This window comes from Geodermatophilus sp. SYSU D00710, from assembly GCF_054050195.1.
The window spans coordinates 1-57,671 of the sequence record NZ_JBJGYX010000029.1; the positions used below are offsets into that span (position 1 = coordinate 1).

The following is a 57,671-nucleotide window of genomic DNA, read 5'->3' on the forward strand; positions in this document are numbered from 1 at the left end:
AGGCCGAGGACGACCACCCGCGCACCCCGGTCGACGGCGAGGTCGACGTCGGTGAACACCTCGAGCGAGCCGTAGCTCTTGCTCAACCCCTCCGCGGTGGGGGGGGGGGGGCCGGCCCCGGCGGGGGCGGGGGGGGGCGCCCGCGCCCCCCCGGGCCCGCCGGCCCCACCGACCCCGGAGACCCAGGACGCAGCACGACCAGCTGAGCCGATCGTGCTGCGGGCAGTGGCGCCCAGGCCCGGCACCGCCGGACAGCACAGCGGCCCGGCACCCCGTGAGGGGTACCGGGCCGCTGCCGATGGTGCTGTCGTCAGCGCTGTGGCCTCACAGCGCCGTCAGCGGGTCAGCGCTGCGGGCCGATGCCGTTCTCGTTCAGACCCTGGATGATCCGGGCGGACTCGTCGAAGCCGATGACGACGATCGCGTCCGGGTTGAGGTCCACCATCTCCTGCACCTCGGTGTCGAAGTTGGCGGCGTTCGGGTCGTAGATGATGCTGACGACCTGGTCCTCGCTGAGGCCGCCCGAGAGCAGGTTGTTGCGGGTGTTCTCGGCGAGGCCGTTGCCGTAGGCGTCGTTACGGGCCAGGATCCCGACGGTGTTGTTGCCGTCAGCGGCGATCAGGTCGGCGAGGGCACGAGCCTGCAGGACGTCCGGCGGCGCGGTGCGGAAGTACAGGCCGTTGTCGTTGTAGGTCGTGAACTGGTCCGACGTGTTCGCCGGGCTGATCTGCATGACGCCCGCCGCGGTGATCCGGTCGATCACGTTGAGGCTGACGGTCGAGGACGCCGCACCGACGATCGCGTTGACGCCGGCCTGCAGCAGGCGGTCAGCGGTCTGGGTGGCGGTGTCGGTCGTGGCGTCGCCCGAGTCGCCCTCCTCGAGGCGGACCTCCTGGCCGAGGACGCCGCCGGCGGCGTTGATCTCCTGGACGGCGAGGCGGGCGCCCGCGACCTCCGGCGGGCCGAGGAAGGCGAGGTCACCGGTCAGCGGCAGCAGGGTGCCGATGACCAGCTGCTCGCCGGTCGTGCCGGCCGGCGCGTACGCCGGGCCCTCGTCGGTCGAGGCGTTGGCCTCGTCCCCGGCGATGACGTACTCCGTGGCGGAGTCGTCGAGCGCGTTGTCCTCGCCGAACTGCAGCAGAGCGAAGCTCGCCGCGGCCGGCTCACCGGCGTCGGTGAAGGCCAGCGGACCGGAGATGCCGTCGTAGTCGACGTTGCCGCCGTTGTTGATGATCTCCAGGCAGCCGGCGAAGTCGGTGCACTTGTCGCCGCCGGTGGTGATGCCGTTGACGTAGGCCTTGAAGACGTTGGCGTCGTTGGTGCCCGCTGCCTGTGCGGCCAGCGCGGTGAGGACCACCGCGTCGTAGGTCTCACCCGCGTAGTTGTAGTCCTGCAGGGCGGGGTCGACCTCGAGCAGACGGTCGGTGAACTCCGAGCCCAGGTCGGTGAGCGGCGTCGTGCCGCTCATCCCGGCGAGGGCGCCCTCCTCGGAGAAGTCCTCAGCGAGGGCGTTACCCATGTTGCCGTCGGTGCCGTAGATGTTGACCTGCTTCTCACCGCTGCCCGCGGCGTCACCGCCGCCGCCGGAGTCCCCGCCGGTGTCCTCCTCGCCGCCACCGCAGGCGGTGAGGACGATGAGGGCGGCGGACATGACGGCGATGCTGCGGGCGTAGGTACGCGTGCGCATCCAGAAACTCCCAGTTGTCGTACGTCGTGGCGGCGGGCCGGGCGCGGACGCACCGGCCCCGTCAGTCCGCAGAAGGTAACCGCTGCCACAGTGAGCGGAAGTGCACGAGCGGAGACCGTGACGAGGTCGTGACCTGCTCCGTTGCTCACGGCCCCCGCGTGTCACTCAGGAGGGTGTTCCCTCCGCCGGTGTCGCGTCGGCGGCCAGGATGCGCTCGGCCAGTGCCTTCATCGACGTCCGCTCGTTCATCGCGCCGCGCTGGATGGAGCGGAAGGCCTCGGCCTCGGTCATCCCCTGCTCGGCCATCAGCCGGCCCTTCGCCCGCTCCACGACCTTGCGCGCCTCCAGCCGCTCCTCGAGCGTGCGCACCTCCCCGTCGAGGGCGGAGATCTCGGCGAACCGGGCGCGCGCGACCTCGATCGCCGGCACCAGGTCGTTCTTGGAGAACGGCTTGACCAGGTAGGCCATGGCGCCGGCGTCACGGGCCCGCTCGACGAGCTCGCGCTGGCTGAACGCGGTCAGCACGATGACCGGCGCTATGCGGTCCGAGGCGATCTGCTCGGCGGCGGCCAGCCCGTCGAGCACGGGCATCTGGATGTCGAGGATGACCAGGTCGGGGGTCAGCTCGCGGGACCGGTCGACGGCGGTCTGGCCGTCGCCGGCCTCGGCGACGACGACGTAGCCCTCCTCCTCGAGCATCTCCTTGAGGTCGAGGCGGATGAGGGCCTCGTCCTCGGCGATCAGGACCCGGGTCGGCTCGCTGCTCACGGGCGCAGAGCCTAGCGACGGGAACCGGGAGCAGCCGCCCGGTTACGCTGGCGGCGCCGTGATCCCGGTCGCGGTGGCCGGCCCCCGTACCCCAATCGGCAGAGGGAGCGGATTCAAAACCCGCGCAGTGTGCGTTCGAGTCGCACCGGGGGCACCGTGATCGACAGTCGTCCTCCGGACGACCACCGCGGCCACGTGCCGTCCCCGAACCCTGCGGAGCCCTCCCTGGTGTTCGTCGGGGACCCTCCGGGTCCCGCTCCTCACACCGCCTCGCAGGGCGGCTCGCGTCCCGGCGTCCTCGTCCTGCGCCGCCTCGCTCCTCGCGGACCCCTCCGGGCCCACTCGTCGCGGGTAACCCCTCCGGGGCCCGCTCGTCGCGGGCAATACGGTATCGGGGTGAGCGAGCCCGTCCCCCACATGACCCCCGAGCAGTTCCGGCAGCACGGTCACGAGGTGGTCGACTGGATCGCCGACTACTGGTCGCGGCTGGAGTCGTTCCCCGTCCGCTCGCGGGTGGCGCCGGGTGACGTGCGCGCAGCGCTGCCGCCGTCGGCCCCCGAGCAGGGTGAGCCCTTCTCCGCCGTGCTGGCCGACCTGGAGAGCATCGTCCTCCCCGGGGTCACCCACTGGCAGCACCCGGGCTTCCTCGCCTACTTCCCGGCCAACACCTCCGGCCCCTCCGTCCTCGGCGACCTGATCTCGGCGGGCCTGGGCGTGCAGGGCATGTCCTGGGTGACCAGCCCGGCGGCCACCGAGCTCGAGCAGCACGTCCTGGACTGGCTGGCCGACCTGCTGGGCCTGCCCGAGACGTTCCGGTCCACCGGCACCGGGGGCGGCGTCGTCCAGGACTCCAGCTCCGGGGCCAACCTCGTCGCGCTGCTGGCCGCGCTGCACCGGGCCAGCGGCGGCGGCACCGTCCGGCACGGCGTGCGGCCCGACGAGTACACCGTCTACGTCTCCTCCGAGACCCACTCGTCGATGGAGAAGGCGGTGCGGATCGCCGGCCTCGGCAGCGACGCCGTCCGGATCGTCGAGGTCGACGGCGACCTCGGGATGCGCCCCGCCGCGCTCGCGGCCCGGCTGGAGCGGGACACGCAGCGCGGCTTCCGCCCGGTGCTGGTCTGCGCGACGGTCGGCACGACGTCGACCACCGCGGTCGACCCGCTCGCCGAGATCGGCCCGATCTGCCGCCGGTACGGCGCGTGGCTGCACGTCGACGCCGCCTACGCCGGGGTCAGCGCCCTCGCCCCGGAGCTGCGGCACCTGCAGGCCGGCGTCGAGGAGGCCGACAGCTACACCACCGACGCGCACAAGTGGCTGCTCACCGGCTTCGACGCGACGCTGTTCTGGGTCGCCGACCGGGCGGCGCTGACCGGGGCGCTGGGGATCCTCCCCGAGTACCTGCGCAACGCCGCCACCGAGGCCGGCGCGGTGGTCGACTACCGCGACTGGCAGATCGAGCTGGGCCGCCGGTTCCGCGCGCTCAAGCTGTGGGCGGTGCTGCGCTGGTACGGCGCCGAGGGGCTGCGGGCGCACGTCCGCTCCGGCGTCGCCCTGGCCCAGGAGCTGGCCGGCTGGGCCGAGGCCGACGACCGCTTCGACGTCGTCGTCCCGCACCCGCTGTCGCTGGTGTGCCTGCGGCCGCGGTGGCCCGCCGACGTCGACGCCGACGTCGCGACCATGACGCTGCTCGAGCGGCTCAACGACGGCGGCGAGGTGTTCCTGACCCACACGACCGTGCGCGGCCAGGTGGTGCTGCGGGTGGCCGTCGGGGCGCCGACGACGACGCGGGCACACGTCGAGCGGGCGTGGGCGCTGCTGTGCGGGGGCCACGACTGGCTCGCCGACGACTTCGCCGAGGCCGCCGCCGAGCGGGCCCGTGCCGACGCCGAGCGCCGCGCCGAGGCCGAGCGGGCCGTCGAGGCCGAGCGCGAGGCCCAGCGCCTGGCGGTCCTGCGCGCGGTGGAGAGCGACGAGGGGACCGACGACGAGACCCACGAGGAGGAGGCCGCCCCCGCCGCCGTCACTCCCCCAGTGACCGGATGAGCCCCTCCTGGGCCACCGTGGCCACGTGGGTGCCGTCGGCGGCCCAGATGCTGCCGAAGCACAGCGCGCGGCCGGCGGTGGCCGCCGGGCTGTCGGTCTCGTAGAGGAACCACTCGTCGGCCTGCACCGGCGCGTGGAACCAGACGGCGTGGTCGAGGCTGGACCCGACGTAGCGGCCGCCCCACCCGCCGCCGACCCGCGCCAGCCCGGCCGAGAGCAGCGTCAGGTCGGTGGCGAAGGTCAGCGCGGCCGCGTGCACGCCGGCGTCGTCGGGCAGGCGCCCGGTCACCCGGAACCACGCGTGGGACTGGGTGCGCGGCGGTGTCTTCGGGTCGGGGGCGAACGGGTTGCCCAGCGGCCGCTGCTCCACCGCCCGGCTGATCTCCAGCGCCGGGGCGGCCAGGGCGCCGTGGCCCGCGGCGTGGTCGGCGAGGGAGGGCAGGTCCTCGGGGCCGGGCACGTCGGGCATCGGCCGGGCGTGCGTGACGACGGCGGCCTCCCCGGCGTGGAAGTCGGCGGTCAGCGCGAAGACGCCGACGTCCTCGCCGCGGCGCCGCTGGCAGGCGATGACCCGGCGGGTCGAGAACGACCGGCCGTCGCGGATCCGCTCGACGGTGTAGCGCAGCTCCTCGTTCGGGTCACCGGGCCGCAGGAAGTACGAGTGCAGCGAGTGCACCCCCCGCGCGGCCGGCACCGTGCGCACGGCGGCCATGAGCGCCTGCGCGGCGACCTGGCCGCCGAAGATCCGCTGCAGCCGGGTGCTCGGCGTCTGCCCCACGAACAGGTCGGGTGAGCGCTCCTCGAGGTCGAGGACACTCATGAGGACGGCGGCCTGGGTCCCGCCGGAGCTCACGAGTCGGTGCCGACTTCGTGGACCCGGATGAGGTTGGTCGAGCCCACCGTGTTCGGCGGGCTGCCGGCGACGACGACCACCCGGTCGCCGACCCGCAGCCGTCCGATCGACAGCAGCGAGAAGTCGACCTGGTCGACCATGTCGTCGGTGTGCTCGACGGAGGGCACGAGGAAGGTCTCCACGCCCCAGGACAGCGCGAGCTGGCTGCGCACGCGGGCGTCGACGGTGAAGGCCAGCAGCGGCTGGCGGGGGTGCAGCGCGGCCAGCCGGCGGGCGGTCTCGCCGGTCTGGGTGAAGGTGGCCAGCGCCTTGACGTCGAGCGCCTCGCCGATGTCGCGGGCGGCGCGCACGATCGCCCCGGACCGGGACCGCGAGCGGCGGGTCAGCTCGGGCACCCACCGGTCGTCGCCCTCGACCGCGGCGATGATCCGCTCCATCGTGCGGACGGCGCCGACCGGGTAGCGGCCCACCGAGGTCTCCCCCGAGAGCATGACCGCGTCCGCGCCGTCCAGGACGGCGTTGGCGACGTCGGAGGCCTCCGCGCGGGTGGGCCGGGAGTTGACGATCATCGACTCGAGCATCTGGGTGGCCACGATGACCGGCTTGTTGCGCTCGCGGGCGGCCTGCACGGCGCGCTTCTGCACCAGCGGCACCTGCTCCAGCGCCAGCTCCACGCCGAGGTCGCCGCGGGCCACCATGACCCCGTCGAAGGCCTCGACGATGGCCTCCAGGTTGGCCACCGCCTCGGGCTTCTCCAGCTTGGCGATGACCGGCAGGTGCACGTCCTCCTGGCGCATGATGTCGCGCACCAGCTCGACGTCGGCCGGCGAGCGGACGAACGACAGCGCCACGAAGTCGACCGACAGGTGCAGGGCGAAGCGCAGGTCCTCCTCGTCCTTCTCCGACAGCGCCGGGACGCTGACGGCGACCCCGGGCAGCGACAGGCCCTTGTTGTTGGAGACCTCGCCGCCCTCGACGACCAGGCACCACACGTCGGGACCGTCGATGCCGACGACCGTCAGCGCGAGCTTGCCGTCGTCGACCAGCAGCCGGTCGCCCACCCGGGCGTCGTTGGCCAGGCCCTTGTAGGTGGTGGAGACCCGCTCGGCGGTGCCCTCGACGTCCTCGACGGTGATGCAGACCCGGCTGCCGGTGACCCAGGTGACCGGGCCGTCGGCGAAGGTGCCGAGGCGGATCTTGGGGCCCTGCAGGTCGGCGAGGATGGCGACGGCGTGCCCGGTGGCGTCGGAGGCCTGGCGCACGCGCTGGTAGGCCACCTCGTGGTCGGCGTGCGACCCGTGGCTGAAGTTGAGCCGGGCGACGTCCATCCCGGACTCGACGAGGGCGGTGATCTGCTCCAGGGAGCTGGTGGCCGGACCCAGGGTGCAGACGATCTTCGCGCGGCGGGACATGCCAGGAACGCTAACGGTCGCTCCAGCGGCGTCCGGGCCGGGTCCCGCGGTGTCGCGGGACCCGGCCTCCGGAGCCGTCAGCGGAGCGCGACCGCGGTCGGGGTGACCGGCCGGGGCAGCATGGAGCTGCCGGTCAGCCACGCGTCGGCGGCGCCGGCGGCGGCGCGGCCCTCGGCGATCGCCCACACGATGAGTGACTGGCCGCGGCCGACGTCGCCGGCGACGAAGACGCCGGGCACGCTCGCCATGAACTCGTCGTCGCGGGCGACGTTGCCCCGGGCGTCCATCTCCAGGCCCAGGGTCTCCACCAGGCCCTCGCGCTGGGCGCCGGTGAAGCCCATGGCCAGCAGCACCAGCTGGGCGGGCAGCTCGCGCTCGGTGCCCTCCACCTTCTGGAACCGGCCCTCGACCCGCTCGACCTCGTGCAGCACCAGCGCGCGCACGCGGCCCTGGGCGGGGCCCTCCTCATGACCCAGGAAGCGCTCGGTGTTGACCGAGTACAGCCGCTCGCCGCCCTCCTCGTGCGCCGAGGAGACCCGCATGATCATCGGGTAGGTCGGCCAGGGGTTGCCCTCGGCCCGCCGCTCCGGCGGCGCCGGCATGATCTCCAGCTGGGTCACCGACCGGGCGCCCTGCCGGTGCGAGGTGCCCAGGCAGTCCGCGCCGGTGTCACCGCCGCCGATGATGACGACGTCCTTGCCCTTCGCGGTGATCGGCGGGTTGTCGAGCTCGCCGAGCGCCTGCCGGTTGCCGAAGGGCAGGAACTCCATGGCGAGGTGGATGCCCTCGAGCTCCCGGCCGGGCACGGGCAGGTCGCGGCCGACGGTGGCGCCCGCGGCGAGGACGACGGCGTCGTACTCGGCGCACAGCTGCTCGGCCGACAGGTCCCCCTCGCCGCTGCCGCCGACCTCGACCCCGGTGACGAATCGGGTGCCCTCGGCGCGCATCTGGTCCAGCCGCCGGTCCAGGACGGACTTCTCCATCTTGAACTCGGGGATGCCGTAGCGGAGCAGGCCGCCTATCCGGTCGGCGCGCTCGAAGACGGTGACGTCGTGCCCGGCCCGGGTGAGCTGCTGGGCGGCGGCCAGGCCGGCCGGGCCGGACCCGACGACGGCGACCGACTTCCCGGTCCGCTCGGCCGGGGCCTGCGGCTCGACGTAGCCGCGCTCGAAGGCCTGGTCGATGATCTCCCACTCGATCTGCTTGATCGTCACCGGGGAGTCCTGCAGGTTGAGCACGCAGGCGCCCTCGCAGGGGGCGGGGCACAGCTTCCCGGTGAACTCCGGGAAGTTGTTGGTCGCGTGCAGCCGCTCGATGGCGTCGCGCCAGTCGTCGCGGCGGGCCAGGTCGTTCCACTCCGGGATCAGGTTGCCCAGCGGGCAGCCGTGGTGGCAGAACGGGATGCCGCAGTCCATGCACCGGGCGGCCTGCTGGCGCAGTGCCGCGACCGGGTAGACGCCGTCCTCGCCGTTCTGCCGGGAGAGGTAGACGTCCTTCCAGTCGAGGATGCGGACGTCCACCGGCCGCCGGGGCGGCAGGGCCCGCTCGTACTTCAGGAACCCCGTGGAGTCAGCCACGTGCGGCCTCCATCACTGCTCGGTCGACATCGGTCCCGGCGGCCTCGGCGGCGCGCCGGGCCTCGAGCGCGCGGCGGTAGTCGCGCGGCATGATCACGCTGAACTGCTCCGACCACCGGCCCCAGTCGGCCAGCAGCGCGGCGGCGACCGGCGACTCGGTCGCGGCGTGGTACCGGACCAGGACGTCGCGCAGCCACTGGGAGGACTCGCCGTCGAGCGGCTCGACGTCGACCATCTCGGGGTTGACCCGGTGGCGGGCGAGGTCGAGGACGTAGCCCACCCCGCCGGACATGCCGGCCGCGACGTTGCGCCCGGTGGGCCCGAGGACCACCGCGCGCCCGCCGGTCATGTACTCCAGCGCGTGGTCGCCGGCGCCCTCGACGACGGCCAGCGCGCCGGAGTTGCGCACGCAGAACCGCTCGCCGACGCGCCCGCGCAGGAAGATCTCGCCGGAGGTCGCGCCGTAGCCGATGACGTTGCCGGCGATGACGTTGTCCTCGGCGGCGAAGGGGGCCTCGCGGGCCGGGCGGACCACGATCCGCCCGCCGGAGAGGCCCTTGCCGACGTAGTCGTTGGCGTCGCCGAACAGCCGCATGGTGACCCCGCGCGGCAGGAACGCGCCGAAGGACTGGCCGGCCGACCCGGTGAAGGTCAGGTCGATGGTGTCGTCGGGCAGGCCCTCGCCGCCGAAGCGGCGGGTGACCATCGAGCCGAGCATCGTGCCGACGGTGCGGTTGACGTTGCGCACCGGCAGCTCGAGGCGCACCGGGCGGGCGTCGAGCAGCGCGCCCTCGCACAGCTGGACCAGCGTCTGGTCGAGGGCGACGTCGAGCCCGTGGTCCTGCGGGCGGACCGCCCGCCGCGGCGTGCCCTCGGGCAGCTCGGGCAGGGCCAGCATCCGCGACAGGTCCAGCCCGCGGGCCTTCCAGTGGTCGACCGCCTGCCGGGTGTCGAGCAGCTCGACGTGGCCGACCGCCTCGTCGACCGAGCGGAAGCCGAGCTCGGCGAGGTAGGCGCGCACCTGCTCGGCGAGGAACTCGAAGAAGGTGACCACGAACTCCGGCCGCCCGGTGAACCGCTTGCGCAGCTCCGGGTTCTGCGTGGCGACGCCGACCGGGCAGGTGTCGAGGTGGCAGACCCGCATCATGATGCAGCCGGACACGACCAGCGGGGCGGTGGCGAAGCCGTACTCCTCGGCGCCGAGCAGCATCGCGACGACGACGTCGCGGCCGGTCTTCATCTGCCCGTCGACCTGCACCACGATCCGGTCGCGCAGGCCGTTGGCCAGCAGCGTCTGCTGTGTCTCGGCCAGGCCCAGCTCCCACGGCGAGCCGGCGTGCTTGAGCGAGGTCAGCGGCGCGGCACCGGTGCCGCCGTCGTGCCCGGAGATGAGCACGACGTCGGCGTGGGCCTTGCTGACCCCGGCCGCGACCGTCCCGACGCCGACCTCGGCGACCAGCTTGACGTTGACCCGCGCCTGGTCGTTGGCGTTCTTCAGGTCGTGGATGAGCTGCTTGAGGTCCTCGATCGAGTAGATGTCGTGGTGCGGCGGCGGGCTGATCAGGCCGACGCCGGGGGTCGAGTGCCGGGTGCGGGCCACCCACGGGTAGACCTTGCCGCCGGGCAGCTGGCCGCCCTCGCCGGGCTTGGCGCCCTGCGCCATCTTGATCTGGATGTCGTCGGAGTTGACCAGGTACTCGCTGGTCACGCCGAAGCGGCCGCTGGCCACCTGCTTGATCGCCGAGCGGCGCAGGTCGCCGTTGGGGTCGGGCACGTACCGGTCGGGGTCCTCGCCGCCCTCGCCGGTGTTGGACCGCCCGCCCAGGCGGTTCATCGCGATGGCGAGGGTCTCGTGCGCCTCCTGGGAGATCGAGCCGTAGCTCATCGCGCCGGTCTGGAACCGCTTGACGATCTCGCTCGCCGGCTCGACCTCCTCGATCGGCACCGGCGGGCGCACGCTCTTCCGGATGGAGAACAGGCCGCGCAGGGTGGCCGCCTCCTCCGACAGCTGGTCGACCGTCTGCGTGTACCGCTCGAAGACCTCGTACTGCCGCGAGCGGGTGGAGTGCTGGAGGAGGAACACCGTCTCGGGGTTGAACAGGTGCACCTCGCCCTCGCGGCGCCACTGGTACTCCCCGCCGGTCTCCAGCCGGCGGTGCGCCCGCTCGGTCGGGTTCTCCGGGTAGGCCCGCCGGTGCCGCATGGCGACCTCCTCGGCGAGCACGTCCATGCCGACGCCGCCGAGGGGACACGACGTGCCGGTGAAGTACTCGTCGACGACGTCCTGCGACAGGCCGACCGCCTCGAAGATCTGCGCCATCGTGTACGAGCCGACGGTGCTGATGCCCATCTTGCTCATCACCTTGAGCACGCCCTTGCCCAGCGCCTTGACGACGTTGCGCACGGCCTGCGCGGGCTGGACGCCGGTGAGGGCGCCGTCGCGGATGAGGTCCTCGATGGACTCGAACGCCAGGTAGGGGTTGACCGCGGCCGCGCCGTAGCCGAGCAGCAGCGCCACGTGGTGCACCTCGCGGCAGTCGCCGGACTCGACGACCAGGCCGACCTCCATGCGGGTCCGCTCGCGCACCAGGTGGTGGTGGACGGCGGCGGTCATCAGCAGCGACGGGATGGGGGCGCGGCGCTCGTCGCAGTCGCGGTCGGAGAGCACGATGATCCGGGCGCCGGCGGAGATCGCCTTGCTGACCTTGGTCCGCAGCTGCTCGATCGCCTCGACCAGCGCGGGGCCGCCGCCGGTGACGTCGTAGTGGCCGGTGATCCGGACGGCGGCGAAGCCGGGCAGGTCGCCGTCGTCGTCGATGTGCAGGATCTTGGCCAGCTCGTCGTTGTCGATGACCGGGTAGGGCAGGTACACCTGCCGGCAGGAGGCCGCGGTGGCCGACAGCAGGTTCTGCTCGGGGCCGAAGGTGCGGCCCAGGCTGGTCACCAGCTCCTCGCGGATGGCGTCCAGCGGCGGGTTGGTCACCTGGGCGAACAGCTGCCCGAAGTAGTCGTAGAGCTGCCGGGAGCGGTCCGACAGCGCCGCGATCGGGGTGTCGGTGCCCATCGAGCCGATCGGCTCGGCACCGCTGGCGGCCATCGGGGTGAGCAGGAGGCGCAGCTCCTCCTCGGTGTAGCCGAACAGCTGCTGGCGGCGCACGACCGACTCGTGGCTGGGCCGCGCGCGCCGCCGCTCGGGCAGCGAGGGCAGGTGCACCAGCCCGGCGTGCAGCCAGTCCTCGTAGGGGTGCTCGGTGGCGAGGGCGCCCTTGACCTCCTCGTCGGAGACCAGCTGCCCGGAGGCGGTGTCGACGAGGAACATCCGGCCCGGCTGCAGCCGGCCCTTGGCGACGACGTCGCCGGGCGGGATGTCGAGCACGCCGGCCTCGCTGGCCAGGACGACGAGGTCGTCCCGGGTGCGCCACCAGCGGCCCGGGCGCAGGCCGTTGCGGTCGAGGACGGCGCCGATCAGCGTGCCGTCGGTGAACGCGACGCAGGCCGGCCCGTCCCAGGGCTCCATGATCGAGGAGTGGAACCGGTAGAAGGCCCGGCGGGCCGGGTCCATCTCGTCGTGGTTCTCCCACGCCTCCGGGATCATCATCAGCACCGCGTGCGGCAGCGAGCGGCCCGACAGGTGCAGCAGCTCGAGCACCTCGTCGAAGGTGGCCGAGTCGCTGAAGTCGCTCGCGGTCACCGGGAAGATGCGCTCCAGGCCGAGCTCGGCGGCCGGGCCCGCGGGACCGTCGAACAGCTCGGTCTCGAGCTTGGCCTCGCGGGCGCGCATCCGGTTCCGGTTGCCCTTGATCGTGTTGATCTCGCCGTTGTGGGCGATGAACCGGAACGGGTGGGCCAGCGGCCAGCTCGGGAAGGTGTTCGTGGAGAACCGGCTGTGCACCAGCGCGATCGCCGACTCGTAGCGCTCGTCGCGCAGGTCGGGGAAGAACGCGGGCAGCTGGTCGGTGGTGAGCATGCCCTTGTAGGTGAGGGTGCGCGAGGACAGCGAGACCACGTACAGCGAGCTGCCCGCCTCGCGGGCCTCCCGCTCGGCCCGCTTGCGCAGCACGAAGGAGCGCCGCTCCAGCCGGGTGACGCCGTTCGGGGCCACCGTGCCGCCGAAGGCGGAGGCGTCGGCGCGGGCGCCCATCGTCTCGGCGACGAACAGCTGGGCGAAGTGCGGCATGACCGCCCGGGCGGTGGGACCGAGGTCGGCGCCGTCGGGGTCGACGGGCACGTCGCGCCAGCCGAGGACGGTCAGGCCCTCCTCGGCCGCGATCCGCGCGACGTCGGCCTGGCGGGCGGCCCGCTCGTCGGCGTCGAGGGGCAGGAAGGCGATGCCGACCGAGTACTCCCCCAGCGGCGGCAGGTCGAAGTCGACGACGGCCCGCAGCAGCGCGTCGGGCACCTGGGTCAGGATGCCCGCGCCGTCCCCGGAGTTCGGCTCGGAGCCGGCGGCGCCGCGGTGGTCGAGGTTGTGCAGCGCGGTCAGGCCGGCGGCCACGATCGCGCGGGACCGGCGGCCGCGGGCATCGGCCACGAAGGCGACACCGCAGGCGTCCGAGTCGTTGGCCGGGTCGTAGAGACCGGTGGCCGGCGGGGTGGCCGAGAACGGCACGGCCGGGCCGGCGGTGGTGCGGGGGGCGGGGGTGCGGGACCCGGACATGGTCACTCCCGTCGTCGGCTTCCGCGCCGGCCTCGTGGGGAGGACGGCGCGGGGGCACGGCCGGTGGTCAGGGGGGCGGAGAGCAGCCGAGGGCTGCGGTGAGCCGGCGTCCGGCGGACACGGTGTGCCCGGACCGGCTGAGCTCGCGGCCCCGCGGATGGTGCCGCGGGGTCGTCGTCCGCGGGGCAGCGCTGGCCCGGTTCCGACACGTGGGACGACCCAGGATCACTGGGAGTCTGCACAGGAGGGTACACAGCCGTAACGCGGCGCTCACCCGTCCGGAGGGTGTCCGGCGCGCGTCCGGTCAGGGTGCTCCCGGCGTGCCGGAGGGGCGGTCCCCCGACCGCCGGGCGCCGGGCGCGTCGGTGCCGGCGGGGGCCTCGCCGACGTCGTCGGCGGTGCCGTCCCCGGCGTCGGGGGCGCCGGCGTCGGTGTTCCCTGCCCGGTCGAGGACCTCCCGCGGCCGGCCGCGCTGCCAGACCATGTAGGCGACGGCGAGCACGCCGACCACGATGCAGGTGACCACGTTGAGCCGGACGCCGAGGACGCGGTTGGCGTCGTCGATGCGCAGGATCTCGATCCACAGCCGGCCGGCGCAGTACAGGGCGACGTAGAGGGCGAACGCCCGGCCGTGGGAGAGCCGGAAGCGGCGGTCGGCCCACACGACGACGGCGGCCGCGGCGAGGTTCCACAGCAGCTCGTAGAGGAACGTCGGGTGGAACGTGGCGAACGCCTCGTAGCCGTCGGGCCGGTGGACCGGGTCGATCTCCAGCGCCCACGGCAGCGTCGTCGGCCGGCCGAAGAGCTCCTGGTTGAACCAGTTGCCGAGGCGGCCGATGGCCTGGGCGACCAGCAGGCCGGGGGCGGCGGCGTCGGCGAAGGCCGGCAGCGGGATGCCGCGGCGGCGGCAGGCGATCCACGCGCCGACGCCGCCGAGGGCGATCGCGCCCCAGATGCCGAGGCCGCCCTCCCAGACGGCGAACGCCCGCAGCGGGTCGCCGCCCTCGCCGAAGTAGGGCTGGGGCGTGGTGAGCACGTGGTAGAGCCGGCCCCCGAGGATCCCGAAGGGCACCGCCCACATGGCGATGTCGAGGACCTCCCCGGGCCGCCCGCCGCGGGCCACCCAGCGCCGCTCGGCGATCCAGCAGGCGGCGACGATGCCGGCGATGATGCAGAGCGCGTAGGCCCGCAGCGGGAGCGGGCCGAGGTACCAGGTCCCCTGCGCGGGGCTGGGGATCGCCGCGAGGACGCTCACGAGGGCACCCCGGCGCGCCGGCGGACGCCCTCGGCCAGCTCGGCCGAGAGGGCCCGGACCCCCTCCGCGCCGCGCCCGTCGAGCATCTCGCGGACGTAGGCCGAGCCCACGATGACGCCGTCGGCGAAGCCGGCCACCTCGGCGGCCTGGTCGCCGTTGGAGACACCGAGCCCGACGCAGATCGGCAGGTCCCCGGCCAGCGGGCGGGTGCGGGCGACCAGTTCGCCGGCGGCCGTGCTGACCGTGGCGCGGGTGCCCGTGACCCCCATGGTGGAGGCGGCGTAGACGAAGCCGCGGGACGCCGCGACCGTGGCGGCCAGCCGGGCGTCGGTGGACGACGGGGCGACCAGGAAGACCCGGTCGAGGCCGGTGCGGTCGGTGGCGGCCAGCCAGGGCCCCGCCTCGTCGGGGATGAGGTCGGGCGTGATCGCCCCCGCTCCCCCCGCGGCGGCCAGGTCGTCGGCGAACCGGTCGACGCCGTAGCGCTCGATCGGGTTCCAGTAGCTCATCACCACGGGCACCCCGCCGGCCGCGGCGACCGCCCGCACGGCCGGCAGCACGTGGCGCAGCCCGACGCCCGCCCGGACGGCCACGTCCATGGCCTCCTGGATGACCGGACCCTCCATGCCGGGGTCGGAGTACGGGACCCCGACCTCGAGGGCGTCCGCGCCCCCCTCGATGGCCGCGACCATCGCCTCGATCGAGGTGTCGACGTCGGGGTACCCCACCGGCAGGTAGGCGATCAGCGCGGCGCGGCCCTCGGCCCGGGCGGCGGCGATGCGGTCGGCGAGCAGGCTCATGCCGACTCCCCCGCGTCCCGACCGGGGACGGCCTCGTCGTTGCTGACCGCGCCCTCGGTGGGCCGCTGGTCGGTGTCCATGCCGGCGCCGGGCTCGACGTGCTCGCGGTCGCCGAGGCCGAACCAGCGCGACGCCGTCTCGACGTCCTTGTCGCCGCGGCCGGACAGGTTCACCAGCAGCAGCGCGTCCGGCCCCAGCTCCCGGCCGAGGACGAGCGCCCCGGCCAGGGCGTGCGCGGACTCGATCGCCGGGATGATGCCCTCGGTGCGGCACAGCAGCGCGAAGGCCTCCATCGCCTCGGCGTCGGTGACCGGGCGGTACTCGGCGCGGCCGATGTCGTGGAGGAAGCTGTGCTCGGGGCCCACGCCCGGGTAGTCCAGGCCGGCGCTGATCGAGTGCGACTCGATCGTCTGCCCGTTGTCGTCCTGCAGCAGGTAGGAGCGGGCGCCGTGTAGCACGCCGGGCGAGCCGCCGGTGATGGTGGCCGCGTGCCGGCCGGTGTCGACGCCGTCGCCGCCGGCCTCCAGCCCCAGCAGGCGGACCCCCTCGTCGGGGACGAACGCGGTGAAGATGCCGATTGCGTTGGACCCGCCGCCCACGCAGGCCAGCACGGCGTCGGGCAGCCGGCCCTCCCGCTCCAGCACCTGCGCCCGGGCCTCGTCGCCGATGACGCGCTGGAAGTCGCGGACCATCGCCGGGAACGGGTGGGGCCCGGCGACGGTGCCGAAGACGTAGTTGGTGGTCTCGACGTTGGTCACCCAGTCGCGGAACGCCTCGTTGATGGCGTCCTTGAGGGTGCGCGAGCCGGTGGTCACCGGCACGACCTCGGCGCCGAGCAGCCGCATGCGGGCGACGTTGAGCGCCTGGCGGCGGGTGTCCTCCTCGCCCATGTAGACCGTGCAGGACAGCCCCATGAGCGCCGCGGCCGTGGCGGTGGCGACGCCGTGCTGGCCGGCGCCGGTCTCGGCGATGACCCGCTGCTTGCCGATCCGCCTGGTGAGCAGCGCCTGGCCCAGCACGTTGTTGATCTTGTGCGAGCCGGTGTGGTTGAGGTCCTCGCGCTTGAGCAGGACCCGAGCGCCGCCGGCGTGCTCGGCGAACCGGGGCACCTCCGTGATCGGGCTGGGCCGGCCGGTGTAGTCGCGCTGGAGGGCGGCGAACTCGGCGAGGAAGGCCGGGTCGACGCGCATCGTCTCGTAGGCCTCGGTCAGCTCGTCGAGCGCGGCGATCAGCGCCTCGGGCACGAAGCGGCCACCGAAGACGCCGAAGTGGCCCGTGGGATCCGGCCAGGACGGACGCGCCGGGGCGAGTCGGTCCTCGGGCGGGTGCACGGCGCTGCTGGTCATGCGCCCAGCCTAAGGACCTCGCTGCCCCCCGCCCCTCGCAGGCTCGCGGCGGGACCCTGCAGCGAGGCCGAGGTCTAGCGGGTCGTGCGCGGCACGGCCGGGTGCGAGCCGGCGGTGACCAGGTCGGCGACCGCCTGGCGGGCGTCGCCGGCGGTGACCAGGCCCTCGCCGACCAGCACGGCGTCGGCGCCGGCCGCGGCGTAGGCGATGAGCTCGCGCGGGCCGCGCACGCCGGACTCGGCGACCTTGACCACGCCCGAGGGCAGCCCGGGCGCGATCCGCTCGAAGGTGCCCAGGTCGATCTCGAGGGTGGTGAGGTCCCGGGCGTTGACGCCGATCACCGAGGCGCCGGCGGACAGCGCGCGGTCGGCCTCGGCCTCGGTGTGCACCTCGACCAGCGCCGTCATGCCGAGGGACTCGACCCGCTCGAGCAGCCCGAGCAGCGCGTTCTGCTCGAGCGCGGCGACGATGAGCAGGACGACGTCGGCGCCGTGGGCCCGGGCCTCGTGCACCTGGTAGCTGCTGACGACGAAGTCCTTGCACAGCACCGGCACGTCGACGGCGGCGCGGACCGCGGCCAGGTCGGCGTGCGAGCCGCCGAAGCGGCGCCGCTCGGTGAGCACGCTGATCACCCGGGCGCCGCCTGCGGCGTACTGCCGGGCGAGCACCGCGGGGTCGGGGATGTCGGCGAGCGCGCCCTTGCTGGGACTGCGCCGCTTGACCTCGGCGATGACGCCCACGCCGGGCTCGCGCAGCGCGGCGAGCGCGTCGAGCGCGGGGCGGGCGTCGCGGGCGGCGGCCTTCACCTCGGCCAGGGGGGTGGCCGCCTCGCGCGCCGCGACGTCCTCGCGGACGCCGGCGACGATGTCGTCGAGGACGGTCACACCGCCTCCTCGCTGCTGGTCGTCGGGGGTCCCGGCCCCCGCCGGAACGGTCGTCACACCCTAGCGATGACGGCCCGGCGGGCCGGGCGCCGGGTCGTCGGCCGGGTCGTCGGTGGGGTCGTCGGTCGGGTCGTCGCCGCGGTCCAGCGCGCGCCAGGCGTCGAGCGCCCGGTCCTCGTCGGTGCGGGCCCGGGCCGGGGCGGGCGCGGCCGCACCCGGCGCGCGCTCGTAGCGCCGGCCCATCGCGGGCCAGCGCCGTCCGCGGGCGAGGACCAGCCCGCCGGCGGCGAGCGCGACGACGGCGGCGACCAGGCACAGCACCGGCCAGGCCGCGGCCAGGTCGGCGGTGCGCCGCTCCCCCGGTGCCGCCGTCCCGGTGTCCGCGGCGCCGGTGAGCACCCGCAGGCCCGACCAGGTCAGCGCCGCCCCGGCGAGGACGACGAGCGCACCGACGGCGGCCCGGGCCGCGCCCCGCACGGCGAGGACCGCGACCCCCGCGGCGAGCAGCAGCAGGCCGGCGGCGGGGACCAGCGGCGCGAGCGCGGCGCCGGTCAGCGCCTCGGTGACCGGCGGCAGCGGCGGGCGCCGGGTGACGGTGACCGTGGACCAGGTCTGCCCGCCGGCCGACAGTGCCAGCGCCCCGGCGAGCGCGCAGCCGGCCAGCGCCGTCCCGAGCTCCCGCCGCGGGTTCACCGCACCTCCCGCATGCCCTCCGCGGTCGCGATCGCCGAGAGCACCGCCCGCGCCTTGTGCCGGGTCTCGGCCTCCTCGGTGGCCGGGTCGCTGTCGGCGACGATGCCGGCGCCGGCCTGCACGTAGGCCCGGCCCTGGTGCAGCACGGCGGTGCGGATCGCGATGGCCATGTCCATGTCGCCGCTCGCGTCGACGTAGCCCACGGTGCCGGCGTAGAGCGCCCGCCGGGTGGGCTCCAGCGACTCGATGATCTCCATGGCCCGCGGCTTGGGGGCGCCGGAGACGGTGCCGGCCGGGAAGGTCGCGTCGAAGACGTCGAGCGCGTCGCGGTCGGGGCTGACCTGGCCGGAGACGGTCGAGACCAGGTGCATGACGTGGCTGTAGTACTCGACGCGCATGAAGTCGGGCACCTCGACCGTGCCCGGCACGCACACCCGGCCGAGGTCGTTGCGGGCCAGGTCGACGAGCATGACGTGCTCGGCGCGCTCCTTGGGGTCGGCCAGCAGGCCCTCGGCCAGCCGCAGGTCCTCCTCCTCGGTGGCCCCGCGCGGGCGGGTGCCGGCCGGCGGGTGGACGACGGCCTGGTCGCCGGTGACGGTCACCAGCGCCTCGGGCGAGGAGCCGACGACGTCGAAGGGCGTCTCCCGGCCGGCGAAGCGCAGCAGGTACATGTACGGCGAGGGGTTGGTCGCCCGCAGCACCCGGTAGAGGTCGAGCGCGTCGACGTCGGTGTCGGTCTCGAACCGCTGGGCCAGCACCACCTGGAAGGCGTCGCCGGCGCGGATGTGCTCGCGGACGGCCTCCACCCCGGCCTCGTACTCCCCCGGCGCCATGGTGCTGCGCACCGGCGGCGGCCCGGCGGGGGTGAAGGTGGCCACGCCCGGCGGCACGGCCTTGGTGAGGTCGGCGGCCATCGCGTCGAGCCGGGCGACGGCGTCGTCCCAGGCCGCCGCGGGGTCGTCCGCGGTCTGCCGGAAGGCGTCGGCGATGAGCAGCACCGTGCCGTCGGTGTGGTCGAGCACGGCCAGGTCGGTGACCAGCGTCAGCGCCAGCTCGGGCATGCCGAGGTCGTCGGTGGCGGTGGCGGGCAGCCGCTCCAGACGCCGGACCACGTCGTAGCCGAGGTACCCGACCAGCCCGCCGGTGAGCCGGGGCAGGTCGGGGCTGCGCGGGGAGCGCAGTCGCCGCGCCAGCGTGCGCGCGGCGGCCAGCGGGTCCTCGGGCAGGTCGTCGGTGAGGCCGGGCAGCCGGTTGCCGAGCCAGAGGGTGCGCCCGTCGCGCTCGGTGAGCACGCCGGCGCTGCGCACGCCGACGAAGCTGTACCGCGACCACCGCTTGCCCTGCTCGGCGGACTCCAGCAGCACCGTGCCCGGCCGGTTGCCCGCGAGCTTGCGGTAGACCCCGACCGCCGTCTCGCCGTCGGCCAGCAGCCGCCGGGTGACCGGCACGACCGGCTGGTCGGCGGCGAGGAAGTCCTCGCGGGACGGGGTGGTCTCACCGAGCCGCACGGGTCACCTCCAGGTCGCGGGAGAAGCAGGAGCGCGTGCCGGTGTGGCAGGCCGGGCCCTCCTGGTCGACGAGCACCAGCAGCGCGTCGCCGTCGCAGTCCAGCCGCACGTCGCGGACCCACTGCCGGTGCCCGGAGGTCTCGCCCTTGACCCAGTGCTCCCGGCGGCTGCGCGACCAGTAGGTGGCGCGGCCGGTGGTCAGCGTGCGGCGCAGCGCCTCGTCGTCCATCCAGGCGAGCATGAGCACCTCACCGGTGTCGTGCTGCTGGACGACGGCGGCGACCAGCCCGGCGGGGTCGCGGCGCAGCAGCGCGGCGACGGCGGGGTCGAGGGCGGAGTCGACGGCGGGCATGCCGGCGATTCTCCCCCGCCCGCGGGACGGGCCGGGTCAGCGGCCCCGCGCGGCCAGCCAGCGCGTGGTCGGCGGGGACAGCGCGAGCGCGGCCACGGCGACGGCGAGCGCGCCGAAGGCCGCCGCGGCACCACCGAAGGACAGCCTGTCGGTGTCGTACTCGCCGAAGGGCCCGGTCGCGACGTGGTGGATCCACCAGCCGACGAAGCCGAGCTCGACCGCGCAGGTGGCCACCAGCGTCCACCGGTCGATGCCGGCCGTGACGAGCACCGCGCCGGTCACCAGCGCGCCCACGGCGGCGAACTCCAGCAGGGCCACCACCAGGCCCTGCCGGGGCACGGTGGAGCCCAGCTCGCCGTAGAGGTCCGTCGTCCCGGAGAACCACCAGGTGGCCACCGCCCCCGGCACCGACGCCGCGGCGAGGACGCAGGCGAGCACGCAGGCGGTCACCACCGTGCCCGGACGGGGCGGCGCGGCGGGCGGGTACGCCGGGGGGACGGCGGGCGGGAACGGGGCGGGTTGTCCGGGCCGGCCCGTCACCGGGCGCCCGCGGCGGCCGGTTCCGGGTCGGCGGCCCAGCGGCGCACGCCGCCGGCCAGCAGCAGGCCGAGGCCCACCGCGGGAGCCGCGACGTAGAACAGCACCCCGGTGACCAGCACGGCGCCGGGGCCGACCTCGTCGGTGAAGCCGTCGAGGGTGCCCAGCCGGACCAGCCAGTACAGGGCGAGGGCGAGCTGGACGGCGAGCGCGACGAGCAGCGTCAGCCACGACCCGCGGCTGCGCCTGTTGAGCACCAGGACCCCGCCGACCACCAGCGCGACCGCCGACAGCAGCTGCACGACGGTGACGACGACGGCCTCGGTGACCAGGGAGTCGGCGTCCGCGTCGCCGCCGAACCCGGGGGACACCAGGCCCAGCGTGCTGGCCAGCAGGAGCAGGTAGGCCGACGTCAGGGCCACGAGGGCGGCCTGCACGAACGCGAGGACCGCGGCGGCCACGACCTGCCCGGGGCGGCGCGGGCGCGCCGGCACGAGCGGGCCGTGCGGCCAGTACGGCACCGACGGGGGCGGCCAGCCGTACCCGGGCGGCAGGGCGCCGGGCACCGGAGGGGTCGCGTACGACGGCGGCCCGGTGTAGACGACCGGCTCGGTCTCGGTCGCGGGATCGGCCCAGGGGCTGCCGGGGGCGGTCACAGGGCCGTCGCCAGCGCCCGGCCGGCCACCCGCCCGGAGAACAGGCAGCCGCCGAGGAAGGTGCCCTCCAGCGACCGGTACCCGTGCACGCCGCCGCCGCCGAACCCGGCGACCTCGCCGGCGGCGTAGAGGCCGGGGAAGACCTCGCCGCCGGCCCGCAGCACCCGGGCGGACAGGTCGGTCTCGAGCCCGCCGAGGGTCTTGCGGGTCAGCAGGTTGAGCCGGACGGCGATGAGCGGGCCGGCCTGCGGGTCGAGCAGCCGGTGCGGCGGGGCGACCCGGATGAGCTTGTCGCCGAGGTAGTTGCGGGCGCCGCGGATCGCGGTCAGCTGCAGGTCCTTGGTGAAGGCGTTGGCCACCGCGCGGTCGCGGGCGAGGACCTCGCGCTCGACCGTGGTCAGGTCCAGCTCGGGGGTGCCGCCGGTGATCCGGTTCATCCCGGCGACCAGGTCGGGCAGGGTGGTCGCGGTGACGAAGTCCTCGCCGCGGTCGAGGAAGGCCTGCACCGGGGCGGAGACGCCGGCCTTCACGCGGTTGACCAGCAGCCGGACGTCCTTGCCGGTCAGGTCGGGGTTCTGCTCGGAGCCGGAGAGGGCGAACTCCTTCTCGACGATCTTCTTGGTGGCGATGAACCAGGTGTGCTCGTGGCCGGTCTGCCCGATGTGCGCGAGGGTGCCCAGGGTGTCGAAGCCGGGGAACAGCGGGACCGGCAGCCGGGTGCCGGTGGCGTCGAGCCACAGCGACGAGGGCCCGGGCAGGATGCGGATGCCGTGCCGGCTCCACACCGGCGAGTGGTTGGCGATCCCCTCGGTGTAGTGCCACATCCGGTCGCGGTTGATCACGTTGCCGCCGGCCGCCTCGGTGGCCTCCAGCATCAGCCCGTCGACGTGCGCGGGCACGCCCGACAACAGCCGCTGCGGCGCCGGGCCCAGCCGGGCCGGCCAGTTCCTCCGCACGAGGTCGTGGTTGCCGCCGATGCCGCCGGAGGTGACCACCACGGCCTGCGCGGCGATCTCGAAGTCGGCGACGGCGGTGCGGGAGCTGTCCTCGCCGCGGGCGGCGTCGCTGGGCTCGAGGACCTCCCCGCGCACGCCGGTGACCGCGCCGCCGGTGACGACCAGCCCGGTGACCCGGTGGCGGAAGCGCAGGTCGACCAGGCCACGGTCGGCGGCGGCGCGCACCCGGCGGGCGAAGGGCTCGACGATGCCCGGGCCGGTGCCCCAGACGATGTGGAACCGCGGCACCGAGTTGCCGTGGCCGGTGGCGGTGTAGCCGCCGCGCTCGGCCCAGCCGACGATCGGGAAGAAGCCGACGCCCTGCCGGCGCAGCCAGGCCCGCTTCTCGCCGGCGGCGAACTGCAGGTAGGCCTCGGCCCACTGGCGCGGCCAGTGGTCCTCCGCGCGGTCGAAGGCGGCGGTACCGAACCAGTCCTGGCGGGCCAGCTCCAGGGAGTCGCGCACCCGCAGCCGGCGCTGCTCGGGCGAGTCGACGAGGAACAGCCCGCCGAAGGACCACCAGGCCTGGCCGCCGAAGGACGCCTCCGGCTCCTGCTCCAGGAGCACCACCCGCTTGCCGGCGTCGGCGAGCTCGGCGGTCGCCACCAACCCGGCCAGCCCGGACCCCACCACGACGACGTCTGTCTCGACCACGGCGGGCACGCTAGCCGCCGCGGGGTCCGGCGCGGCGCGGACGGGCCGCCGACGGCGGCGGTGTCCCCCGCCGGGGGCGGGTCCAGTCCCGGATCGGGCGGCGCACCGCGAGCACCAGGCAGCCCACCGGGCCGACGAGGAGCAGCAGTGCCCACCCGACCGAGCGGCCGTCCCCGAGGACGCCGAAGAGGAACGCGACGCCGAGCAGCAGCAGGACCGACGGGACGGTGGCGAGGGTCAGCACCAGCCAGCCCCGGCCCCGGCCGAGCAGCACCAGGACCGCGCCCACCACCGCGAGCAGCGCCAGCCCGGCCGGGGTGAGCACGAACCAGTCCCAGCCCGGTTCGGGGGCCCACAGCAGCCAGGCGAGGTAGAGGTCCTCGGCGGCGACCAGCAGCCCGAAGACCGCGGCGAACGGCGCGGTCAGCGGGCGGACGCGCGCCGGCCGGGACGGGGACCGGGCGGGGGCCGGCGGCGCGGCCGCGGCCCGCGGGGACCGCCGGGGCGCCGCGCGGCGGGACGGCGACGACGGCACGCTGCGCGGACCCGGCCGGTCAGGCCGCGGGCCGGCGCCGGGCGTCGCGCGCCTCGGCCAGCCAGCGGCCCACGGCCGGGGTCATCGCCAGCCCGGCGGCCAGCACCGGGCAGAGCGCCAGGACGAACGGGCCCGGGCCCACCGGCTCGCCGACCGACCGGGCGGTGGCCACGACCAGACCCGCCACGCCGATCGCGAGCAGCGCCGAGAGCACCAGGGGCACCCGGCCGCGCCGCAACAGGAACCAGGTGAGGGCGAACAGCTGCAGGAAGGGCGGGACGACGAGCAGGACCAGCGTGACCCACTCGCGTCCGGCGTCGGCCTGCAGCCCGCCGAGCGCCCAGACCAGGAACGCCACGATCGCCAGCGGCAGCACGCCCAGCCCCGCGAGGACGGCGGCGGCGACGGCCGGCACGGGGATCCTCATGCGGCGCAGCCTAGAAGGGAGCGTCGCCCGCCCGGGGGATCAGCCGACGCGCTCGGGCGCCGCGGCCGAGGACCGCCGCCACGAGGCGTGCAGCCGGGCGTAGGGCCCGACGGCGTCGACCAGGTCGGCGTGCGCCCCGCGCTGGACCACCCGTCCGGCGTCGACGACGAGCACCTCGTCGGCCCGCTCGGCGGTGGAGAGCCGGTGGGCGATGGTCAGCGTCGTCCGGCCCTCGGTGAGCCGGTCGAGGGCGTGGGTGAGCCGCCGTTCGGTGGCCGGGTCGACCGCGCTGGTGGCCTCGTCGAGGACGAGCAGGTCGGGCGCGGCGACGTGCGCGCGGGCGATGGCGACCAGCTGCCGCTCCCCCGCCGACAGCGAGTCGCCGCGCTGGCCCACCGAGGTCGCGACGCCGTCGGGCAGGCCCGCGAGCCAGGCGCCCAGGCCCAGCTCGTCGAAGGCCGCCGTCACCTCGGCGTCGGTGAGGCCCGGCCGGCCGTAGCGGACGTTGTCGGCGACGGTCGCGTCGAACAGGAAGCCGTCCTGGGGCACCATGCCGACCCGCCGGCGGAGCGAGGCGAAGGCGACGTCGGTCAGCGGCACCCAGCCGGCGGCGTCCGAGCCGAGCAGCACCCGCCCCTCGGTGGGGTCCATGAGCCGGGTGACCAGCTTGGCCAGCGTCGTCTTCCCGGAGCCGGTCTCGCCGACGACGGCGTAGCTGCGGCGCGGCGCCAGGGTGAGGTCGACGTCCTGCAGCGCGGGGCGCGCGCCCTCCGCGTAGCGGAAGGCGACGTGCTCGAGCCGCACGCCCAGCGGCCCGGGCGGCAGGTCGAGGGCGGTGCCGCCGGCGGCGGGGTCGCGGACGTCGGGCTCGGTGTCGAGGACGTCGAGCACCCGGCGGAACCCGGCGAGGGCGTTCTGCGCCTCGTTGAGGACCTCGCTGGCCATCTGCACCGGCGCGACGAACAGCGTGACCAGGAACAGGAAGGCGATCAGCGTGCCGGCGCTGATCTGGCCGGCCAGGCCGAGCAGCACGCCGACGACCACGACGGCGGCGTTGGCGAGCGCGGCGATGAACTCGCCGCTGACGAACACCGCGGCGGTGACCTTCTGGGCGTCGACCTGGGCGCGGTAGTGCCGGCCGATGGACCGGTCGAGCCGGGCGGCGGTGCGCTCGCGGATGCCGTAGGCGCGCACGGTCGGGGCGCCCACGACGGACTCCGAGATCGCGGCCAGCACGTCGCCGACCCGCTCGCGGACCACGCCGTAGGCCACGGCCAGCCGTTTGGCGAACCAGCGGACGGCGAAGCCCAGCGGCACGAAGCAGACCAGCACCAGCAGGGTGAGCTGCCAGGAGTAGACGAACATGACCGCGGTGGCCACGATCAGCTGGCCCAGGCTGACCACGCCGAGGACGCCGCCCCACTGCATGAACGTCGACAGCTGGTCGACGTCGCTGGTGACGCGGGAGACCAGCGAGCCGCGGCGCTGCCCCTGCTGGTGCAGCACCGACAGGTCGTGCACGTGCCGGAAGGCGCGCGAGCGCAGCCCGGCCAGCGCCGTCTCGGTGGTGCGGAACAGCCGCACGTTCATCCGGTAGACGGCCACGCCGGTGAGCAGCACGACGGCGGCGCAGACGAGCACCAGCGTGCGGACCAGGTCGAGGTCGGGGCCACCGGGGGCGAGCAGGCCGCGGTCGACCACCTGCTGGACGGCGATCGGCACGACCACGCGCCCCGCCGTGGCGACCAGGGCCAGGGCGAAGGTGGCCGGCAGCCCGCGGCGGAACTCCGGCATCGCGCGCAGTCCCCGCCCCAGGGTGGCGAAGGCACCCTCGCGCTCCTGCCCGCTCACGCCGCCACCTCCGCCTGCGAGTAGGCCCGCACGAGCGCGGCGTAGCCGGGCACCGTGGCCAGCAGCTCCTCGTGGCTGCCGCGCGCGGTGACCCGCCCGCCCTCGAGCCAGACCACCTCGTCGGCCAGCGCGATCGTGGCCTGCCGGTAGGCGACGACCACCACGGTCGAGGGGCGGTCGGCCGAGCGCAGCGCGTCGAGGATGCGGGCCTCGACGGCGGGGTCGACGGCGCTGGTGGCGTCGTCGAGGACGAGCAGCCGGGGCCGGCGGACGACGGCGCGGGCCAGCGCGATCCGCTGCCGCTGGCCGCCCGAGAGGGTGGCGCCGCGCTCGCCGACCCGGGTGTCGAGGCCCTCGGGCAGCCGGTCGACGAAGTCCTCGGCGGCGGCCACCCGCAGCGCCGCCCGGACCTCCTCGTCGGTGTGGTCGCCGCCCAGGGTGACGTTGCCGCGCACCGTGTCGTCGAACAGGAAGGTGCCCTGCGGCACGAAGGCGGCCTGGGCGCTGACCTCGCCCTCCCGCAGCCGGCGCAGGTCGACCCCGTCGAGGAGCACCTCGCCGTCGGCCGGGTCGACCAGCCGGACGAGCAGCCCGGCCAGCGTGGACTTGCCCGAGCCGGTCGGCCCGACGACGGCGACCGTGCTGCCGGCCGCGACGTCGAAGGTGACGCCGGAGAGCACCGGCCGGGACGCGCCGTCGAAGGCGTGGTCGACCGCCCGCAGCGCCAGGCCCGCGCCGCCGTCGCCGCGGACGGCGGTCTCGGCGCCGTGCGGCGTCTCCCCGGTGGCGTCGAGGACCGGGGTGACGCGGTCGAAGCCGGCCAGGGCGCGCGGCAGGTCGGCGAGCACCCAGCCGATCGCGCGGATGGGCAGCGCGAGGAGGGTGAACAGGTAGGCGATGCTCACCAGGTCGCCGGGGTCGGTGCCGCCGCCGGCGACCCGGCCGGCGCCGACGAGCAGCACGGCGAGGGTGCCGAGGTTGGGCAGCGCCTCCATCAGCGGGTCGAACAGCCCGCGCACCCGGCCGACGGCGACCAGCCCGTCGCGCAGCTCGAGGGCGCGCTGGGTGAACCGGGCGCTCTCGACGTCCTCGCGGCCGAGGGTCTTGACCACCAGGCCGGCGTCGAAGCTCTCGTGCGCGATCTCGCTGACCTCGGCGCGCAGCTGCTGGGCCCGGCGCATCCGCGGGCTCATCACCTGCGAGTAGACGACGTTGACGGCGAAGACCAGCGGGAAGACGACCAGGCCGACGAGGGCCAGCAGCGGGTCGGTGACCACGAGCGCGACGACGGTGATGGCGATCATCACCAGCGCGCCGCAGGCGAAGGGCAGCGGGGAGACGAAGAACCAGGCGGCCTCGACGTCGGAGTTCGCGTTGGACAGCAGCTGGCCGGTCGGGTGGCGCTGGTGCCAGGACAGCGGCAGCCGCAGGTACTGGGCGGTGACCCGGCGGCGGTAGTCGGCCTGCAGGCGGTAGGCCATGATCCCGGCGAACAGCCGGCGGCCGAGGATGCCGAGGATCTTGAGCAGCGCGACGGCCAGCACGACCGCGACCGCGAGGGTCAGGGCGCCGGCGGTGGTGTCGCCCTCGTCGAAGGCCGGCAGCACCACCCGGTCGGTGACCTCGCCGACCACGTAGGCCGACAGCACGGTCATCGCGCCGTAGAGGCTGCTGGCCAGGACGGCGAGGGTGAACATGCCCGGCTGCTCGGCGATCGCGCGGCCGACGTGGCGCAGTCCCCGCCGGACGACGGCGTCTCGGGCGGGGGGCACGGGTCTCCTCGGGATCGGGCGGCGGCAGCCTGCCGCGTACTTAGGCACGCTAACCGATCGGCGACGGTCGGGCCGCCGGGTTTCCGGGGAGCGCACCGTCGGTAACCCGCCGCGGTGACCGATGCTTCCCGCCCGTTCGCCGCCCGCGAGCGCGCGGCCCTCGCCGACCTGCTCGACGACCTCGGACCCGGCGCCCCGACCTGCTGCGAGGGGTGGACGACGGCGCACCTGGCGGCTCACCTGGTCACCCGCGACCGGCGACCCGACGCCCTGCCCGGCTACGTGCTGGAGCGCACCCCGGTCGGCGACCGGGCGCACGCCTACTCGGCCCGGCTGGAGGACCGGCTGCGCGCGTCGACCCCCTATCCCGAGCTGGTGGCCCGCGTCCGGCAGGGCCCGCCGCCGTGGCTGCCGACGAGCTGGGCGCCGGTGGCGGCGCTCGTGGACAGCGCCGAGTTCGCGATCCACCACGAGGACGTGCGCCGCGCCCAGCCGGGCTGGGAGCCGCGGGCGCTCCCGCTGGCCGACGCCGACCGGCTGTGGACCGCGGCGCAGCTGTTCGCCCGCGCCGTCGCGCCGCGCTACCCCGGCGGGCTGGTGCTGCAGCGCAGCGACGTCCCCGGACCGGGCAAGCGGATCCGCGCCGGTTCGGTGGTCACCACCGTCGAGGGCGAGCCGCTGGAGGTGCTGCTGTGGGCCGCCGGGCGCCGCGGCGTCGCCCGGGTCGCCGTCCGGGACGGGGCGCCGGCTAGCTGAGCGGCGTGTCCGACGCCGTCCGCACCGGGACGCCGGCGCCGGCCAGGGCGGCCTTGACGTCGCCGATGCGCAGGGTGCCGAAGTGGAAGACGCTGGCGGCGAGCACCGCGTCGGCACCGGCCTCGACGGCGGGCGGGAAGTGCTCGATCGCGCCCGCGCCGCCGCTGGCGATGACCGGCACGGACACCTCGCGGCGCACCGCGCGGATGAGCTCGGTGTCGAAGCCGGCTCGGGTGCCGTCGGCGTCCATGGAGTTGAGCAGCACCTCGCCCACGCCGAGCGCGGCGGCCTGGACCACCCACTCGACGGCGTCCCGGCCGGTGCCGCGGCGGCCGCCGTGCGTGGTGATCTCGAAGCCGGAGTCGGTGACCGCGCCGTCGCGCACCCGGCGGGCGTCGAGGGAGAGCACGAGCACCTGGTTGCCGAAGCGGTCGGCGATCTCGCCGATCAGCTCCGGGCGGGCGACGGCGGCGGTGTTGACCGCGACCTTGTCCGCACCGGCGCGCAGCAGCCGGTCGACGTCGTCGGCGCTGCGCACGCCCCCGCCGACGGTGAGCGGGATGAACACGCTCTCGGCGGTGCGGCGGACGACGTCGTAGGTGGTCTCGCGGTCCCCGGAGCTGGCGGTGATGTCGAGGAAGGTGAGCTCGTCGGCGCCCTCGGCGTCGTAGACCCGCGCCATCTCGACCGGGTCGCCGGCGTCGCGCAGGTCGACGAAGTTGACCCCCTTCACCACCCGGCCGGCGTCGACGTCCAGGCACGGGATCACCCGCACGGCGAGGCTCACGGGACCCTCACCGCGTCGGCCTCGACCTCGACGAGCATGTCGGGGTGCAGCAGGGAGGCCACGCCGACCATCGCGCTGGCCGGCCGGACGGCGCCGAAGACCTCGCCGTGCACCCGCGCGACCTCCTCCCAGCGGGAGGTGTCGGTGACGTACATGCGGGTGCGGACGACGTCGGCGGCGGTGAGGCCCGCGCTCTCCAGCGCGTCGACCAGCACACCGAAGGCGACCCGGGCCTGCGCGGCCACGTCACCGGGGTGCACGACCGCGCCGTCGACGGTGGCGGTGCAGCCGCTGACCCAGGCCTGGTCCCCCACCACCACGACCCGGCTGTAGCCGACGAGCTCCTCCCAGGGCCCGCCGGAGCCGATGCGCCGCACGGTCACGCCGCGGCCTCCCGGGTGACCGCGAGGGCCTCGGGGAGCGTGAACGCGCCGGCGTAGAGGGCCTTGCCGACGATGGCGCCCTCGACGCCCACCGTGGTCAGCCCGGCCAGCGCCCGGACGTCGTCGAGCGAGCTGACCCCGCCGGAGGCGACCACCGGCCTCGGCGTGGCGGCGCAGACGTCGCGGAGCAGGTCGAGGTTGGGGCCGCGCAGGGTGCCGTCCTTGGTGATGTCGGTGACCACGTAGCGGGCGCAGCCCTCGGCGTCGAGGCGGGCGAGGGTCTCGAAGAGCTCGCCGCCCTCGCGGGTCCAGCCGCGGGCGGCCAGCCGGGTGCCGCGCACGTCGAGGCCGACGGCGATGCGGTCACCGTGCTCGGCGATGGCGCGGGCGCACCACTCGGGCGACTCCAGCGCGGCGGTGCCGAGGTTGACCCGGCGGCAGCCGGTGGCCAGGGCCGCGGCCAGCGACTCGTCGTCGCGGATGCCGCCGGAGAGCTCGACGTCGACGTCGAGCGCGCCGACGACGCGGGCCAGCAGCTCGCGGTTGCTGCCCCGGCCGAAGGCGGCGTCGAGGTCGACCAGGTGCACCCACTGGGCGCCGTCGCGCTGCCACTGCAGGGCGGCGTCGAGCGGGTCGCCGTAGGAGGTCTCGCTGCCGGCCTCCCCCTGGACGAGACGGACGGCCTGGCCGTCGGCGACGTCGACGGCGGGGAGCAGCTGGAGGGTCGGCACGCACCCAGCCTAGGGACCGGCGCGCTGTGGCCCGCCCCACCCGGGGCAGGCTGCGGGGGTGGAGTTCGCCGACGTCGTCCGCAGGCGCCGCATGGTGCGCGACTACGACCCCGACCGGCCGGTGCCGCCCGAGGTGCGGGAGCGGCTGCTCGAGCACGCGACCCGGGCGCCGTCGGCCGGGTTCACCCAGGGCTGGGCGTTCCTGGTGCTCGAGTCGGCGGCCGACCGGGAGCTGTTCTGGTCGGTGACGGCGGGGCCGGGCGCCCCGGACGGCTGGCTGACCCGGATGCGGCGGGCGCCGCTGCTGGTGGTGCCCCTGTCGTCGAAGGACGCATACCTCGACCGCTACGCCGAGCCGGACAAGGGCTGGACCGACCGGGACCCTGCCGGTGTCGCTGCCCGCTGGCCGGTGCCGTACTGGGACGTCGACGCCGGGATGGCCGCGCTGCTGATGCTGCTGACCGCCGTCGACGAGGGGCTCGGCGCCTGCCTGTTCGGCGTCCCCGCGGAGCGGGTGGACGCCTTCCGGGCCGCGTTCGGCGTGCCGCCCTCGCACCGCCCGGTCGGGGTGGTGTCGGTCGGCTACCCGGGCAGCGAGGACCGGCGCTCGCCGTCGCTGCGGCGCGGCCGGCGCGGGCTCGACGAGGTGGTGCACCGGGGCCGCTGGTTGACTCCCGGCCCGTGACCTCCTCCCGCGCCGTGCTCGTGACCGGTGGCTCCCGCGGCATCGGCCGCGCGATCGCCCGCGCCTTCGCCGAGCGCGGCGACCGGGTGGCCGTCCACTTCGGCGCCTCCCGCGACCGGGCCGAGGCCGTCCTCGCCGAGCTGCCCGGCACCGGCCACGCGCTGGTGCAGGCCGACATGGCCGACGCCGCGGCGGTGGGCTCGATGGTCGACGACGCCGCCGGCGCCCTGGGCGGGCTGGACGTGCTGGTGAACAACGCCGGCGTGTTCGTCGCCTCCCCGCCGCTCACCTCCTCCTACGAGGAGTGGCAGCGGGTGTGGGCCGGGACGCTCGCGGTGAACCTGGCCGGGGCGGCCCACGCCACCTTCCGCGCGGTCCCGCACCTGCGCGCGGCCGGCGGGGGTGCCGTGGTGAACGTGTCCAGCCGCGGGGCCTTCCGGGGCGAGCCGGACAACCCGGCCTACGGCGCGTCGAAGGCGGGCCTCAACGCCTTCGCCCAGTCGATGGCGCTGGCGCTCGCGCCCCTGGGCATCTCGGTGACCGCCGTGGCGCCGGGCTTCGTGCAGACCGAGATGGCGCGGGAGGTGCTCGACGGCCCCGGCGGGGACGCCGTGCGCGCGCAGTCACCGTTCGGCCGGGTGGCGCGGCCGGAGGAGGTGGCCTCGGCGGTGGTGTGGCTGGCCTCGCCGGAGGCGCGGTTCAGCACGGGGACGATCGTCGACGTCAACGGCGCGTCCTACCTGCGCAGCTGACCCCGGTCAGCCGCCGTGGGCGGCCGCCCAGTGCGGGCTGGTGATGAGGCCGAGCAGGTTGCCGAACGGGTCGGCGACGACGGCGGTGCTCCAGCCCTCGCCGCGCACGGTCGGCGGCTGCACGACGGTGGCGCCGGCGGTCTCCAGCCGGTGCACGACGGCGGGCAGGTCGTCGACGTGCCAGTGGACGACGACGCCGGCCGGCTGCCCCACGGGCCAGGTCGCGTAGCGGGCGTCCATGATGCCGAGCTCGTCCTCGTCGTCGCCGATGCGGAACTCGACGTAGGCCGGCGGCCCCTCGACCGGGCGGACGAAGTAGGGCTCGACGCGGAGCACGTCGGCGTACCAGCGCACCGCGGCGGGCACGTCCTCGGCGGTCAGGGTCACGGTGGCCAGGCCTCGGAGCACGGGAGGTTCCTTCCGTCGGTCGGGGCGCTGGCTGCGTCCCGCTGGATCCCATGCTCCGGGGAGAAGTACTCACCTCCTGAGCACTTTCCGCGGCATCCTCGGCGGCATGCGCGCCGACCGGCTCGTCGCCGCCCTCCTGCTGCTGCAGGCCCGGGGCCGGGTCACCGCAGCCTCGCTCGCCCGGGAGCTGGAGGTCTCGGTGGCGACCGCGCGGCGGGACCTGGAGGCACTCTCGGCCGCGGGGATCCCGGTCTACCCGCAGGCCGGCCGGGGCGGGGGGTGGCAGCTGATCGGTGGCGCCCGCACCGACCTGAGCGGGCTGACCGCCCCGGAGGCCCGGGCGCTGTTCCTGCTGCTCGGCCCAGCCTCCTCGGCCGCGCCCGCCGCCCGTTCCGCGCTCCGCAAGCTGCTGCAGGCCCTGCCCGGTGCGTTCCGCACGGACGCCGCGGCCGCCGCCGAGGCGGTCGTCGTCGACCCCGCCGGCTGGGGCGAGCGGGCACGGGAGCTCCCGGAGGTGGCGCTGCTGATGGACGCCGTCGTCGGGCGGCGGGTGGTCGAGTTCGACTACACCGGCCGCGGCGCCGCCCCGACCCGCCGGCGGGCCGAGCCGTGGGGGCTCGTGGACAAGGACGGCACCTGGTACCTCGTGGCGGGGACCCCCGCCGGTCGGCGCACATTCCGGGTGGACCGGATCGGCGCGCCGGTCGTGACCGGGGAGGTGTTCGAGCGGCCGGTGGACCTCGACCTGCCCCGTGCCTGGGACGAGGTCGCCGGAGAGGTCGAGCGGCTCCGGTCACTGGTGACGGCGACGGTGCGGGCGCCCGCCCACCTGGCGGCGGTGCTCGCCGACCGGTTCGGCCGGCACTGCGCCGTCGTGGGCGGACCGGACGGCGACGGGCGCGTGCAGCTGCGGGTCGCCGCCCACACCGTCCGCTCGGTCGCCGAGCAACTCGCCGGCTTCGGCGCGGCCGTCGAAGTGGTGGAACCGACCGCGGTGCGCGCCGAGCTGGCCGCCATCGGAGCGGAGCTGGTCCGGCGCCACGGGGCCGGGCCGCACGGTTGAGGAGGCCGGCTGAGCCGGCGCTTCCCGCTCAGAACGGGCAGGCGGTGTCGGGCGGCGGATCGGCCCCCGCGGTCGCGCCGGGAGGTGCGCCGGCCCGGACCGGCGGGACGTCGACGACCCGCGGCGGATCGGTGACCCGGGTGACGCCCGAGGGCGTGGTCACCTCGAGCCGCCCGCCGCGCAGCAGCCGGAAGCACCAGCCGGGGGCGTGGGTCTTCAGCCGGTGGTGCCGGCGGCACAGGCAGCAGAGGTCGTCGCAGCCCGTGGCGCCGGCCGGCCAGGGGTGCAGTGGTCGAGGTCGGTGCGGCCCACCCGCCGGTTGCAGTGCGGATGGCGGCACCGGCGGTCGCGGACCGCCACGAACCGGCGGGGGCCGGCGCGGGGACGGTGGTGCGGGGTGTCCGGCGGCCGGCGCAACCCCCATCGCGGGCGCCCCGCTCCACCGCCCGCCGGGTGCCCACGGCGACCAGGTCACCGGCCCGGTCGTGGACGGCGAACTCCAGCGTGCCGCCGTCCGGGCGTTCCAGCCCGAGCGCGCCGACCTCGGCGAGCAGCGCCCGGCACTGCGCGGCGCTGACCGGGTGCCCGTCGACCTCGCCCGGCTCGTCCCCGCCGCCCAGCGTCGACAGGCTCGCGTGCACGACGAGCACGACGCTGATCGCCGGACGCCGGGCCCAGGGCCGCAGGACGAGGTCGCGGAACACCTCGGTGCGCAGCTGCCCGACCGGCCGGTCGTCGCCACCGTCACGGAGCTGGCGCGCCCAGGCGTCGATCGCCGTCCCGCACGCCGCGGCCTCGGCCAGCGGCAGGTCGGCCACCAGCCGGGCCATGCCGTCCCCGGTCGGCCACCAGCGGACGCCGGCGGCGGCCCGCGCCCGGCGGTGCCGCCGCTCGCGGGCGTCGGCGTCCAGCCGGTCGATCCGGCGGCGGAGGGCGGCGCGGAGCCGGGCCGGCGTCTGTCCAGCCGCGCCCGGCAGCACGTCGGACTCGACCCGCGCGGCCAACGCCTGGTCCAACGGCTCGAGCAGGTCGAAGACCGCCTCGGCGCGCTCCTCGTCGATCTCGCCGCGACGCAGCGCCTCGAGAGTGGCCGGGAACCGGCGGGTGAGCGCCGGCGACGTCCGGACCAGCCGTCCGACCCGGCGCTCGCCGTAGGGGTGCACCAGGCCGAGCTCGCAGGGCAGCCACTCGCTGACGTCCATGACCTCGGGCACGGTGACCCCGGGCACGGCACCCTCGGGCACGGCACCCTCGGCCGGCCGCTGCGCGGCCAGGAGGCCGACCAGCTCGGCCCGTTCCGCGGCCAGCGCGGCCGCGCGGCGCTCGGCGAGCTGGACCAGCCGGACCACCCACCGGTCGGGCAGCACCGCTCGCTCGGGACTGCCCGGCGGGCACGCGGCGGCCATGAACTCGTCGGTGGAGGGCAGCGGGCCGATCGCGGCGAACAGCTCGTCGCGGGACACCGGAGTGCCGTCGTAGGGGAAGCAGCCGAGGGACCGGAACGTCCCGTCGGTCGCCTGCTCCGCCACTTCGTACACGTGTTCGATCACAACCGACCCGCGGCCACTCGGCGAGGCATATCCCCAGGTGAGGAGGCCGTCCACAGATCCCGCGGACGCCTAGCCGAGGTCGGTCGTCGCTCCCACGAGCACCACGTCCGAGCCCAGTGCGCCGGCCGCGTCCACCCCCGGCGGGCGCGGCTCGAGACCCGGCAGCCCGGTCAGCCCGTCGCTGCCGTCGACCACCCGCAGCCGCAGCGGCCCAGCGTCCTCCACCGTGACCGTCAGCTCCACCCCGCCGGGCGGCGGCGCGTGGAAGGTCAGCCGCAGCCGGTCCTCCCCCAGCGCCCGGGCCGGGACGTCACGCGCCCCGGCCCGGGCCGACACCACCCGCCCGCCGCCGCCGTCCAGGTCGAGGGCGACCAGCCGGACGGCGCGTTGCGGCCGCACCCGCACGGTCACGGTCCGGGCGCCCTCGGCCACCCGGTCGTCGAGCACCTCCACGGCCGCCGCCGGCAGGTCGGCGACCTCCGCGGGCGCGGCCGCCACCGGGCCGCCCAGGTACGGGTAGTGGTGCGGCAGCGTCCGCGACGTGCCGACGTGGCGCGCGGTGTACTCCCCCGGCCGCTCCTCGGTGCTCACCAACCACGCCTCGCCGGTGTCGGCCTCGAGCGCGTACGCCAGCCGGCTGGGCACGGGGTGCTGCTGGTCGAACCGGTCCACGGCCAGCCCGACGGCGGTCAGCAGCACGGCGAGCCCCGCCGCCGCCGCGGGCACGGCGACCGACCGCAGAGCGCCCCCGCCGGGCGGGAACAGCTCCTCCCACACCGGCAGGAGCACCAGCGCGAGGACGGCGGCGACCGCGGCCGGCACGGCACCGGCCGCGAGCCCCGACGCCGGGAACGCCAGCAGCAGCACCGGGGCGAGCACCCCGACCGCGACGCTGCCGGCCAGGGCGGCGCCCACGAGCCGCGCGCGGTCGGGCAGCAGCCCGGCGAGCACCCCCGCGAGCGCCGGCAGCGCCGCCGCGTACGACGCCCCCGGCGCCCGCGCGGCCAGCCCGACCGCGAGCACGGCGAGCACCACCAGCGCCCCGGTCCGCAGCGCGGCCGCGCCCAGCCGCCGGCGCAGCAGCCCGTACCAGCCGAGGACCACCACGGCGACGACGGCGACCGCCGCCAGCCGGAACCAGCCCGGACGCCACGGGTCGGCCATCGCGGCGTACCCCGGCCGCAGCACCACCAGCAGCCGCCAGAGCCCGGCCACCGCGAGCGGGGCGAGCACCACCGGCACGAGCGACGCCGCGGCGCCGAGCAGCGTCCGGGACGGCGGCGACCCCCGCCGCCGGTCCAGCGCAGCGAGCAGCGCCACCCCCAGCACCGCGGCGCCCGCCAGCGGCCACACCGGCGTCCCGGGGTAGCCCGCCGATCCCCACGGCACCGGGAACCACGTGGCGCGGGCGTCCCCTGGCCGGTCCGTGGTGGTCAGGTCGGCGTCGCCGAGCTCGCGGGCCAGTGTCAGCGTGGCGTCCCCGAGCGACTGGAGGGTGCCCGGGTCCAGCCGCGACGGCGTGTCCTGCGGGGTGCCGGAACCCGCGGCGCCGTCGACGGCGGCGAGGGTCAGCCCGGGCGCGGCGGGCAGCGCGCCGCGCCCGGTGCCGCCCGGCAGCTCGCGGTACAGCTCGACGGCGGCGCTGCTGCCGACCGCCGAGCGCGCAGCCGGACCCGGCGACGTCGCCAGCACCACCGCCGGGCCGCCGGCGCCGCGGACGTCGAGGTCGAGCACCACCCCGTCCCCGCTCGCCAGCGGGTGGCTGGCCGCGAACGCCTCGGCACCGCACCCGCAGGCCTGCCCGCCGTCGGCGACCACCACGACGACGTCGTTGCGCAGCGGCTCCCCCGCACGCAGCGCCCGCGCGGTCTCGACCACCACGGCCACGCCGGCGGCGGAGCCGGCGCCGGGACCGGTGGGCGCGGAGTCCGACGAGGCGGTGAGCACCAGCCGGCCGGTGGGGTCGGTGCCCGGCAGGACCGCGACGACGTTGCGCACCCGTGCCAGGTCGGCGGCGCCCGGTCCGGTCACCCGCGTCCCGACGGCGTTCTGCACGCGGGTGTCGAGCCCGAGCCCGCCGAGGGTCGCGACCAGCCCGTCGACGACGCGGTCCTGGGCGGGGCTCCCGGTCACGTGCACCTCGGCGGCCACCGCCTCCACGTGCGCGGCCGCGCGGGCGGCGCTGAACGACGTCGGCGGCGCGTCGGCCGGCGCCGGGTCCGGCGGCTGCAGCGCCAGCACGCTCCAGGCGGCCAGCGCCGCCAGGAGGACCAGGACGACGAGCGCGCCACGGCGCCGCCCGCGGTGCTCGGGCGCCGGCGCGGACGGGCGCGACGCGGGCAACGGGCCTCCTCGACCGGGTGCGGGACCGGGTCACCGTAGGGGCGCGGGGAGGACACTCCGGGGATGCCGGCCGGTGCGTTCCCCCGTCGCGCCGGGCGTCGCACGAACCTCGGCCTGCTGGCGCTGCTGGTGGTCGCGGGCACCACCGGCGTGCTGGCCTTCGGCGTCGGCACGCCGCTGCCGTCCCGCCTCGTCGCCGCCGCGCACGGGGCCGCGGGCCTGGGCCTGCTGCTCCTCGTGCCGTGGAAGACCGTCGTCGTGCAGCGCGCGAGGCGCCGGACCCGCGCCCGGCGCGACCCCGCCGTCGCCTGGGCACTCGCCGTGCTCCTGGCACTCACCGTCGGAACCGGCGTCCTGCACAGCGCGGCGGGCACCACGGTGGCCGGGGTGGGCGTGCTGCAGGTGCACGTGGCCGCGGGCGTCGGCACCGGCCTGCTGGTGGTCCTGCACGCCGTCGGCAGCCGGCAGCGGCCGCGGCGTGCCGACGTCTCCCGGCGGGCGCTGCTGCAGGCCGGCGGCCTGGCGGCCGGCGCGGTCGCGCTGTGGGCCGCGGTCGAGGGCGGCCTGCGGCTCACCGGGGCGCCCGGCGCGCGGCGGCGGGCCACCGGCTCGCACGAGCGCGGCAGCGGCGACCCGTCGGCGATGCCGGTCACCCAGTGGTTCACCGACACCGTGCCGGCCGACGCCGGGGACGCGCTCGAGCTGGTCGCCGGTGGCCGCACCACCCGGCTGCGCGCGGACGACCTGGACCGCGGCGACACCCTCACCGCCGTCCTCGACTGCACCGGCGGCTGGTACGCCGAGCAGGAGTGGCGCGGGGTGCGGCTGGACCGGCTGCTCGCCGGCCGGGACCTGCCCGAGGGCGGCAGCGTGGACGTCGTGTCGGTGACCGGCTACCGGCGGCGGCTGCCGCTGGCCGACGCGGGGTCCCTGCTGCTGGCCACCCACTGCGCGGGCCGGCGCCTGTCGGCCGGGCACGGCGCACCGGTGCGGTTGGTCGCGCCGGGCCGGCGCGGCTACTGGTGGGTGAAGTGGGTGCGGCGGGTGGAGGTGGTCGACGCGCCGTGGTGGGCGCAGCCGCCGGTCCCGCTGCAGTGAGAGGGGACCCCGCCGCTCCGGACGTGTACCAGACGCCCCTCCCCCGCCGTCCTCAGGACCGACGACCCCGCTGCGGCGCCGGAGGAGGGTGGGCCATGGGCAGGCTGCTCCTGTGGACCGGGTTGGCGGTGCTCGTGGTCGGGCTCGGGGTGCTCGTCCTGCTCCCCACCGGTCCCGACTGCCCGTACGCGGTCGGCGCCGACCTCCTGGCCGGCGCCTGCGAGCAGGCGCGGCGGGCCCAGGAGACGAAGGCCACCGCGCACTGGGTGGCCGCGGGCGGCGGTTGGGTGTCGGGGGTCGGAGCACTCATCCAGGCGGTCAGGGAGCGCTGACCGACGGGGGTCCCCCCTCAGATTGTGGCGAGCCAGTTGGTGAGCAGCTGGGCGCCGGCGTCACCGCTCTTCTCCGGGTGGAACTGGGTGGCCGACAGGGCGCCGTTCTCCACCCCGGCGACGAAGCGGTCGCCGTGCTCGGCCCACGTCACCTTCGGCGGCGCCAGCGGACCGGGGCGGCCGTCCTGGCCGAGGGTGAACTCGCGGACGCCGTAGGAGTGCACGAAGTAGAAGCGCTCGCCGGCCAGCCCGTCGAAGAGCACGGTGTCGCGGGGCGTCTCCACGGTGTTCCAGCCCATGTGCGGGAGCACCGGCGCCTTCAGCTGCTCCACCGTGCCCGGCCACTCCCCGCAGCCCTCGACGTCGTGGCCGTGCTCGACACCGCGCTCGAAGAGCACCTGCATGCCCACGCAGATGCCCAGCACCGGCCGCCCGCCGGCCAGCCGGCGGCCGATGGTGCGCGGCCCGTCGACGGCGCGCAGCTCGCGCATGCAGTGCGCGAAGGCGCCGACGCCGGGGACGACGAGGCCGTCGGCGTCGAGCGCGGCCTGCCGGTCGGCGGTCACGGTGACGTCGGCGCCGACGCGGGTCAGCGCCCGCTCGGCCGACCGCAGGTTGCCCGAGCCGTAGTCGAGGACGACCACCTTCTTCACGCCTGCCACGGTACCGAGCAGCGCGCCCGGGACCGGCCGTGTTCCCCGGCACCCCCGCCCGGGCCCGGACGTTGCCCGGGCGTGGACAGCGACGACCTGCGCCGGGCCGCCGTGGTCGCCGGGGTCCTGGGCGGTCTGGTGAGCGGGGCGACCGGGGACTACGGCGACGCCGAGGAGAGCGACAGCCGGGTGCTGCCGGCGGACTGGGCCTTCGGGATCTGGTTCCCCGTCTACGCCGGCTCACTGGCCTACGCCGCCGAGACCGCCCGCCCCTCCCGCCGCCGGGACCCGCTGCTGCGCCGGACCGGCTGGCCCGCCGCGGCGGCCTACGCGCTGGCGGGCACCTGGGTGCGGCTGCGGCCGCGGCAGCAGGTCCCCGTGGTGGCCGCCACGATGGCGGCGGCGGCGCTCGCCCACACCCGGGCCGGCGCCGGGCCCGCGCGCCCCGCCGACCGCTGGACGGTGCGCTTGCCGCTGGGCCTGTTCGCCGGCTGGCTGACGCTGGCCTCCGTGGCCGCGCCCACCGAGGTGCTGCTGGCCGAGGGGGTCCGGCCCGGCCCGCGCGCCGCCGACGCCTGGGGTGTGGCGATGACCGGCGCCGCCGCCGCGATCGCCTCGGCGGTCGCCCGCGGCATCCCGTCGTCGCGGGGCTACCCGGCCGCCGTCGTGTGGGGGCTGGTGGCGGCGGCGGTGCGCAACGCCATGGCGGGCCGTCGGGTGCCGGCCGCGGCGGCCGCGCTCGCGGCCGGTGCCGTCACCGCGGCGGGCTCGCGTCCCACGGCAGCACGGTGAGCTCGGGCCACACCGCCTGCCAGCGGGCGGCCTTGGTCTCGTAGACCTCGCGGGGCGCCGGGCTCGCCGGGTTGGGCCGCACCACCAGGTCGAACAGGTCGTCGAGGCCGAAGGGGGCGTACAGGCGCGGGCCGCCGTCGGCCACGGTCACGCCCACCGCGCAGCAGGGGGCGGCGAAGGCGTCGATCGCCTGGGCACAGTTCCCGAACGGCTCCGGCGCGGCGGTGCCGAAGCGGTCGGCGTACCACAGGTGCACCCGCGCCTGGTTGCGGATCTCCACCGGCACGGGCAGGCCGGCGAACGGGTCCGCGCCGCGGCGGATGACGGCGTCCTCGGCGTCCCAGCCGGTGTCGGCGTCCCAGTAGAAGAGGTCGGCGTCGCGGATGCCGGCACGGCCCCCGTGCAGGGGCCCGGTCCGAGCCTGCGAGGGCTGGGGGCAGGGGGGTCCTTCGTCAGTCGGCGAGGCCGAGGGACGGCGCGCGGTCGAGCACGGCCGCCACCGTCGGGTCGGCGAGGACCAGCCCGAGGAACCGGTCGCTCAGATCAACCGGAGGATCCCCGAGACGGTCGCCAGGAGCGCCGCCACCAACAGCACGACGGCGAAGAGGACCTGCGGGCCGGTCCGTCCCTTGGTGTCGTGGTCGGCCCGCCAGATGCTCCACGCCCCGCCGAGCAGGAAGCCGCCGAAGACGACGAGGACGACGCCGGAGGTCACCTAGAGCGCGCCCTTGGTGGAGGGGACGCCGGTGGTCCGCGGGTCGAGGGCGACGGCGGTGCGCAGCGCCCGGGCCAGCGCCTTGAACTGGCCCTCGACGATGTGGTGGGCGTCGCGGCCGGCGTAGAGCACCCGCACGTGCAGGGTGATCCGCGCGTTGAAGGCGAACGACTCGAGCACGTGCTTGGTCAGCGACGTCGGGTAGTCCGGCCCGATCATCGGCGTCATGGTCTCGGGCTCGGCGTGCACGAAGTACGGCCGGCCGGACAGGTCGACGGCGGCCTCCACGAGCACCTCGTCCATCGGCACCGTGGCGTCGCCGTAGCGGGTGATGCCCTTCTTGTCCCCCAGCGCCTCGCCGAAGGCCTGGCCGAGCGCGATGGCGACGTCCTCGACGGTGTGGTGGGCGTCGATGTGCAGGTCGCCGTCGGCCTGGACGGTCAGGTCGATGCCGCTGTGCTTGGACAGCGCGGTGAGCATGTGGTCGTAGAAGCCGACGCCGGTGCTGATCGAGCTCTTCCCGGTGCCGTCGAGGTCGAGCTCGACGACGAGCTTGGTCTCGCTGGTGGTGCGCTCCACGCGGGCGGTACGGCTCATGGGTCTCAGTCTCCCAGGCGGTGGTCGGGGGCGACCTCACCCAGCGCGGTGAGGAAGGCGTCGGTCTCGGCGGGCGTGCCGGCGGTGACCCGCAGCCAGCCGGGGATGCCGACGTCGCGGACGAGGACGTCGTGCTCGAGCAGTGCCCTCCAGGCGGCCGCGGCGTCGGCGAACCGGCCGAACAGGACGAAGTTGGCGTCGCTGGGGACGCTGGTCAGCCGCAGGGACGGCAGCGTGGCCACGATCCGGTCGCGCTGGTCCTTGACCGCGTCGACGGTGGCCAGCAGCGCGTCGGTGTGCGCCAGCGCGGCCCGCGCGGCGGCCTGCGTCAGCGAGGACAGGTGGTAGGGCAGCCGGACCAGCTGCAGCGCGTCGACGACGGCGGGGTCGGCGGCCAGGTAGCCCAGCCGCAGGCCGGCCATGCCGAACGCCTTGCTCATCGTGCGGCTGACCACCAGCCGCGGCCGGCGCGGCAGCAGGCTCAGCGCCGACGGCGTGCCGGTGCGGGCGAACTCGGCGTAGGCCTCGTCGACGACCAGCACGCCGGCGGTGGCGTCGTAGAGCTCCGCGATCGTCTCCAGCGCGACGGCGGTGCCGGTCGGGTTGTTCGGGCTGGTGACGAAGACGACGTCGGGACCGACCTCGCGCACCTGCGCGGCGGCCTGCGCGGCGTCGATGGTGAAGTCCTCGCGGCGGTGCCCGTCGACCCACGCCGTCCCGGTGCCGGCCGCGATGATCGGGTGCATCGAGTAGGACGGGGTGAAGCCCAGCGCCGTCCGGCCGGCACCGCCGAAGGCCTGCAGCAGCTGCTGGAGGACCTCGTTGGAGCCGTTGGCGGCCCAGACCTGCGCCGGCTCGATGCGCTCCCCGCCTCGGCTCAGGTAGGCAGCGAGGTCGGCGCGCAGGGCGACGGCGTCCCGGTCGGGGTAGCGGTTGAGGTCGACCGCAGCGTGCCCGAGCGCCTCGCCGAGCGTGGCGAGCAGCTCGGCCGGCAGCGGGTGCGGGTTCTCGTTGGTGTTGAGCCGGTGGGTGACCTGCAGCTGCGGGGCGCCGTAGGGCGTGCGGCCGCGCAGCTCCGGCCGCAGCGGGAGCTCGTCGAGGGAGGTCACGGCTGCTGCCGCACCCGGACGGCGGCCGCGTGCGCGGGCAGGTCCTCGGCGTGGGCGAGCGCGTCGACGTGCCCGGCCACCTCGGCGAGGGCCTGCTCGTCGTACTCGACCACGTGGATGCCGCGCAGGAACGACTGCACGCTCAGGCCGGAGGAGTGCCGGGCGCAGCCGCCGGTGGGCAGCACGTGGTTGGACCCGGCGATGTAGTCGCCCAGGGACACCGGCGACCAGGCGCCGACGAACACCGCGCCGGCGTTGCGCACCCGCAGCGCGACCTCGCGGGCGTCCCGGGTCTGGATCTCCAGGTGCTCGGCGGCGTAGGCGTCGACGACCGCGAGGCCGGCATCGACGTCGTCGACCAGCACGATCCCGGACTGGCTGCCCCCGAGGGCGGTGAGGATCCGCTCGGAGTGCTTGGTGGCCGCGACCTGCCCGGGGACCAGGTCGAGGACGGCGTCGGCGAGCTCCTCGCTCGTGGTGACCAGGACCGCGCCGGCGAGCGGGTCGTGCTCGGCCTGGCTGATCAGGTCGGCGGCGACGTGCACGGGGTCGGCGGTGTCGTCGGCGAGGATGGCGACCTCGGTGGGGCCGGCCTCGGAGTCGATGCCGATCAGCCCGCGCAGCAGCCGCTTGGCGGCGGTGACGTAGACGTTGCCCGGCCCGGTGACCATGTCCACCGGCTCGCAGGCGCCCGCGCCGTAGCCGAAGACGGCGATGGCCTGCGCGCCGCCGACGGCGTGCACCTCGGTGACGCCGAGCAGTGCGCACGCGGCCAGCACGCCGGGGTCGGGCAGGCCGCCGTGGTCGCGCTGCGGTGGGGAGGCGACGGCGATCGACTCGACGCCGGCGATCTGCGCGGGGACGACGTTCATCACCACGCTGGACAGCAGCGGCGCCAGCCCGCCGGGCACGTACAGGCCGACACGGCGCACCGGCACCCACCGCTCGGTGACCGTGCCGCCGCGCACCACCTGGGTGGTGACGTCGGTGCGGGCCTGGTCGGCGTGCACCTTCCGGACCCGGGCGATGGACTCCTCGAGCGCGGCCCGCACGTCGGGGCCCAGGCCGTCGAGGGCGGCGCGGATGGCCTCCGGCGGGACGGTGAAGTCCTCGGCGTCGACGCCGTCGAGGCGGGCGGTGATCTCGCGGACGGCCTGGGCCCCGCGGACGCGGACGTCCTCGCACAGCGGCCGCACGGTGGCCAGGACCGAGTCGATGTCGGTGGCCGCCCGCGGCAGCAGGCCGGCCAGGTCGCGGACCCCGGGGAGCGCGGATCCGCGCAGGTCGATGCGGGCGAGCACGGGCGGCCTCCGGGAGTGCGGCGCGGGGGGGGTCGACCCCCCAGGGTAGTGACCGGGCAGGCGCCCGTCGGGAGCGCCCGGGGCACCCGCCGCCCGTAGGCTCCCGGCGTGGGCGACCTCATCCCGCTCTTCCCGCTGGGGACGCCGCTGTTCCCCGGCATCGTGCTGCCGCTGCAGGTGTTCGAGCCGCGGTACCGGGCACTGGTGCGCGACCTGCTGGCCCTGCCGGAGGGAGCGGAGCGGCGCTTCGGGGTGGTCGCGATCCGCCAGGGCTGGGAGGTCGAGCGGGTGGCGCCGGCCGAGGCGCTGTTCGACGTCGGCTGCACGGCGCTGGTGCAGGCGGTCCGGCCGCAGCCCGACGGCACCTTCGCCGTCGTCACCGTGGGCGGTGAGCGGTTCCGGCTGCTCGACGTCGTCGTCGGCGGCCGGGCCGGGGACGACGGGGACGGGGACGCCGCCGGGGACGACCCGCCCTACCTGCGGGCCGAGGTCGAGTGGCTGGCCGACGAGGAGGCCGCCGAGGAGGCGGCGGGCGACCAGGAGACGGTCGCCGACCCGGCGGCCGGCGCGGGCGCGGCACCGGACGGAGGGGTCGACGAGGGCCTGGCCGCCGAGGTGGCGCGCGGGTCGCTGGCCCTGCTCGAGCGCGGCGTGGGCGGGCTGTTCACCCGGTACGTCGCCGCGGTCGCCGGGCTGCAGGCGGGTCTGGACACCGACGAGGTGGAGCAGGCCGCGGACCTCGCCGACGCCGGTGAGGACCCGACCGGCGCCGCGGCCCTGCTGGAGGCGGTGGCCGGTGACCCGCGGGCGCTGTCCTACCTGGTCGCCTCGGCGGCGCTGCTGACCACCGAGGACCGGCAGGCGCTGCTCGCGGAGTCGGCGACCCGGCGTCGGCTGGCCGCCGAGATCCGGATGCTGCGCCGGGAGCTGACCCTGCTCGAGACCGTCGGCGCGGTGCCGGCGCCGCCGACGCAGTTCGCCGGGTCGCTGAGCCTCAACTGACGAAGGGCCACCTGTCCCCCCACGCCTCGCTCCGCTCGACGCGGGCCCCTGGGAGATGGCCGGTCCAGCACGTCACCCGCGGCCCAGGTCGTCCCTGGAGGAGAACAGCGCGGCGACGACGTAGACGGCCAGCGCGGCGAACGGGCCGACCGCCAGCGCCGGTGGCGAGGACAGCCGCAGGCCCGACGTGACCCGGGCGCCGACGTCGGCGAGCTGCTCCGCCGTCGGCCCGGGCGCGAGCAGCTCGCCCAGCTGCCAGGCGAGCAGCCCGGCGACGGCGGCGCCCAGGGCGGTGGCCACCAGGACCGCCACCCCCCGCCGCCGGCGCATCGCCCAGGCCAGCCCGCCGGCCAGCAGACCCAGCCCGGCCAGCACGAGGACAAGGACGGAGTCGCCGGCCACCAGCAGCTCCGCCGACGGGCGGCCGACCGGGACCGCGCCCCCCTCGACCACCTCGAAGCGGCCGCGCGGGGCCAGCCACACCCACAGCAGGCCGGCGGGCAGCCCGCACAGCGCGATCAGGCATCCCCAGGCGGTCGCGGGCCGCAGGTCGGTGCGGACCTCGGCCAGGACCTGCCCGGCCAGCGACCGGGCCGGCCGGCCGACGACCGACGGCACGGTCGCCGGCACCGCCGCCGGGCCGGGCAGGGGGCCGTCGGGGACCGGGGCGGGGCTGCTCACGGCTCCCAGTGAACCCCGCGCCCCGGGCTGCCCGCCGTCAGGGGCGCTGCCCGCGGGGCTCACAGCAGCGCGACGCTGGTGGGCCCGAGCAGTGCCTTGATGTCGCCCATGAGCGCGGTGCTCGGCCGCACCCGCAGCCCCTGGTCGAGCCGCAGCACGGTCTCCCGGCCGCCGTTGACCAGCTTGAGGTGGACCTCGGTGGTGCCCGGGTGGCTGCCGAGCACCTCCCGCAGCCGCTCGACCACCGGCGGGGTGCAGCGGGCAGCGGCCATCGACACCAGCACCGGCCCGCGCGGGCCCTCGGTGAGCTCGGGGATGGTCACCTCGGAGCCGAACAGCGAGGGCTGGTCGTCGCGCCGGCTGATCCGGCCCTTGACCACGACGATCTGGTCGCGGACGACCTTCTCCGAGACCTCCGCCCACGTCTTGGGGAAGAACAGCACCTCGATGCCGGACTCGAGGTCCTCCAGCGTCGCGATGGCCCAGGGCGCGCCCTGCTTGTTCGTCCGCGGGGCGACCGAGGTGAGGATGCCGGCGATGGTGACGTTGGCGCCGTCCTCCACGCCACCGGCGTTGATCTCGGCGATCGGGGTGTCGGCGTTGGCCGCGAGCACGTGCTCGACGCCGTGCAGCGGGTGGTCGGAGACGTAGAGGCCGAGCATGTCGCGCTCGAAGACCAGCCGCTCGGACTTCGACCAGTCCGCCGTCGGGACGGCGATGTCGAGCGCCCCGCCGAAGGGGTCGTCGTCGCCGGCGTCGGCGCCGAAGCTGCCGAACAGGTCGAACTGCCCCTCGGCCTCCTTGCGCTTCAGGGCCATCGCGGCGTCGACGGCCTGGGCGTGGATGGCGGCGATCCCCTGGCGTGAGTGGCCCATCGAGTCGAACGCGCCGGCCTTGGCCAGCGACTCGATCACCTTCTTGTTGCAGGCGACGGTGTCGATCTTGCGCATGAAGTCGGCGAAGTCCTTGAACGCGCCCTTCTCCTCGCGCGCCCGGACGATCGACTCGACGACGTTGTGGCCGACGTTGCGCACCGAGGCGAGCCCGAAGCGGATGTCGGTGCCGACGGCGGTGAAGTCCCAGGAGGACTCGTTGACGTCGGGCGGGAGCACCTTGATGCCCATCCGCCGGCACTCGGCCAGGTAGACCGGGCGGCGGTCCTTGTCGTCGCCGACGCTGGTGAGCAGGCCGGCCATGTACTCGGCCGGGTAGTTGGCCTTGAGGTAGGCGGTCCAGTACGAGACCAGGCCGTAGGCGGCCGAGTGCGCCTTGTTGAACGCGTAGTCGGCGAAGGGGACGAGGATGTCCCACAGCGTCTTGATCGCCGCGTCGGAGTAGCCGCGCTCCTTCATGCCGGCCTCGAACCCGACGAACTCCGCGTCGAGGACCGACTTCTTCTTCTTGCCCATGGCGCGGCGCAGCAGGTCGGCCTTGCCGAGGGAGTAGCCGGCGACCTTCTGTGCGATCGCCATGACCTGCTCCTGGTACACGATCAGGCCGTAGGTGCCGCCCAGGATCTCCTCGAGCGGCTCGGCCAGCTCGGGGTGGATCGGCGTGATCTCCTGCTGGCCGTTCTTGCGCAGCGCGTAGTTGGTGTGCGAGTTCGCACCCATCGGGCCGGGCCGGTAGAGCGCGCCGACGGCGGAGATGTCCTCGAAGTTGTCCGGCCGCATGAGCCGCAGCAGCGAGCGCATCGGCCCGCCGTCGAACTGGAAGACGCCGAGGGTGTCACCGCGGGCCAGCAGGTCGTAGGTGGCCTTGTCGGTGAGGTCCTTGCTGATCTCGTCGAGGTCGATCGGCTCCTTGCCGTTCGCGACGATGTTGCGCAGCGCGTCGTCGATGACCGTGAGGTTGCGCAGGCCCAGGAAGTCCATCTTCAGCAGGCCGAGCGTCTCGCAGGTCGGGTAGTCGAACTGCGTGATGATCGCGCCGTCGTTCTCCCGGCGCATGATCGGGATCGAGTCGATCAGCGGGTGGCGGCCGATGATGACGCCGGCCGCGTGCACGCCCCACTGCCGCTTGAGGCCCTCGAGCTTGCGCGCCTGGTCGACCACCTCGGCCGCGCCCGGGTCGGACTCGTACCGGGCGCGGAACTCCGCGGCCTCCTTGTACCGGGGGTGGGCCGGGTCGAAGACGCCCGACAGCGGGATGCCCTTGCCCATGACGTCCGGGGGCATGAGCTTGGTCAGCTCGTCGCCGACCGAGTAGGGGCGGTCGAGCACCCGCGCGGCGTCCTTGATCGCGGCCTTGGCCTTGATGGTGCCGTAGGTGACGATCTGGCTGACCCGCTCCTCGCCGTACTTCCGCGAGACGTACTGGATGACCTCGCCGCGCCTGCGGTCGTCGAAGTCGATGTCGACGTCGGGCATGGACACGCGCTCGGGGTTGAGGAAGCGCTCGAAGATCAGCCCGTGCTGCAGCGGGTCGAGGTCGGTGATGCCCATGGCGTAGGCGGCCAGCGAGCCCGCCGCCGAGCCGCGTCCGGGACCGACGCGGATGCCGTTGTCCTTGGCCCAGTTGATGAAGTCGGCGACCACGAGGAAGTACCCCGGGAAGCCCATCTGGGTGATGATCCCGACCTCGTAGTCGGCCTGCTTGCGCACGTGGTCGGGGATGCCGTTCGGGTAGCGCTTGTGCAGGCCCCGCTCGACCTCCTTGACGAACCAGGAGGTCTCGTCCTCCCCCGGCGGCAGGGGGAACCGCGGCATGAGGTCGGCACCCTCGGTGAAGGTCACCTCGCACTGCTCGGCGACCAGCAGCGTGTTGTCGCACGCCGCGGCGAGGTCACCGGTGAACAGCGCCCGCATCTCGGCGGCGCTCTTGAGGTAGTAGCCGTCGCCGTTGAACTTGAAGCGGTTGGTCTCGTTGAGCCGCGACCCGGTCTGGATGCACAGCAGGGCGTCGTGGGCCTCGGCGTCCTCCTTGTGCGTGTAGTGCAGGTCGTTGGTGGCCAGCAGCGGGATGCCGAGCTCCTGCGAGATCTGCATCAGCTGCGGGCGGGTCTTCTGCTCGATGGACAGGCCGTGGTCCATCAGCTCGGCGTAGAAGTTCTCCTTGCCGAAGATGTCCTGGAAGTCGGCCGCGGCCTGCCGGGCGCGGTCGTACTTGCCCGCGCGCAGCCACATGTTGACCTCGCCCGACGGGCAGCCCGTCGTCGCGATGAGGCCCTTCCCGTAGCGCTCGAGCAGGTCGCGGTCGAAGCGCGGCTTGCGGTACTGCCCCTCGAGGCTGGCCAGCGAGGAGATGCGGAAGAGGTTGTGCATCCCCTCGGTGGTGCGGGCCAGCAGCGTCATGTGCGTGTAGGCGGCCTTGCCGCGGGAGGACCCGCCCTCGCCGTCCTCGTCGATGAGGTTGTCGCCGAAGTCGAAGGGCGCGCGGTCGAACCGGGAACCGGGCGTGTAGTAGCCCTCCATGCCGATGATCGGCTTCACGCCGGCGGCCGTGGCCTGCTTGTAGAAGTCGTAGGCGCCGAACACGTTGCCGTGGTCGGTCATCGCCAGCGCCGGCATGCCGTACTCGGCGGCGGCCTTCGTGACCTCGGGCAGCTTGGCCGCCCCGTCGAGCATCGAGTACTCGGTGTGGACGTGCAGGTGCACGAACGAGTCGTTGCCCGCGGCTCGGCGGTCTGGGCTGCTCACGGTGGTGCGGCGCTCCTCACGGGTCGTGCTGGCCCGGCCGTCGGGTGCTCCGGCGGGCGACCGGCGGGGAAGACCGGGCGGTGCGGTGCGAGTCGCGGAGGACGTCGGCACGCGGGCCCGGGCCGGCGCCTGCGATCCTCGCACCGGGAACTGCCTACGCCGAGGGTCTGACAGGACGTGTCCCGGCGCGGCGGGACGACCCCGTCACAGTCGGCGGCGCATCGTGACGTGCGCGATGCCGGCCTCCAGGTACTCGCCGCCCACCGCGGTGTAGCCGGCCCGCTCGTAGAACCCGCGGGCGGTGACCTGGGCGTGCAGCTCCACCTCGGTCAGCCCGCGGACGAGCGCCTGACGGTGCAGCTCGGCCAGCACCGCGGCCCCGTACCCGCCGCCGCGAGCGGCCGCGTCGACCGCCATCCGGCCGACCAGCGCCCGCCCGTCGCGCTCGAGCAGCCGGCCGGTGGCCACCACCCGTCCGCCGGGGTCGCGGGCGACCGCGTGGACGGCGGTGGCGTCGGCGGCGTCCTGCTCGACCTCGGGCGGCACGCCCTGCTCCTCGACGAACACGCGGGTCCGCAGCGCGACGACCTCGGGCCAGTCGGCCGCCGTCGCCACCGTCGCGACCGGGCCGCCGGTCACGCGAGCGCTCCCCCGGCCGGCCACGACCCGGGCCGTGACGCCGGCGGTGGCCCGGGCAACGGCCCGGGCGGTGACCCCGGGGGCGCGCCGGGCAGCGCCGAGGCCGGCACCAGCAGGAAGCGCAGGTCGACCACGGCGTGCAGCAGCACCGGCAGCAGCAGCGAGCCGGTCTCGAGGTACAGGGCGGCGAACAGCCCGCCGAGGACGCCGGTGAGCACGATGCCGGGCACGCCCTGGTAGGCGTGCGCCAGGCCGAACGCGACCGCGCCGACGGCGACCAGCACCGGCTGCGGCAGGCCCCCGCCGACCGCGGCGACGACGGCGAGGAAGAACCCGCGGTAGAGCCACTCCTCGCACACGCCGGCGGTCACGCCGACCACCGAGAACAGCCGCCGCTCGGCCGGCGACCGCGGCAGCAGGGCCAGCGTCGCGTGCGCCGTGGGCTCGGCGTGCCGGCCTCCACCCGGGCGCGGTGGCGCCGTGCGGGCCAGCGCGCCCGAGCGCAGCGCGCGCACCGAGAGCAGCGAGGCGAGCAGCACCAGCACGGTCGCCGTCGCCGTCACCGGGCCGGGCAGCCCGGTGGGCCAGGCCAGGCCGACGGCGGCGGCGTCCACCCCCGGGGCGGCCAGCCAGACGACGAGGGCGAGCACCGCCAGGCCCCACTCCAGGACCAGCAGCCGCAGGTAGAACGAGCGCCGCGCCGCCGGGTCGGTGCGCAGCCGGCCCTCGAAGCGCCGGTGCAGCACCTGCCCGACCAGCGGCTCGCCGACCACCAGGTACACCGCGACGACGACGGCCGACAGCGCGGCGGGGCCGAACGCGGCGAGGGAGGCGGGCAGGTCGGTCACGGTGCGGGCGCCGCCGCCTCAGGACTCGGCGCGCAGGATCGCCAGAGCGCCGGCGAGGTCGGCCGGGTAGTCGCTGGTGAACTCGACCCGGTGGCCGTCGGCCGGGTGGGCGAAGCCCAGCCGGACCGCGTGCAGCCACTGGCGGGACACGCCCAGCCGCGCGGCCAGCGTCGGGTCCGCGCCGTAGGTCATGTCGCCGACGCAGGGGTGGCGCAGCGCGGAGAAGTGCACCCGGATCTGGTGGGTGCGCCCGGTCTCGAGGTGGACGTCGACCAGGCTGGCGGCCGGGAACGCCTCGACCACCTCGTAGTGCGTGACCGAGGGCCGCCCGCCGCTGACCACGGCGAACCTCCAGTCGTGCCGCGGGTGGCGGTCGATGGGCGCGTCGATGGTGCCGCGCGAGGGGTCGGGGTGTCCCTGCACGAGCGCGTGGTAGCCCTTGTCGACGGTGCGCTCCTTGAACGCCGCCTTGAGCAGCGTGTAGGCCCGCTCGCTCTTGGCGACCACCATCAGCCCCGTCGTCGCCGCGTCGAGCCGGTGGACCACGCCCTGCCGCTCCGGCGCCCCGGAGGTGGAGATCCGGTAGCCGGCCGCGGCCAGCCCGCCGACGACGGTCGGGCCCTCCCAGCCGGGGCTCGGGTGCGCGGCGACGCCGACCGGCTTGTCGACGACCACGACGTCGTCGTCGTCGTGGACGACGGTGAGCCCGGGGACGGGCTCGGGCGCGGGTGCCTCGCCGGGCGGCGGGGGCAGCTCGACCTCCAGCCAGCTGCCGCCGGTGAGCCGGTCGCCCTTGCCGCGGACCCGGCCGTCGACCCACACCCGCTCGGCGTCGGCGAGGTCGGCGGCGACGGCGCGGGAGAGCCCGAAGAGGCGGGCGAGGCCCTGGTCGACGCGCTGGCCCTCCAACCCGTCGGGCACCGGCAGCGCGCGGTGCAGGCCGGGCGAGCTCACTGGTCCATCGTGCCAGGTGGGCGGGGTCAGCCGCGGGAGACGGCGTCGGTGCCGGAGTCGTCCCGGCCGCGGGTGCCGTCGAACTCGACGCCGCGCAGCGCGAGCCAGGCGCCGAGCACGCCGCCGCAGACGATCGCCGAGTCGGCGACGTTGAAGACCGGGTACACCTCGCCGTCGGGCGCGAACACCGACACGAAGTCGACGACGCCGCCGCGCAGGAACCCGGGGTCGCGGAACACCCGGTCGACGAGGTTGCCCACCGCGCCGCCGAGCACCAGGCCCAGCGCCACCGCCCAGCCGGTGGAGAACAGCCGCCGCGCCGTCCGGACGATCACCACGGCCACCGCGACGGCGATCAGGGTGAAGACCACCGTGAAGCCCTCGGCGAACGAGAACGCGGCGCCGGTGTTGCGGGCGTGGGTGAGGTAGACCAGCCCGCCGAGCAGGCGGACGTTCTCCCCCCGGTCGATCGTGGCGACGACGAGCAGCTTGGTGGCCAGGTCGGCGAGCAGGACCAGCGCCGCGAGGACCAGCAGCAGCCGCGTGCGCGGCCGGCGGGCCGGCGGCGGAGCGGGCGCGGCGTCCTCGGGCAGGTCGTTCAGCGGGTGCTCCTCGGGCGGGGCGGGCGGTGGTCCGACCCCGCGAGGGTAGCCGCGGCCGGCGCCCCCTCCGGCCCGCCGCGCGGCGCCGTCGGGGCGCCCGGGACCAGCACCGGGGCCGGGTGGCGGCCGGGGTTAGACGAATGTCACACCCCGCCGAGTGCGTGTTCACGCTCCGTTCGGCCGATCGTCGGAGGTGGCGCACGTCCCCCCGGCAGGAAGGCAGTCGTGTCCACCGACCTCGGTTCAGCCACCGACCCCGATGTGGTCCTCGTCGGCGGAGGCATCATGAGCGCGACCCTCGCGTCGCTGCTCGATGTCATCGCGCCGGAGTGGACCGTCACCGTCTTCGAGTCCGCGCCCGAGGTCGCCGGGGAGAGCTCGGACGCGTGGAACAACGCCGGGACCGGGCACGCGGCGCTCTGCGAGCTGAACTACACCCCCGCCGGGCCCGACGGCCGGGTCGACACGGCCAAGGCCCGCACCATCAACGAGCAGTTCCAGGTGTCGCGCCAGTTCTGGTCGCACCTGGTGCGGACCGGGCTGACCGGTTCACCCAAGGAGTTCATCTCCCCCGTCCCGCACGTCGGCTTCGTGACCGGCGAGCAGGGCCGCGCCTACATGCGCGCCCGCCACGCCGCGCTGTCGGCCGAGCCGCTGTTCGCCGGGCTCGAGTACACCGACTCCCCCGCCGAGCTGGTCGACTGGGTCCCGCTGGTGATGGACGGCCGCGACCCCGCGCAGGTGGTCGCCGCGACCCGCTCGGCCGCCGGCACCGACGTGGACTTCGGCGCGCTGACCCGGCTGCTGTTCACCCAGGCCGAGGACCGCGGCGTGCAGGTGCACACCGGCCAACGGGTCACCGGCCTCGACCGGCTCGACGACGGGCGCTGGAAGGTGACCGTCACCGACCGGCGGACCGGCGAGGAGCGCTGGGTGCGCACCCGGTTCGTGTTCGTCGGCGCCGGCGGTGGCGCGTTGCCGCTGCTGCAGGAGGCCGGCATCCCCGAGATCCGCGGCTTCGGCGGGTTCCCGGTCAGCGGCATGTTCCTGCGGACCCGCTCGCCGGAGCTGGTCACCAAGCACCAGGCCAAGGTCTACGGCCAGGCCGCGGTGGGCGCGCCGCCGATGTCGGTGCCGCACCTGGACCTGCGGCTGGTCGACGGCGAGTACTCCCTGCTGTTCGGCCCCTACGCCGGCTGGTCGCCGAAGTTCCTCAAGGCCGGGTCGGTGTTCGACCTGCCGCTGTCGGTCAAGCCGGACAACCTCGGGTCCATGCTCGGTGTGGCCCGGACCGAGCTGGCGCTGACGAGGTACCTGGTCGGCGAGCTGCTGCAGTCGCGCAGCGCCCGGCACCGCACGCTCACGGAGTTCGTCCCGATGGCCGAGCAGGCCGACTGGGACATGATCACCGCCGGGCAGCGGGTGCAGGTGATCAAGCGCGACCCGACGACCGGCCGGGGCGTGCTGCAGTTCGGCACGGAGCTGATCGTCGGCTCCGACGGCTCGATCGCCGGCCTGCTCGGTGCCTCCCCCGGCGCCTCGACGGCGGTCTCGGCGATGCTCACCCTGGTCGAGCGGGCCTTCCCCGACCGGGTCGCGGCGAACCGCGCGGCGCTGGAGGCGGCGATCCCGTCCCACGGCCGCGAGCTGTCCGCCGACCCGGCGCTGCTGGCCCGCGTCCGCGCGGAGACGATGCAGACCCTCGAGCTCACCGGCTGACCGTGTGCGTGCACTCCCGCGGAAGTGCACGCCTCACTCAGTCGGCCTCCGTGGCCCCGCCCTGCTCGCCGCGCCACGAAGCCAGCCGGCCCGCCCGGCTCACCGCCCGCAGCCGGCGCTCGGCCTCCGGCCGGGAGCGGCGGGCCGAGACCAGCAGCGCCTGGTCGCCGCGCATGAGCCGGGTGTGGCCGTCAGGGACGAACGACCGGCCGTCGCGGACGATGAGCACCACCGCGGCGTCGTCGGGGAGCCGCAGCTCGGGCAGGTAGACGCCGTGCAGCCGGGACCCCTCGGGCACGCGCAGCTGCATGAGCTCGGCGTCGAGCTCCTCCAGCGGGGCCGACTCCACCTCGACGTCGCGGGGGGCGATCGGCGCGGCGATGCCCAGCCGGCGGGCCACCCACGGCAGCGACCAGCCCTGGACGAGGGTGAAGACGACGACGAGCACGAACACGGTGTCGAAGACCAGCGGCGCCCCGGGCGCCCCCACGGTGAGCGGGATGGTGGCCACGACGATCGGCACGGCGCCGCGCAGCCCCGCCCACGAGATGAACGCCTGCTGGGCCCACGGGAAGCGGAACCAGACCAGGCTGGCCAGCACCGAGACCGGTCGGCCGACCAGCAGCAGCGCGGACCCGGCCACGAGGGCGGGCCCCAGCGCCTCGGGCAGCCGGGACGGCGAGACCAGCAGGCCGAGCATCACGAACAGGCCGATCTGCGCCAGCGAGGCCATGCCCTCGGCGAACCCCACGCTGGCCGTCCGGTGCGGCAGCGCGGCGTTCCCGAGCACGACGCCGCACAGGTACACCGCGACGAACCCGGACGTGTGCAGCAGCACGCCCGAGGCGTAGGCCAGCACGCACAGCGCGAGCGTCGCCAGCGGGTAGAACCCGGCCACCGGCAGCGCCACACGGCGCAGCAGGGCCGCCCCGCCGAAGCCGACGCCGACGCCGACGACCGCACCGCCGGCGAGCTCCCCGGCCACGATCAGCGTCGCCACCCACCAGACCTCGCTGACCTCCCCGGCGAGGTACTCGGCGAGGATGGTCACGAGGAGGATGACGGGCGCGTCGTTCAGGCCGCTCTCCGCCTCGAGCGACGCCGCCAGCCGGCGCGGCAGCGGCAGCCGGCGGAGCGTGGCGAAGACCGCGGCCGCGTCCGTCGAGCTGATCACCGCGGCGAGCAGCAGCGCGAAGGGCCAGTCGAACCCCAGCAACCAGACGACGATCCCGGCCGTCGCAGCGACGCTGACCACGACCCCGACGGTCGCCAGCGTGACGCCGGGTCCGATGGCCCGGCGCACGTCGGACCACCGCGTCGTCAGCCCGCCCTCGGCGAGGATGACGACCAGGGCGGCGAAACCGAGGGTGAGGGTCAGCTCGGCGTCCTCGAACTCGATGCCCAGGCCGCTCTCCCCCAGCGCCACGCCCAGCGCCAGGTAGAGCAGCAGGCTGGGCAGGCCGAGCCGGTCGGCGAGGCGCAGCGCCACCGCGGCCACGAGCACGACGACCGCCCCGATGGCGAGGGCGACGGTGACCGCCTCGTTCACCGCCCGCACCCCATGGGCGCAGTCTCCCGTACAGGCGTATCGCGCCCGCCGCCCCGGCACGGGGACGCGCTCGACGGCTCGGGGACAATGGCGCGCGTGAGCTCTCCCTTCCGCGCGCTGCCACCCCAGGTCGACCTGCCCGCGCTCGAGCGGGACGTGCTGCGCCGCTGGGAGGACGCCGACGTCTTCGCCCGGTCGCTGGAGGCCACGGCGGGCCGGCCGCAGTGGGTCTTCTACGAGGGCCCGCCGACGGCGAACGGCCGTCCCGGTACCCACCACATCGAGGCGCGGGCGTTCAAGGACGTCTTCCCCCGGTTCAAGACGATGCAGGGCTGGCACGTGCCCCGCCGGGCCGGCTGGGACTGCCACGGCCTGCCGGTCGAGATCGCCGTCGAGCAGGAGCTCGGCTTCGCCGGCAAGCCCGACATCGAGCGCTACGGCGTGGCGGAGTTCAACGCCCGCTGCCGCGAGTCGGTCGAGCGCCACGTCGCCGACTTCACCGAGCTCACCCGCCGGATGGGCTACTGGGTGGACATGTCCACGGCCTACTGGACGATGGACCCCGCCTACGTCGAGAGCGTCTGGTGGTCGCTCAAGCAGGTGTTCGAGAAGGGCCTGCTCGTCGAGGACCACCGGGTGTCGCCCTACTGCCCGCGGTGCGGCACGGGGCTCTCCGACCACGAGGTCGCCCAGGGCTACGAGTCGATCACCGACCCGTCGGTGTACGTCCGGCTGCCGGTCACCGACGGCGAGTGGGCCGGGAAGGCCGACCTGCTGGTCTGGACGACGACGCCGTGGACGCTGCCGAGCAACACCGCCGTCGCCGTCCACCCCGACGTCACCTACGTGGTGGCCCGCAAGGACGACGCCGTCCTCGTCGTCGCCGAGCCGCTGGTGACCGCGGCGCTGGGCGAGGACGTCGAGGTGCTGGCCCGCACGACCGGCCGCGACTGGGAGCGGGTGCACTACCGGCGCCCGTTCGAGCTGGTCGACTTCCCCGAGGACGAGGACACCCACTTCGTCGTCCTCGCCGACTACGTCACCACCGACGACGGCACCGGGCTGGTGCACCAGTCCCCCGCGTTCGGCGCCGACGACCTCGCCGTCTCCCGGGTCTACGGCCTGCCGGTGGTCAGCCCGATCGACGCCTCGGGGCACTTCCTGACCGAGGTCCCGCTGGTGGGCGGCCGGTTCTTCAAGGCCGCCGACGACGCCCTCGTCGTCGACCTGCAGCGGCGCGGCCTGCTCTGGCGGGAGCAGAGCTACGAGCACAGCTACCCGCACTGCTGGCGCTGCCACACGCCGCTCATGTACTACGCGCAGCCGTCCTGGTACATCCGCACCAGCGCGATCAAGGACCAGCTGCTCGCCGAGAACGAGAAGACCCACTGGCACCCCGAGACCATCCAGTGGGGCCGCTACGGCGACTGGCTGAACAACAACGTCGACTGGGCGCTGTCCCGGGACCGGTACTGGGGCACCCCGCTGCCGATCTGGCGCAACGACGCCGACCCGAGCCGGATGGTCGCCGTCGGCTCGCTGGCCGAGCTCTCGGAGCTCACCGGCCGGGACCTCTCCGACCTCGACCCGCACCGGCCCTTCATCGACGAGGTGACCTTCACCCGCCCCGGCGAGGAGGGCGCCTACCGGCGGGTCCGGCAGGTCATCGACGCCTGGTACGACTCCGGGTCGATGCCCTTCGCCCAGTGGGGCGCGCCGCACCGCAACCGGGCCGAGTTCGAGGCCGCCTACCCGGCGCAGTTCATCGCCGAGGCCATCGACCAGACCCGCGGCTGGTTCTACACGCTCATGGCCGTGGGCACGCTGGTGTTCGGGCGGAGCTCGTACGAGAACGTGCTGTGCCTGGGCCACATCCTCGCCGAGGACGGCCGCAAGATGAGCAAGCACCTGGGCAACATCCTCGAGCCGATCCCGCTGATGGACCGGCACGGCGCCGACGCCGTCCGCTGGTTCATGCTGGCCGGCGGCTCGCCGTGGGCGGCCCGCCGGGTCGGCCACGAGACGCTGTCCGAGGTGGTGCGCAAGGTCCTGCTGACCTACTGGAACACCGCCAGCTTCCTCACCCTCTACGCCGAGACCAACGGCTGGGCCGGGCCGGGCGCGGACGGGGCCGCCGCGCCCCCGCGCGAACAGCGGCCGCTGCTGGACCGCTGGGCGCTGGCCCAGCTGGCCGCGGTCACCGAGGGGGTCACCGACGCGCTGGAGTCCTTCGACACCCAGGGCGCGGGCCGGCTGATCGGTCAGTTCGTCGACGACCTGTCCAACTGGTACGTGCGCCGCTCGCGCCGCCGGTTCTGGGACGGCGACCCCGCGGCGCTGTGCACGCTGCACGAGGTCGTGGACGGGCTGACCCGGCTCATGGCGCCGTTCACCCCGTTCGTCACCGAGGAGGTGTGGGCGCGGGTCGTCCGTCCGGGGCTCGGCGCCGGCGCCCCCGACTCGGTGCACCTGGCCTCCTGGCCGGCCGTCGACGAGGACGCCCGCGACCCGCAGCTGGTCGCGCAGGTCGACCTGGTCCGCCGGCTGGTGGAGCTCGGCCGCGCGGCGCGCACCTCGGCCAAGGTGCGCACCCGCCAGCCGCTGGCCCGCGCGCTGGTGGCCGTCCCGGGCTGGGGGTCGCTGGCCCGCGACCTGGTGGCCGAGGTGGCCGACGAGCTCAACGTGGCCGAGCTCGCCGAGCTGTCGGCGGTGGGCGGTG

Annotated in this window: 51 protein-coding genes, 1 tRNA gene and 2 pseudogenes (1 of these 54 running past the window's edge); 13 read left to right on the forward strand and 41 right to left on the reverse strand. The window is 75.6% G+C overall.

Annotation, left to right across the window (positions count from 1 at the left end):
- The 3 genes and pseudogenes from ACI78U_RS14400 to ACI78U_RS14410 all read right to left on the reverse strand — a co-directional run.
- Positions 1–245: pseudogene (locus ACI78U_RS14400) on the reverse strand (hypothetical protein); the annotation flags it as partial.
- A 98-nt stretch (positions 246–343) separates the two neighbouring features.
- The gene (locus tag ACI78U_RS14405) at positions 344–1,687 is read right to left on the reverse strand and encodes an ABC transporter substrate-binding protein (RefSeq protein WP_456876011.1); all 1,344 of its coding nucleotides are present in this window, start codon (positions 1,685–1,687) and stop codon (positions 344–346) included.
- 165 nt (positions 1,688–1,852) lie between these two features.
- Positions 1,853–2,455, reverse strand: a complete 603-nt coding sequence (locus ACI78U_RS14410; protein WP_456876012.1) for an ANTAR domain-containing response regulator — start codon at positions 2,453–2,455, stop codon at positions 1,853–1,855.
- An 80-nt stretch (positions 2,456–2,535) separates the two neighbouring features.
- Between ACI78U_RS14410 and ACI78U_RS14415 the strand changes: the two genes are divergently transcribed.
- Together ACI78U_RS14415 and ACI78U_RS14420 are read left to right on the forward strand one after the other, a co-directional pair.
- Positions 2,536–2,609: transfer RNA gene (locus tag ACI78U_RS14415), tRNA-Leu, on the forward strand.
- A 242-nt stretch (positions 2,610–2,851) separates the two neighbouring features.
- Positions 2,852–4,501 carry an aminotransferase class V-fold PLP-dependent enzyme gene (locus ACI78U_RS14420; RefSeq protein ID WP_456876013.1) on the forward strand — a complete coding sequence of 550 codons (1,650 nt, stop codon included), beginning with the start codon at positions 2,852–2,854 and terminating at the stop codon, positions 4,499–4,501.
- Here ACI78U_RS14420 and ACI78U_RS14425 read toward each other — a convergent pair.
- The 18 genes from ACI78U_RS14425 to ACI78U_RS14510 all read right to left on the reverse strand — a co-directional run bounded on the left by ACI78U_RS14425 (position 4,479) and on the right by ACI78U_RS14510 (position 27,265).
- Entirely contained in the window at positions 4,479–5,354 is an 876-nt protein-coding gene (locus ACI78U_RS14425; RefSeq protein WP_456876014.1) for an acyl-CoA thioesterase, read from the reverse strand. The two genes, ACI78U_RS14420 and ACI78U_RS14425, sit on opposite strands and share 23 nt — an antisense overlap.
- Positions 5,351–6,766, reverse strand: coding sequence for a pyruvate kinase (gene pyk, locus ACI78U_RS14430; RefSeq protein WP_456876015.1), 1,416 nt, complete (start codon positions 6,764–6,766; stop codon positions 5,351–5,353). Before pyk ends, ACI78U_RS14425 begins: the two co-directional genes overlap by 4 nt.
- Positions 6,767–6,843: 77 nt before the next feature.
- Positions 6,844–8,343: a glutamate synthase subunit beta gene (locus ACI78U_RS14435; RefSeq protein ID WP_456876016.1), complete on the reverse strand. Its 1,500-nt coding sequence runs from the start codon at positions 8,341–8,343 to the stop codon at positions 6,844–6,846.
- Entirely contained in the window at positions 8,336–13,000 is a 4,665-nt protein-coding gene (gene gltB / locus ACI78U_RS14440; RefSeq protein WP_456876017.1) for a glutamate synthase large subunit, read from the reverse strand. Before gltB ends, ACI78U_RS14435 begins: the two co-directional genes overlap by 8 nt.
- 304 nt (positions 13,001–13,304) lie before the next feature.
- Complete coding sequence (lgt, locus tag ACI78U_RS14445; protein WP_456876018.1) at positions 13,305–14,255, reverse strand: prolipoprotein diacylglyceryl transferase; 951 nt, start codon at positions 14,253–14,255, stop codon at positions 13,305–13,307.
- Positions 14,252–15,055 (reverse strand): tryptophan synthase subunit alpha, encoded by an 804-nt coding sequence (gene trpA, locus ACI78U_RS14450; protein WP_456876019.1) that lies wholly within the window; start codon positions 15,053–15,055, stop codon positions 14,252–14,254. The genes lgt and trpA overlap by 4 nt, the downstream gene beginning before the upstream one ends.
- Positions 15,052–16,401, reverse strand: coding sequence for a tryptophan synthase subunit beta (trpB, locus tag ACI78U_RS14455; protein WP_456876020.1), 1,350 nt, complete (start codon positions 16,399–16,401; stop codon positions 15,052–15,054). Before trpB ends, trpA begins: the two co-directional genes overlap by 4 nt.
- Positions 16,402–16,475: 74 nt before the next feature.
- Entirely contained in the window at positions 16,476–17,285 is an 810-nt protein-coding gene (gene trpC, locus ACI78U_RS14460) for an indole-3-glycerol phosphate synthase TrpC (protein ID WP_456876021.1), read from the reverse strand.
- Between the two features lie 60 nt (positions 17,286–17,345).
- The gene (locus tag ACI78U_RS14465) at positions 17,346–17,978 is read right to left on the reverse strand and encodes a Trp biosynthesis-associated membrane protein (RefSeq protein WP_456876022.1); all 633 of its coding nucleotides are present in this window, start codon (positions 17,976–17,978) and stop codon (positions 17,346–17,348) included.
- Positions 17,975–19,486 (reverse strand): anthranilate synthase component I, encoded by a 1,512-nt coding sequence (locus ACI78U_RS14470; protein ID WP_456876023.1) that lies wholly within the window; start codon positions 19,484–19,486, stop codon positions 17,975–17,977. Before ACI78U_RS14470 ends, ACI78U_RS14465 begins: the two co-directional genes overlap by 4 nt.
- Positions 19,473–19,838, reverse strand: coding sequence for a phosphoribosyl-AMP cyclohydrolase (gene hisI, locus ACI78U_RS14475; protein WP_456876024.1), 366 nt, complete (start codon positions 19,836–19,838; stop codon positions 19,473–19,475). The genes ACI78U_RS14470 and hisI overlap by 14 nt, the downstream gene beginning before the upstream one ends.
- Positions 19,839–19,874: 36 nt before the next feature.
- Positions 19,875–20,288 (reverse strand): hypothetical protein, encoded by a 414-nt coding sequence (locus ACI78U_RS14480; RefSeq protein WP_456876025.1) that lies wholly within the window; start codon positions 20,286–20,288, stop codon positions 19,875–19,877.
- An 86-nt stretch (positions 20,289–20,374) separates the two neighbouring features.
- Positions 20,375–21,031, reverse strand: coding sequence for a hypothetical protein (locus tag ACI78U_RS14485; protein WP_456876026.1), 657 nt, complete (start codon positions 21,029–21,031; stop codon positions 20,375–20,377).
- Complete coding sequence (locus tag ACI78U_RS14490; protein WP_456876027.1) at positions 21,028–22,680, reverse strand: FAD-binding dehydrogenase; 1,653 nt, start codon at positions 22,678–22,680, stop codon at positions 21,028–21,030. Before ACI78U_RS14490 ends, ACI78U_RS14485 begins: the two co-directional genes overlap by 4 nt.
- A 10-nt stretch (positions 22,681–22,690) precedes the next feature.
- Positions 22,691–23,215 (reverse strand): hypothetical protein, encoded by a 525-nt coding sequence (locus ACI78U_RS14495; protein WP_456876028.1) that lies wholly within the window; start codon positions 23,213–23,215, stop codon positions 22,691–22,693.
- Between the two features lie 19 nt (positions 23,216–23,234).
- Positions 23,235–23,642 (reverse strand): hypothetical protein, encoded by a 408-nt coding sequence (locus ACI78U_RS14500; RefSeq protein WP_456876029.1) that lies wholly within the window; start codon positions 23,640–23,642, stop codon positions 23,235–23,237.
- A gap of 39 nt (positions 23,643–23,681) precedes the next feature.
- Complete coding sequence (locus ACI78U_RS14505) at positions 23,682–25,493, reverse strand: ABC transporter ATP-binding protein (protein WP_456876030.1); 1,812 nt, start codon at positions 25,491–25,493, stop codon at positions 23,682–23,684.
- Positions 25,490–27,265: an ABC transporter ATP-binding protein gene (locus ACI78U_RS14510; RefSeq protein ID WP_456876031.1), complete on the reverse strand. Its 1,776-nt coding sequence runs from the start codon at positions 27,263–27,265 to the stop codon at positions 25,490–25,492. The genes ACI78U_RS14505 and ACI78U_RS14510 overlap by 4 nt, the downstream gene beginning before the upstream one ends.
- Positions 27,266–27,379: 114 nt before the next feature.
- On the opposite strand from ACI78U_RS14510, the gene ACI78U_RS14515 reads away from it, so the two are divergent.
- Entirely contained in the window at positions 27,380–28,021 is a 642-nt protein-coding gene (locus ACI78U_RS14515; RefSeq protein WP_456876032.1) for a TIGR03085 family metal-binding protein, read from the forward strand.
- Here the strand turns inward: ACI78U_RS14515 and hisF are convergent.
- From hisF to priA, 3 genes are read right to left on the reverse strand one after another with little or no spacing between them, the layout of a single operon-like run.
- Positions 28,014–28,808 (reverse strand): imidazole glycerol phosphate synthase subunit HisF, encoded by a 795-nt coding sequence (gene hisF / locus ACI78U_RS14520; protein ID WP_456876033.1) that lies wholly within the window; start codon positions 28,806–28,808, stop codon positions 28,014–28,016. The two genes, ACI78U_RS14515 and hisF, sit on opposite strands and share 8 nt — an antisense overlap.
- Entirely contained in the window at positions 28,805–29,191 is a 387-nt protein-coding gene (locus ACI78U_RS14525) for a RidA family protein (protein WP_456876034.1), read from the reverse strand. Before ACI78U_RS14525 ends, hisF begins: the two co-directional genes overlap by 4 nt.
- On the reverse strand, positions 29,188–29,922 hold the full coding sequence (gene priA / locus ACI78U_RS14530; RefSeq protein WP_456876035.1) for a bifunctional 1-(5-phosphoribosyl)-5-((5-phosphoribosylamino)methylideneamino)imidazole-4-carboxamide isomerase/phosphoribosylanthranilate isomerase PriA: 735 nt from the start codon (positions 29,920–29,922) through the stop codon (positions 29,188–29,190). Before priA ends, ACI78U_RS14525 begins: the two co-directional genes overlap by 4 nt.
- 58 nt (positions 29,923–29,980) lie before the next feature.
- Here priA and ACI78U_RS14535 point away from each other — a divergent pair, with 58 nt between their 5' ends.
- On the forward strand, positions 29,981–30,607 hold the full coding sequence (locus tag ACI78U_RS14535) for a nitroreductase family protein (protein ID WP_456876036.1): 627 nt from the start codon (positions 29,981–29,983) through the stop codon (positions 30,605–30,607).
- Entirely contained in the window at positions 30,604–31,359 is a 756-nt protein-coding gene (locus ACI78U_RS14540; RefSeq protein WP_456876037.1) for an SDR family NAD(P)-dependent oxidoreductase, read from the forward strand. The genes ACI78U_RS14535 and ACI78U_RS14540 overlap by 4 nt, the downstream gene beginning before the upstream one ends.
- Before the next feature lie 6 nt (positions 31,360–31,365).
- On the opposite strand, the gene ACI78U_RS14545 is transcribed toward ACI78U_RS14540, so the two are convergent.
- Entirely contained in the window at positions 31,366–31,767 is a 402-nt protein-coding gene (locus tag ACI78U_RS14545; protein ID WP_456876038.1) for a VOC family protein, read from the reverse strand.
- A 106-nt stretch (positions 31,768–31,873) separates the two neighbouring features.
- On the opposite strand from ACI78U_RS14545, the gene ACI78U_RS14550 reads away from it, so the two are divergent.
- The gene (locus ACI78U_RS14550; protein WP_456876039.1) at positions 31,874–32,830 is read left to right on the forward strand and encodes a helix-turn-helix transcriptional regulator; all 957 of its coding nucleotides are present in this window, start codon (positions 31,874–31,876) and stop codon (positions 32,828–32,830) included.
- 28 nt (positions 32,831–32,858) lie between these two features.
- Here the strand turns inward: ACI78U_RS14550 and ACI78U_RS14555 are convergent, their stop codons facing one another.
- A complete protein-coding gene (locus ACI78U_RS14555) occupies positions 32,859–33,170 on the reverse strand; it encodes a hypothetical protein (protein ID WP_456876061.1) in 312 nt (103 codons plus the stop codon).
- Between the two features lie 343 nt (positions 33,171–33,513).
- A pseudogene (locus ACI78U_RS14560) lies at positions 33,514–34,032 on the reverse strand (DUF222 domain-containing protein); the annotation flags it as partial.
- On the opposite strand from ACI78U_RS14560, the gene ACI78U_RS14565 reads away from it, so the two are divergent.
- Entirely contained in the window at positions 34,031–34,309 is a 279-nt protein-coding gene (locus tag ACI78U_RS14565; protein WP_456876062.1) for a hypothetical protein, read from the forward strand. The pseudogene ACI78U_RS14560 and the gene ACI78U_RS14565 overlap by 2 nt on opposite strands.
- Positions 34,310–34,449: 140 nt before the next feature.
- Here ACI78U_RS14565 and ACI78U_RS14570 read toward each other — a convergent pair whose 3' ends face one another.
- Positions 34,450–36,723 carry a M28 family peptidase gene (locus ACI78U_RS14570; RefSeq protein ID WP_456876040.1) on the reverse strand — a complete coding sequence of 758 codons (2,274 nt, stop codon included), beginning with the start codon at positions 36,721–36,723 and terminating at the stop codon, positions 34,450–34,452.
- Positions 36,724–36,786: 63 nt separating this feature from the next.
- Between ACI78U_RS14570 and ACI78U_RS14575 the strand changes: the two genes are divergently transcribed.
- Positions 36,787–37,821, forward strand: a complete 1,035-nt coding sequence (locus tag ACI78U_RS14575; protein WP_456876041.1) for a molybdopterin-dependent oxidoreductase — start codon at positions 36,787–36,789, stop codon at positions 37,819–37,821.
- 95 nt (positions 37,822–37,916) lie between these two features.
- On the forward strand, positions 37,917–38,153 hold the full coding sequence (locus tag ACI78U_RS14580; protein ID WP_456876042.1) for a hypothetical protein: 237 nt from the start codon (positions 37,917–37,919) through the stop codon (positions 38,151–38,153).
- Positions 38,154–38,170: 17 nt separating this feature from the next.
- Here the strand turns inward: ACI78U_RS14580 and hisH are convergent, their stop codons facing one another.
- Positions 38,171–38,806 (reverse strand): imidazole glycerol phosphate synthase subunit HisH, encoded by a 636-nt coding sequence (gene hisH / locus ACI78U_RS14585; protein ID WP_456876043.1) that lies wholly within the window; start codon positions 38,804–38,806, stop codon positions 38,171–38,173.
- Between the two features lie 81 nt (positions 38,807–38,887).
- Between hisH and ACI78U_RS14590 the strand changes: the two genes are divergently transcribed.
- Positions 38,888–39,598 (forward strand): hypothetical protein, encoded by a 711-nt coding sequence (locus ACI78U_RS14590; protein ID WP_456876044.1) that lies wholly within the window; start codon positions 38,888–38,890, stop codon positions 39,596–39,598.
- Here the strand turns inward: ACI78U_RS14590 and ACI78U_RS14595 are convergent.
- The 5 genes from ACI78U_RS14595 to hisD form a co-directional block, all read right to left on the reverse strand.
- Positions 39,561–40,004 (reverse strand): nucleotidyltransferase family protein, encoded by a 444-nt coding sequence (locus ACI78U_RS14595; protein ID WP_456876059.1) that lies wholly within the window; start codon positions 40,002–40,004, stop codon positions 39,561–39,563. The genes ACI78U_RS14590 and ACI78U_RS14595 overlap by 38 nt on opposite strands.
- A gap of 132 nt (positions 40,005–40,136) precedes the next feature.
- Entirely contained in the window at positions 40,137–40,313 is a 177-nt protein-coding gene (locus ACI78U_RS14600) for a hypothetical protein (protein WP_456876045.1), read from the reverse strand.
- Positions 40,314–40,910 (reverse strand): imidazoleglycerol-phosphate dehydratase HisB, encoded by a 597-nt coding sequence (hisB, locus tag ACI78U_RS14605; RefSeq protein WP_456876046.1) that lies wholly within the window; start codon positions 40,908–40,910, stop codon positions 40,314–40,316. It abuts the gene before it with no gap.
- A 5-nt stretch (positions 40,911–40,915) separates the two neighbouring features.
- Positions 40,916–42,019, reverse strand: a complete 1,104-nt coding sequence (locus tag ACI78U_RS14610) for a histidinol-phosphate transaminase (RefSeq protein WP_456876047.1) — start codon at positions 42,017–42,019, stop codon at positions 40,916–40,918.
- The gene (gene hisD / locus ACI78U_RS14615) at positions 42,016–43,320 is read right to left on the reverse strand and encodes a histidinol dehydrogenase (RefSeq protein ID WP_456876048.1); all 1,305 of its coding nucleotides are present in this window, start codon (positions 43,318–43,320) and stop codon (positions 42,016–42,018) included. The genes ACI78U_RS14610 and hisD overlap by 4 nt, the downstream gene beginning before the upstream one ends.
- A 108-nt stretch (positions 43,321–43,428) precedes the next feature.
- Here hisD and ACI78U_RS14620 point away from each other — a divergent pair, with 108 nt between their 5' ends.
- Positions 43,429–44,322: an LON peptidase substrate-binding domain-containing protein gene (locus tag ACI78U_RS14620; protein WP_456876049.1), complete on the forward strand. Its 894-nt coding sequence runs from the start codon at positions 43,429–43,431 to the stop codon at positions 44,320–44,322.
- 72 nt (positions 44,323–44,394) lie between these two features.
- On the opposite strand, the gene ACI78U_RS14625 is transcribed toward ACI78U_RS14620, so the two are convergent.
- The 6 genes from ACI78U_RS14625 to lspA all read right to left on the reverse strand — a co-directional run bounded on the left by ACI78U_RS14625 (position 44,395) and on the right by lspA (position 51,684).
- Positions 44,395–45,003 (reverse strand): hypothetical protein, encoded by a 609-nt coding sequence (locus ACI78U_RS14625; RefSeq protein ID WP_456876050.1) that lies wholly within the window; start codon positions 45,001–45,003, stop codon positions 44,395–44,397.
- A 59-nt stretch (positions 45,004–45,062) separates the two neighbouring features.
- Entirely contained in the window at positions 45,063–48,641 is a 3,579-nt protein-coding gene (dnaE, locus tag ACI78U_RS14630; RefSeq protein WP_456876051.1) for a DNA polymerase III subunit alpha, read from the reverse strand.
- Positions 48,642–48,845: 204 nt separating this feature from the next.
- Entirely contained in the window at positions 48,846–49,280 is a 435-nt protein-coding gene (locus ACI78U_RS14635; protein ID WP_456876052.1) for a GNAT family N-acetyltransferase, read from the reverse strand.
- Positions 49,277–50,128, reverse strand: a complete 852-nt coding sequence (locus ACI78U_RS14640) for a CPBP family intramembrane glutamic endopeptidase (protein WP_456876053.1) — start codon at positions 50,126–50,128, stop codon at positions 49,277–49,279. Before ACI78U_RS14640 ends, ACI78U_RS14635 begins: the two co-directional genes overlap by 4 nt.
- A gap of 18 nt (positions 50,129–50,146) precedes the next feature.
- Entirely contained in the window at positions 50,147–51,082 is a 936-nt protein-coding gene (locus ACI78U_RS14645) for an RluA family pseudouridine synthase (RefSeq protein WP_456876054.1), read from the reverse strand.
- A gap of 26 nt (positions 51,083–51,108) precedes the next feature.
- On the reverse strand, positions 51,109–51,684 hold the full coding sequence (gene lspA / locus ACI78U_RS14650) for a signal peptidase II (RefSeq protein ID WP_456876060.1): 576 nt from the start codon (positions 51,682–51,684) through the stop codon (positions 51,109–51,111).
- A gap of 285 nt (positions 51,685–51,969) precedes the next feature.
- Between lspA and mqo the strand changes: the two genes are divergently transcribed.
- Positions 51,970–53,403, forward strand: a complete 1,434-nt coding sequence (gene mqo / locus ACI78U_RS14655) for a malate dehydrogenase (quinone) (RefSeq protein WP_456876055.1) — start codon at positions 51,970–51,972, stop codon at positions 53,401–53,403.
- A gap of 37 nt (positions 53,404–53,440) precedes the next feature.
- On the opposite strand, the gene ACI78U_RS14660 is transcribed toward mqo, so the two are convergent.
- Positions 53,441–54,952, reverse strand: coding sequence for a potassium/proton antiporter (locus ACI78U_RS14660; protein ID WP_456876056.1), 1,512 nt, complete (start codon positions 54,950–54,952; stop codon positions 53,441–53,443).
- Positions 54,953–55,039: 87 nt separating this feature from the next.
- On the opposite strand from ACI78U_RS14660, the gene ileS reads away from it, so the two are divergent.
- Positions 55,040–57,671: the 5' portion of an isoleucine--tRNA ligase gene (gene ileS / locus ACI78U_RS14665; RefSeq protein ID WP_456876057.1), read on the forward strand. Its footprint extends 527 nt past the window's final position; the window shows 2,632 of its 3,159 coding nt (coding positions 1–2,632); its start codon is at positions 55,040–55,042; the stop codon falls past the right edge of the window.

Coding starts and splice junctions, on each gene's coding strand:
- ACI78U_RS14405 (WP_456876011.1), bottom strand. CDS start 1,687: ATGCGCACGCGTACCTACGCCCGCAGCATCGCCGTCATGTCCGCCGCC.
- pyk (WP_456876015.1), bottom strand. CDS start 6,766: ATGTCCCGCCGCGCGAAGATCGTCTGCACCCTGGGTCCGGCCACCAGC.
- gltB (WP_456876017.1), bottom strand. CDS start 13,000: ATGTCCGGGTCCCGCACCCCCGCCCCCCGCACCACCGCCGGCCCGGCC.
- trpA (WP_456876019.1), bottom strand. CDS start 15,055: ATGAGCCTGCTCGCCGACCGCATCGCCGCCGCCCGGGCCGAGGGCCGC.
- trpB (WP_456876020.1), bottom strand. CDS start 16,401: ATGACCAGCAGCGCCGTGCACCCGCCCGAGGACCGACTCGCCCCGGCG.
- hisI (WP_456876024.1), bottom strand. CDS start 19,838: ATGCCCGCCGTCGACTCCGCCCTCGACCCCGCCGTCGCCGCGCTGCTG.
- ACI78U_RS14500 (WP_456876029.1), bottom strand. CDS start 23,642: ATGAGGATCCCCGTGCCGGCCGTCGCCGCCGCCGTCCTCGCGGGGCTG.
- ACI78U_RS14550 (WP_456876039.1), top strand. CDS start 31,874: ATGCGCGCCGACCGGCTCGTCGCCGCCCTCCTGCTGCTGCAGGCCCGG.
- ACI78U_RS14565 (WP_456876062.1), top strand. CDS start 34,031: ATGACCTCGGGCACGGTGACCCCGGGCACGGCACCCTCGGGCACGGCA.
- ACI78U_RS14575 (WP_456876041.1), top strand. CDS start 36,787: ATGCCGGCCGGTGCGTTCCCCCGTCGCGCCGGGCGTCGCACGAACCTC.
- ACI78U_RS14580 (WP_456876042.1), top strand. CDS start 37,917: ATGGGCAGGCTGCTCCTGTGGACCGGGTTGGCGGTGCTCGTGGTCGGG.
- hisB (WP_456876046.1), bottom strand. CDS start 40,910: ATGAGCCGTACCGCCCGCGTGGAGCGCACCACCAGCGAGACCAAGCTC.
- mqo (WP_456876055.1), top strand. CDS start 51,970: ATGAGCGCGACCCTCGCGTCGCTGCTCGATGTCATCGCGCCGGAGTGG.